The sequence below is a fragment of the Bradyrhizobium sp. URHC0002 genome (assembly GCF_054059515.1).
The window spans coordinates 4713715-4771137 of the sequence record NZ_JBSSCF010000001.1 but is presented as its reverse complement, the minus strand read 5'-3'; the positions used below and the strand labels follow the sequence as shown (position 1 = coordinate 4771137).

Here is a 57423-nt window from a genome sequence, read left to right as displayed (position 1 = left end):
AAGCATGAAGGAGAAGGCCATTATCACGGCGCCCTAATTCGTTTAGAGTCGCGGCCCCTAAGGGCCACAATAGTCACAGACGGTGTCCGCAGGAACTTCTTGCATGCGCTCTGGGCTCTTCGCATTTCTTCTAGTCATCACTTTCTCCCAGGCTGCCATTGCGCAGGAAGACAAGAAGACGGACGACGATAAGCCCGCCGATCCGGACACGGGCGAAAGCACGATCGAAGAAAAAACGCTCGGTCTGCTGCCTAATCCTTTTCAAAAATATGGAGTCAAGTTCGCGGCGACGTATATCGGCGAGACCTTAGGCAATGTTTCTGGCGGTTTAAAAAAGGGGGCGGTCTACGAAGGCCGGCTTAACCTCGCGGTCGACCTCGATCTGCAAAAGTTGATCGGTGTGGACCAGTTTAGGTTTCACGCCAACATCTTCCAGATTCACGGTGGTGGGTTATCGCGTGGCAGCCTTCAGAACCTGTTCGTCGTCAGTGGTATTGAGGCGCTACCCTCGACCCGCCTGTACGAAGCCTATTTCGAGAAGCAGTGGGGCAACAAACGGGTCTCAGTGAAAGTCGGCCAGCTTGCGGCTGACAGCGAGTTCTTCAACACAAAATACACGGATGTGCTCACAAACGCATCGATGGGATGGCCGGCCATCACCTCAACTAACCTGCCAAGCGGCGGCCCCTCCCCGCCTTTAGCGGCGATGGGAAGCCGCGTGCTGTTCAATGTGACGGAACAGTTATCCGTATTGGGAGGGGTCTTCGACGGTGATCAGGCGGGTCCCGGAGCGGATGATCCCCAGTTACGCAATCGCTACGGGCTGAACTTTCGGATCAACGATCCACCCCTGCTATTGGGTCAACTGCAGTATGCCTGGAATAACAAGAAGGGCGATCCTGACCTCACCGGGCAAATCAAAGTTGGAGGGTGGCGGCACTTCGGCGGCTTTGCGGACCAGCGATATGCCTCGAACGGAGTTTCTTTGGCCGCGCCGACCAGCAGCGGCCAACCTCTGCAGCTTTCGGGTGATATAGGGGCATGGGGAGTCTTTGAGCAGCAGATTTATCGACTGCCGAATAGCGACGACCGCGGTATCGGCCTATTTGGCAGGATTTCGGGAGCACCTGCTGACCGCAACCTGATCGATCTCTACGCTGACGCCGGCATCGAGTTTATCGGCCTGAACGAAAAACGCCCCGATGATAAATTCGGCGTCGCAGCTGGCTACGCACACATTTCGAAGAGGGCTCAACAACTCGACAGCGATTATCGAAATTTCGCAAGCCCCACTTGGCCGCTACGTTCGTTTGAAGGATTACTAACCGCCGTCTACCAGTACCAGATCCGCGAGGGTTGGACAGTGCAGCCAAACTTCCAGTACATCATCCATCCAGGCGGCGGGGCGACAAATCCGTCGGGAGCTTTTCCGGGCCGACTGCTAAAGAACGCCGCCGTGCTCGGAATTAGAACAACGTTGAAGTTCTAGCTTGACCCCTGCCGAATTTAGATTGGGGATGGAACGCGAGCTGCGCAGATCCGAGACCATCGTCACCTGGTGCGGACGTCGCTTTACCTCCGCTCGGAGGACCAGGGAAAATTGATGAAATTCAGTCGAGTATCAAAACAGATATTTCCATACATCCGAAGGTGATCGCGATGGGAGGGATTGTTGTAAACCGTCGCAGGATCGTCCAAATCCGCTTCGTAGCTCGCAATATTATCCAGCTTGAGCCTTCGGCAGAATATCCATAGCCTGCGGAATGCTCTTTCATTCTAACCAATCTGCAGCAGGCCTTGACCGCCACGGGCTCACCATCGATGCCGCCCAGAAACTGATCAGCCCGCGCTTTGCCAACTCGCGAAGAGTTGCGAGAGCCCCTATCACAACCGTATCGGCACCAAGCACGACATCGATGCTGGATCAGCAAGCAGTATCGTGCGCATCATCGCTGCCCCGCCCGCTTCGTCGACTGTAAGCGGGCGAAATATCCGCTACGATTACGACGCCCGGCATCTCTTTCAGTGAGTCGCGCATGGCTACAAATCGGGGCGCCAAGAATTGAAGGCTGTCGTGCGTGAGAAGGACCACCTTGGCCCTCCCTTTGAGCCGAGTCCGGGCGGTTGAACCGCCGGCTTGTGCTGGCGTAGCGCTTCGATCGCCGCCTCGTGCACCGGGGATTGCCGCGTCAATTTCCTCGATGGTCATTGCCGCTCCTGCGTGGCGAGGGAGAACGTATCGCGGTGACGCTGATAAGCGCTGCGTCGATACCGGCCGGACTTCACAACCCTGCCGGAGGACACCAAATGCCGAAGCGCCCGGCGCACGGAGACGACCTCAGCATCGGTCGGTGTGCGCCAGCCCGGCCTAGCCGTTGGCCGGTAGGAATAGCAGCACCCCGCCAGTTCCCACGCGTCCAGCCGGGCGCTCCGCTCAAGCATGAGGAGGATCGCCCGCCGCAATCCCTTGGGGCGATATGGGAACTTATTTCTGTGGCGCGGGCCGAACATTCAGGGACCTCGGCTTGACAAGAAAACCGCGATTTTCGAAACGCGGAATATGCAGAAATGCTGCACGCGTCGTGCGCGCAGTCCGGTTCCCTCGCGAAAGGTACCTTGGAAATTCGCGTTTGCTTGCCGATTGCCGGGGAACGGGCGGCCGCCTGTGCGTTGGCTGCGGCTGGTGGCTGTAAAGGACGGACCAGCGGCCGAGCGCGTATGGGCGGCCTTTCCACGGGGCCGGTTGCCGTGGATTACGCGGCCATTGGTGCCGATTCGGTTCAGGCACGGAGTCTGCTCCGCAGTGGTGAAGCCGAGAAGATTGCGCACTTGCACGCGCATCCCGCGACAGGGGGGAAGCGGGGGCAAGAGGGGTCATTTCTCACCAGTATTGTATAATATGTCATGCTATTCTGCAGAGTTAGGATGAAAAATGCCCCCTCATCCCCCCTTTGCCCCCTAAACCACCTGGAGCCACCACTTCGATCCGCCCTTCTCATTGGGCCGGACCTTGAAGCAATATCCGCCGAGCACTCGGTCTTGGTTTTTTCGAAACCATGGACCTAAAGCGCGGGCATCGGCCTTTTGCTTCTTGCCGGCCACCGCCTGGAGAGCTGCGAAGAGCGCCGGATGCTGGAGATCGTTCCCGATCCTGGAATCTCCGACCTTCACCGCCTCAGCCAAGGTTAGAGACTGACCGAGCCCGACAGCATCCTTCCATGCGTCCATTATGGTGCGCAGTTCGATGCGCTCAGGATCGAGTTCTGCCGCGCTCTCCATCGAAACGACCGGATCAGCCTTCCCGAGCCAGATCAGTGCGGAGCGCACGACGTCCGACCAGCCCTCGAACGATGCTAGCCTCTTGGTCCGACCCGGCCGGCCAGCGGCCAGATAGGCGCGACAGATCGTCAATGCAGCGGCGATGTAGCCGCCACGGTTCGCCATGATCTTGTCAATCGGATTGCTCTTGAACTCCCGCAATTCCGGACGCTCTACCCGCGGATCAAGCCGTGCGGTGACCACGCGCCTGCAAGTGTCGCCCACCACCACGAGATTGTTGCCGGTGGCGAAAAAGGTTGTCCCTCGGGCCTCAATGCGCGCTTGTTCGGATCGGCCCAAGATCCGCATTCGGACGCTCCCGCGCTCGATCGCAATGCACAGCGCATCTCCTCCGAGGTCATTCGTGACATTATCGATAGCGATAAGCGGCTGCCCGGCCATCAAAGCCGCACCGAGCCGCTTTTCCATCTCCTCCTCGGTCCTGCCCGCGGCCATAACCGGCATCAACTGTCCGATCGCGACGGAGGCGACGACGTCGCCGAGGTAGCTCTTTCCGCTGCCCGCCAAGACCGCGTCGAAGGCATGCATTGGCGCGACGGCGAATGCCCCTCTCACTACCGGGGTGATCATGGCCGAAAGCGCGACAGCTCGAGATACCTCATCCGCGAAGGGAAATTCCGTCAGCAGATCCTCTATTTTGGCCAGCGCCTGAAACGCACATTCTCTCGTCGGATTGTCCTGCACCGACGGTATTGAAGGCGGGTCGACCAGCAGCAACTGCGTCGCGGAATCAAAGCCTGCCTCGGTGAGAAGCGATCCATCGGGCCTCATCGTCGGCGTTGTGATGAGTCCGTCAATCGAGGGGAATTGCCACTCCCCGGCGCGCGCTAAGATCGTTTGCGCGATCTCCTTGGGTGGGTCCTTTCGAAGCCATTTCTTGTCACGCGCGCTGAAGACATGCCAGATCGCATGCCTCGCGAGGAGATCGCGAAGGTATGTGAACCGGACCGCTTCGAGACGAGCAATCTTCGTCCTGTGGCCATTGGCGGCCGTCACGGTGTCCACGATCGGGCGCACCAGCGTGCCCGCATATTGGTATATTTCGACTCCGGCTTTCAGGAGTGCATGTTCGCCCGCCGTGGCGTTGGCGGCCAGATCGCCGAGTTGAATAATCGGCAGGTCGGTCTGGGCGCTAGCATCATGCTTGAAGCCCCCATCAGCGATATCGTCCACGGTCGTCGATACAGGGCGTGCTTTATCGACCGCATGCGCCAAACTCGGTTTGATGTTCATACGCGCACCGCCGGGCTGCTCACGCGATCCGCGGCCAACCAAAGCTCCTGCGCAAGATCGTGGATGCACCGCTCGATCTCGTCGCACTCGACGCCATATGCTTCCAGTCGGTCCCACTCGATGGCGAGAGTCGCGATCATGGCATCGCGCGTCCCGTGGGTGCCCGCGCGTGAAACCTTTTGCGCTAGGCGTTGGACCAGGCCGCGGTGACGGTGCAATGGGAAGGCGTGGACTTGAGCGACCATTTGCTCAGCCCTCCCCGCACCAGAGGGCGTTTCTAGCCTTCAGAATGGTATCGAAAACGCCGACCGTCGTTCTGTCAGGCCTTACCGCCTCGAAGGCCTTCCCGCGGCGGAGCGTCCAGCCAAGATGGTGGCGGCCATCGTATACCGCCAGCGCGTCGTCGGGGACTTCTGCGATGCGGTTGGCTGTCATGATGGGACGGCCTCCGTTGCCGGCGCCTCGATCGCTGCCGTCTCGGTCCACTCCGGCAGCGAGGCCAAGATCGCGACGGCGGCCGGGTCAATGGTCCCCGAATATTCGCGCGCACAGCGGATAAGGTGTTCCTTGGTCCGGCAGTACCCGCGACCACGCCAGTCGTCTCCCCGTGGCTTTTCTGGCGATCCGCGGCGCTGAAGAATCCATTGCCCCCGGTCGCGGCATGCGACGACGCGCCAATCCGGGTTAAGCTGGGCGACAACGCCGGAGTAGCCGTCGGCGGTCTCCCGCGAGCTGCTGTTGGTCATGGCTCTAGCCCGAGCTTCCGGCGCAGCGGCGCGGTGATGATTGCAATCTTGCTCCCGATCCTAATCGCGTCGATCTCACCGCGCTTGATCGCGGCATAGGTTGCGTTTTTTCCGGTTGGGTAAATGCCGGTGTCGATGAGCTGGGCCGGTGTGATCGTCGGCCGGTTTAGCAATTCCCTGATTTCGTTCGGCGTCATCTGCAAGTCCCTTCAGGAACAGGGAGGACAAAGCGTTTCCTCGCCAGTCGTCTATAGGTGCCAACAATATTACCTTGCGCTGTTCAATGCCATGTGTTCAGATGCCATCTGGCAGAACTTTCTAAGACAAAATAAGGATGATAAATCTCGTGGCGAAGAAGCGACGACCCGGTGGCGGCCGCAAACCGACCCTCCATAAGACAGCGACGTTCTCGACGAGGATCACCCCCGAAACACGGGGTTGGCTGGAAATGGAGGCCAAGGAGGCGGGCACGTCGATTTCGCAGATGGCCGAATGGCTTCTGCAGGATCGAATGAAGGCACGACGAGCTCGAGAACTAGAGGCCCCGGTGCGAGCATTGGCGGTGCTGATCGAAAATATCGCTCAGATGAGCAAATCAAGCACAGCGGACGAGAAGGATTGTGAGTGGAACACCGACGCTTCGGTCTTTGAGGTGTTTCGACTCTCAACCGCAAAGCTACTTGAGCGTTTGAGGCCGCCAGGTCCGATCGACGAATCTGTCGAAGGCCCTTTGGTAGGGCAGTCGCCAGAATTGCGGGCTGAGGAGATTGTCCGCCAGATCTGGCGGGGCCTCCTTTCGGCGGAGCCGAGTAGCCCGTCGCAGATCAAATCTATGATCGCAGAAGCTGGCGGACGGCCACGGCCTGATCGTGTCCTTGAAGCGATGTCGTTAGGCTCCAACAGAACCGTGAACTTGCGTAAGGACTTGAACATCAAGCAAGGCAGAAAGGAGGATCAATGAAGGGCCATGTGCGAGAGCGAGGCGCCGGACACTGGTATGCCGTCATCGATACGCGCGATCCAAAAACGGGCGCACGCAAACGGAAATGGCACTCCCTGCCCGGCTGTACCGGCAAGCGCCAGGCCCAAGTCGAGTGCGCTCGGTTGGTCTCCGAGCTCAAGGGCGGGACGTACATAGATCCGTCGAAACTGACGCTCGGCCAATGGATTGATCAGTGGATTGAAGCTGGAGCACCGGGGCGCCGACAGAAGAAGCCCAGCCAACGGACGCTGGAGCGATATGGGCAACTGCTGCGCACGCATGTAAAGCCCTCGCTCGGCAATCGACCGCTGCAGAAATTGCAGGCGGCCGAAATCGACAAGCGCTACGCCGATATGGCCGAGGCCAAGACCATTGCCCCGCGTACGCAGCATCATGTTCATGTCGTCTTAGGCGCGTGCCTGGCGACCGCCCTCCGCAAAGGCCTCCTGCTCGTCAACCCTATGACGCGCGTCGAGCAAATTCCGAACCCGGAGGGGCTTGTCTACGAGACGGACGACGAGGACCTCGATTCGGTCGATATCGGCGAGGGCCTGACCGAGGCCGAACTGCGGGCCCTGGTAGCGGGCTTCGAATCGACAAGCCAATACCCGATCGTGGTGCTGGCAGCCGCTACGGGAGCCCGTAGGAACGAGCTGCTGGCCCTCCGCTGGTCGGATCTTGATGTCGAGAAAAAGACGCTGCGTATCGAGAGGGCTTTGGAGCAGACGAAAAAATTCAAGATCCGGATCAAGCCGCCAAAGACGAAACGGGGTCTGCGCACGATCGACCTGGATGACGCGACGATTGCCGTCTTGCTGAGACAGAAGGAGCGGCATCTCCGGATCGTGGCCGGCATCCCTAAGGACGCTGCGGACGTCAATTTGTCGCTGGTGCGCCTCCCCGGCTCCGCTCTGATGTTTCCGGCTCTGTTCGGGCCCGGCCGGGGGGTGTCATTCACGACGCCACGCGATCCCCGCAACTTCTCGAGGGAGTTTGCGGAGCGGGCCGGCCTGCTCGGTTTAGGGAAGACCCGTTTCCACGACCTGAGAGGCGTCCACAGCACCGCCCTGCTGGATGCCGGCATTCCCGTGCACACGGTCGCCCAGCGCATTGGCGACGACCCGGCGACCCTTCTGCGCAATTATACGAAGCGTAAGCGCTCGAAGCAGGCCGACGAGAGGCTTTCCAGCACCATCACCGGTCTGGCGGCCGGATTTCTCGGTGCTGCAACGATTGGGTAGCAAAGCGGTAGCAATAGCCGCTTTGGCTACACGCTGGAAGGCCTAAGTCATTGATTTGATGGCAGGAGTGGCAGGGCTCGAACCTGCGACCCCCGGTTTTGGAGACCGGTGCTCTACCAATTGAGCTACACTCCTGCAGGGAACCGACGCATGCGCCGGTTCGCGCCGTTTCAAGCATAGGGCATACCCCGATTGCAAGAGCGAAGCGGCTTGCGCCCTATCCAAAGCACGCCTTCTACGCCAGAGTTGGCCATCACAATCAACAAGAGCAACGGGAGATTCCATGAACGCCCAGACTGCCGCCCGGCCAACGTCCGCCCCCCAGACCCCCTCTCTCCCTGATGCCAAGCCGGAAGCGATCGGGCTCTCGAGTACACGGCTGCAGCGGATGTCGGATGCCTTCAAGCGCGAGGTCGACAAGGGCACCCTCCCCGGCGCGACCGTGATGGTGTCGCGGCGCGGTCAGATCGGCTGGTTCGATGCGATCGGCCGCCAGTGCCCGGCCACAGCCACGCCGATGGCGCACGACAGCATCTTCCGCATTTTCTCGATGACCAAGCCGATCGTCTCGGTCGGCATCATGATGCTGGTCGAGGACGGCCACTTCATCCTCAACGACCCGGTCGCAAAATTCATTCCGGAGTTTGCCGAGCAGAAGGTCGGCGTCGAGAACAACGGCAAGCTCGACCTGGTACCGGTGAAGCGGCAGATGACCGTTCAGGACCTGCTGCGGCACACCTCGGGCCTGACCTACGACCACACCGGCAACGGCCCCGTCCAGCAGTTGTACCAGCAGTCGCGGCTGCGCAGCCGCAAGATCACCAACGCCGAGCATGCGACCATGATCGCCGGCATGCCGCTGATGTGCCAGCCGGGCGCGGAATGGAATTACAGCCGCTCGACCGACGTTCTCGGCCGCATCATCGAGGTCGTCTCCGGCAAATCGCTCGGCGCGTTCCTGACCGAACGCATCCTGGCGCCGCTGCAGATGGCGGAGACCGCATTCCACACGTCGGAAGCCAATGCCGGCCGCCTCGCCGAACCATTCGCGAACGATCCGTGGAATGGCGACAAGGTGCAGCTCTTCAATATGCTTGAGAAGCCGGTAATGGAATCCGGCGGCGGAGGGCTGGTCTCGACCACGATGGATTATGCGCGGTTCTGCCAGATGCTGCTCAACGGCGGCGCGCTCGACGGCAACAGGATCATCGGCCGCAAGACGCTGGAGCTGATGGCCTCAGATCACCTCACCGCCGGCGTGAAGGTCGACTCGCCGCTGATGCCGCCCGGCCACGGTTTTGGCCTCGGCTTCGCTGTCCGCACTCACCGCGGCATCGCGCCGTTCCCGGGCTCGCTCGGCCAGTTCTTCTGGAGCGGCATGGCCGGCACGTTCTTCTTCATCGATCCCGCGGAAGAGCTGTTCACGGTGTTCATGATGCAGGGTCCCGGCCAGCGCGAATATATCCGGAATATGCTGCGGGATCTGGTCTACGCCGCGGTGGAGTGAAGTCGAGGAGTTATTCCCGGCGTAGCGGCCCAACCACAACTGTCATGCCCCGCGAAGGCGGGGCATCCAGTACGCCGTGACACTTATTGCAATCGAGACGGCTGCGTTTACTGGATCGTCCGCCCCAGTGCGCAATTGCGCACAAGGCGGACGATGACACCGGAGGTGTGAAAGGCGCGCCGGGATAACGCTAACACCTCAGCTAATCGTAGCCCCGCCGTCGATCACGATGGTCTGGCCGGTCATGAAGTCGCCGGCCTTCGAGCCCATCAGCACCGCGGCGCCCGCGATCTCGTCGGGCACGCCGATGCGCAGCAGCGGCGAACGCGCCGTGGAGGCCTTCAGCGTCTCCGGATTGTCCCACAGCGCTTTCGCAAAATCGGTCTTGATCAGGCCGGGCGCGATGCAATTCACGCGAATGTTGTGCTTGCCGTATTCGCAGGCGAGGTTGCGCGCGAGCTGCATGTCGGCGGCCTTCGAAATCGCGTAGGCGCCGAGCACGGTCGAGCCCTTGAGGCCGCCGATCGAGGACACGATCACGATCGAGCCATCCTTGCGCTCGATCATCTGCGGCACCACCATGTTGATCAGCCAGTTGTTGGCGACGATGTTGTTGTCCAGGATTTTTCGGAACTGGTCGTCGGAAATGCCGCCAAGCGGACCGTAATAGGGATTGGACGCGGCGTTGCAGACCAGCACGTCGATCTTGCCGAACGCACGGTTTGATTCGTCGACCAGGTTCTGCAAATTTTCCTTGCTGGAAATGTTGGCGGCGATCGCAACCGCCGTCCCCTTCCCGAACTTGTCATTGATTGCCTTGGTGACGGAATCGCAGACATCCTGCTTGCGCGAGGAGATCACGACCTTGGCGCCGTGTTCCGCCATGCGCTCGGCGATGGCGAGGCCGATCCCGCGCGTCGAGCCGGTGATGACGGCAACTTTCCCCGACATATCGAACAAGGTCATGTCTCTCTCCCAGATGTTGATCCAGCGCGATGCCGGTGTTGCTTTTTCAGGTTTGAACTAAGCAGCCTTTGCGGTTTTCGACAACTCAAGGCGTCAAGCGAGTTTCGTCGCCGGCGGCGCGACCTCCGGTCCCGCCGGCTGATGCATCGCGTTGTGCGAGGCGTCCGCGATCCAGGGCTGCTGGTTGACCATCGGCAGCCGCCAGCCGGTGTAATTGGCGCCTGAGAGATGGTCGAGCCGCGTCACCGAGCAATTGTCGATATCGAAGGCGAGGCCTTTCGCGGGCTGACCGCCGAGTGCAAGCCCGACAGCCGCCCTGATCGTGCCGCCATGCGCGACGACGATCACGTCCCTGCCCGCCTGCTCGGCGTTGATACGCTCAATGGCCCCGCACGTGCGATTATAAAGGTCCATGAAACTCTCGCCGCCGGGCGCGGGTTCGTCGATACCCGTAAGCCACTGCTGGCCAACCGGCAGGCTTGCGTAAAAAACCGCGCGGTTCATGCCCTGCAGTTCGCCAAGATGCTGCTCGGCGAACGCGTTTACGTGCGGCATATCTGACGGCTTGGGAAAGCCTGCCGCCCAGATCGCCTGCGCGGTCTGATGCGTGCGCTTCAGATTGCTTGCATACCAGACCGCATTGCGCGGCAGGATTTTTCCCACCGCCTCGAACACCACGCGATCGCTGGTGTCGCAGTTGAGATCCTTCTGCCCGTAGATGCAACCGTCGTCTTCGCGAACCGGCGCGTGGCGGACCCACCACCATCGGGTCGTGATCGTCCGCGGTTTGTCTGCATTGGACATCGCCAAATCCCTTCAATACTGTCCGTCGCTGTACGTCAGAGCACGCATCGCCTCAAGTGACTTTGACGTTTGAAATCTTGTTTGAATTCCGCAAGGCGGCAGACGCCTGAGCGAATAACTGTCAGGGAGAAACTCATGGGCCGCCTCGAAGGCAAATCCGTCGTCATCACAGGTGCTGGCAGCGGCATTGGGCGCGCAGCGTCGGTGCTGTTCTCCAGGGAAGGGGCCAAGCTCGTCATCGTCGACCGCGCCGAGGGTGTGAAAGAAACCGCAAAACTGGTCAGCGCTGCCGGCGGCACCGTCGAGGCTGTCATGGCGGATGCCGGTTCGGAAGCCGACGTGAAGGCCTTCATCGACAAGGCGGTCTCCAAATACGGCCGGCTCGATGCGATCTGGGCCAATGCGGGCGTCAGCGGCGGGCTGGTGCCGCTGGCCGAGCAGACCGTCGATCACTGGCAGGAAGTCTTGCGCATCAACTTGATCGGGCCGTTCCTCGCGATCAAGCATTCGATGCCGCACATGATCAAGCAGAAGTCCGGTTCGATCGTCTGCACCGCCTCCGTCGCGGGCCTCAAGGCCGGCGCCAGCGGTCACCCGTACGGCGCCAGCAAAGCCGGCGTGATCAGCCTGGTGCAGACCACCGCCTACTCGCTGTCCGGCACCGGCGTGCGCGTCAACGCGGTGTGCCCGGGGCTGATCGAAACCGGGATGACAAAGCCGATCTTCGACAATGCCAAGCAGCGCGGCACCGACGGCAAGATCGGCCAGCTCAATCCGCTGAAGCGCGCCGGCCAGCCGCACGAACTCGCGGCGATGGGATTGTTCCTCGCCAGCGACGACGCGTCTTACGTCAACGGCCAGGCGATCCCGGTCGACGGCGGCCTCACCGCGTCGATGCCGTATGCGGGCAAGCCGATATAGTTCGTCATTGCGAGCGAAGCGAAGCAATCCATCGAGCCGCACGGGAAGTATGGATAGCTTCGTCGCTTCGCTCCTCGCAATGACGGATGCCATGACCTACGACCGATCCTGAAACCAGCCGCCAAGCATCAGGGTGAGCACCGGGGCTTCACCGACCTTCACGCGCCGATAGTTCACGAAGGCCGTGCACTCGATCAGAGCCCGATACTGCTCAGGGCAACGTTGTTCGAAATCCGGCGCGTCATCGATCCGCAACGCCACCAACTCTCCCCGGGCTACGGATATGTTTGTCATGCCGCCAGACGGATCGTCGATGTCCGTCATGCAGTCGATCCAGGCATTCATGTTGCGGCCGTAGAACTCGGGAAAGCCGAGCGCCGCCTGGAAGACGGAGTGGAAGCTTTCCCAATCCTTGATCTGATCCGAAGCAATTCTGATGATGGTCGTCTGCATGATGATCACAACCCGTCGGGCGGAAAGCCGGATGATTCCGCCGCCAGCGCACGGTGGCGGATGCGTTCGCGGTAGAAGGCGTAGAGGCCGGACAGCACGATGATCGAGGCGCCCAGCACCATCATCGCGTCGGGCACGTCGCCGAACACGAGATAGCCGAGCAGCATCGCCCACAGCAGCGCGGAATAGCGGAACGGCGCCACCGCCGAGATGTCGCCCGAGCGCAGCGCCGAAATGATGCATTGATAGCCGATCAGGAGCAGCACGGCGGCCACCGCCTGCAAGCCGAGCGCACCCGTCGATGGCGGCGTCCAGCCGCCGAGTGGAACGAGGATGGCGCCGCCTGCCGTCGTCACCGTCACGGTGGTCAGCAAGGTGATGAACAGCGAGGGGATCTTTGCCGGAATGCGCCGGGTCGCGAGGTCGCGCAACGCGCAGAACGCGACCGACACCAGCGCGAACAGCGAATACTGGCTGAAGCCGGCAAGCCCCGGCCGCACGATGATGAGCACGCCGATGAAGCCGGCCACGATCGCCGACCAGCGCCGCCAGCCGACCGGCTCGCCAAATATTACGGCGGCGCCCAGCGTGATCGCCAGCGGCAGCGCCTGGAAGATCGCCGAGGTGTTGGCGAGCGGCAGATGCGCGAGCGCCGCCATGAACGAGATGGTGCCGCCGATCTCGCCGAACACCCGCAGCGCCACCGGCTTGAGCATCAGCGTGCGCAGCGGCCGCAACGCGCCCTGATGCCAGGCGAACGTTGCGACCAGCCCAATCGCGAACAGGCCGCGCACCAGCATCACCTGGCCGAAGTTCATCTCGGACGACACCACCTTGGTGATGGAGTCGTTCGTGGTGAACGCCGCCATGGACACCGCCATGAGCAGGCTGCCGCGGATATTGGGAGAGAGCGCCAACGTGATTAAATCGCGCCGGCCTTCTGCGCATATTCCCAGGAGGCCTTCGACAGCGGCACGGTGCGGGCCGCGGACTCCAGCGCCTTGGCATTGGCCGCGGTGCCGTCGCGAACGCGTCCGGCGATGCCCTGCGTGATGCCGGCCAGGCGGAACAGGTTGTAGGCAAAATACCAGTTCAGGTCCGGCACGGCGCTGCCGGTGACGTTGCAGTAGATCTGCGCGGCCTCTGCCAGGCTCGGAATGTTGAGCGCCTTGAGATCGGCATTGGCGAGACCCGGCATGGTCCACTGCATCAACAGATAGGTGAAGTCGGCCATGGGATCGCCGAGCGTCGACAGTTCCCAGTCCAGCACCGCCTGCACGCGCGGTTCCGTCGCGTGGAAAATCATGTTGTCGAGACGGTAGTCGCCGTGGACGATCGAGGCACGCGCCTGCGCCGGCACGGTCTTCGGCAGCCACTCGGCGAGCTTCTCGAATTCGGGAATGTGTTGCGTCTCGGAAGCCCGGTATTGCTTGGTCCAGCGATCGACCTGACGGGCGAAATAATTGCCCGGCTTGCCGAAATCGCCGAGCCCGATTTTTTCGGGATCGAAGACGTGGAGTTTTGCCAGCGTCTCGATCTTGCTGGTGAAGATCTTGCGCCTGTTGTCCGGCGTCTGGCTCGGCAGAGTGGGATCCCAGAACACCCGGCCCTCCTCCATCGACATGATGTAGAAAGCTGCGCCGATTACGGTGTCGTCGGTGCACAGCGCGTAGGCCTTCGCGACCGGAAAGCCCTGCTTGCCGAGCGCTGCGATGACGCGGAACTCGCGATCGACCGCATGCGCCGACGGCAACAATTTACCGAACGGCTTGCGCCGCATCACATAGGATTGTGCCGGCGTTTGGAGCTTGTAGGTCGGATTGGACTGGCCGCCCTTGAACTGCAGGACGGTCAGCGGCCCCTGGTAACCCTCGACATGCTCGCGCATCCAGCCGTCGAGGCTCGCCTCGTTGATGCGATGACGCTCCTCGACTTCCTTGGTGCCCGAGAACTCTTCGTCTTTCCTGACGCCGTCCGCCACGATGACGCTCCCTTAAATTTCTTCTTGGACATTGGGGAGCGCCATCGATGGGCTCCCGTTAGTGCGTAGCGTTTGCATACTTCCGAAGTTCAAGTCTGGCAATGGCGCGATTGTGCACCTCGTCCGGACCATCCGCGAGGCGGAGCGTACGGATATGGGCGTAATCCTTTGCCAGGCCGGCCTCGTCGGAGACACCGCCGCCGCCATAGGCCTGGATCGCATTGTCGATGATCCTCAGCGCCATGTTGGGGGCTGTGACCTTGATCATAGCGATCTCGGCCTGCGCGGTCTTGTTGCCGACCTTGTCCATCATGTCGGCGGCCTTGAGGCAGAGCAGACGATTCATCTCGATATCGGCGCGCGCTTCGCCGATGCGCTGTTCCCACACCGAGTGCTCGATGATCTTCTTGCCGAACGCAGTACGCGACGCCAGCCGCTTCACCATCTTCTCCAGCGCTTCCTCGGCCTTGCCGATGGTGCGCATGCAGTGATGGATGCGGCCCGGGCCGAGACGGCCCTGCGCGATCTCGAAGCCGCGGCCTTCGCCGAGCAGGATGTTTTCCTTCGGCACGCGAACGTTTTCCAAAAGCACCTGGGCGTGACCGTGCGGCGCATCGTCGAAGCCGAACACCGGCAGCATCTTCTCGACCTTGATGCCAGGCGTGTCGAGCGGAACCAGGATCTGCGACTGCTGCTGGTGCTTTGCCGCCTTGAAATCGGTCTTGCCCATCAGGATCGCGATCTTGCAGCGGGGATCGCCGACGCCCGACGACCACCATTTGCGGCCGTTGATGACGTAGTGGTCGCCATCCTTTTCGATGCGCGTTTCGATGTTGGTGGCGTCCGATGACGCCACGGCCGGCTCCGTCATCAGGAAGGCGGAGCGGATCTCGCCGTCCATCAGCGGCCGCAGCCACTTCCGCTTCTGCTCCTTGGTGCCGTAGCGGATGAACACTTCCATGTTGCCGGTATCGGGGGCGGAGCAGTTGAACACCTCCGAGGCCCAGGAGATGTGGCCCATTTCTTCCGACAGCAGCGCATATTCGAGGTTGGTCAATCCCGCGCCGCGGAATTCGTCGTCTTCATGCGCGTTCGGCGGCATGAACATGTTCCAGAGGCCTTCGGCCTTCGCCTTCTTCTTCAGTTCCTCGAGGATCGGGATCACCTTCCAGCGCGGGCCCTCCGCATCCTGCTTGTCGTAGATCGGAACCGCGGGGCGGACATGCGTCTTCATGAACGCCTGCACGCGGTTCAGCCAATCCTTTTGCTTTTCGGACATATCGAAGTTCATGGGACGCTCCTCGGCTGTGGGCTTTTCGAATTCGTTGGGCCGCACTGTCCGCCCGCCTCCCATTCGCCGCAAGGTATTTTGCGCTTCGCAATGAGGCGACGGATTGACATTTCCGGCTCTTCAAACGATAGTTTCATACAACTGTTTGAATTGCAACTCCGCAAACGGGGACCAGATATGTCGAGCGATCGGACCCGGTCTGCCATCCTTGCCGCCGCCGAACGGCTTTATGCCGATCGCGGCTTCGGCGACGTGACGCTGCGCGACATCGTCGCCGAAGCGAACGTCAATCTCGCCGCGGTGAATTATCATTTCGGCTCCAAGGACGAGCTGATCGCCGAACTGTTCGTCACCCGCAGCCTCGCCACCAACCGCGAGCGGCTCAACGAGTTAAAGGCTGCGGAGGAAAACGGCGGCGGCCGCGCCCCGATCGACGCCATTTTGCACGCGCTGGTGGGCCCTACCCTGCGCGGCTGCCTCGGCCCCGACCGCGAAGGCTCGACCGCTGCGCGCTTCATGATCCGCGCCTCGATCGAGTCGGTGCCGCCGATCCGCCGCATCAAGAACCGCGAAGTCGACCACTTGCGGAAATTCGTCGCCGCGATGCGCCGCGCGATGCCCGGCCGCGACGACGCCGATCTCTATTGGGGCCTGCACTTCGCGCTGGCGATGTCGCATCACACCATCCGGGAAAAAGAGCGGCTGGCGAAATTGTCGGAAGGCCAATGCGACCTCAACGACGTCCAGGGCATCATCGACCGCGTGGTTTCGGTCTCGGTGATGGCGCTCACGGGCGGCGAGACACCAGCGAAGAAGACGTCTGCACGACCCGCGGTGCCGCACGGAAGGCTGACGCGGCAGGATCTCTAGCGCTGGGTTCGAGTCCCGGAAAAGCAGCGCAAGCACCGCTGTCATCCCCGCGCAGGCGGGGATCCAGTACGCCGAGGGCCTATCGGTTCAATCATTGCCGTCTCTGGAATACTGGATCCCCCGCCTTCGCGGGGGATGACGACTGAGTGTGTTTCGCGATCTTGCAACATGCCGCGATCTACGCCACCGCCACGCAATCGATTTCGATGTCGAACGGCGCAAACCATTCCGGGACGCAAACGAAAATCCGCGCCGGGGGATCTTCCGGAAAATAGCGCGCGTAGATCGCGTTGACGGTGGCGAAGTGCGCCGCCGAGGTGCAGTAGACATTGCACTTCATCACGTTCTGCAGCGACGTGCCCGCGGTTTCCAGGCACAGCTTCAATTGCTCAAGGACGAGTTCGGTCTGACGCTCGATCGGGCCGGCGAAGAGCTCGCCGGTCGCGGGGTCGAACGGCGGCAGGCCCGAAACGAACACCATGCCCCCGCCGCGCGTCACAGGCGAGACCGGCGCGCTCCGCTTCGCAAGCCAGGAAGACATCGGCTCGACACGAATGACTTCCCGTTTCATCGTTGCACCTCTCGAACAGGATTGATCGAGGGTGCAGGCTAGCGCAATCCGGCGCCAGCATGCTTCGATTAAGACGGAAGTATCGACGTCGAGATCAGACGATCTTCTGCGCCTTCAGCGCTTCCAGCTTCGCATCGTCATAGCCGATCGTCGCCAGCACGTCCCTGGTGTCCGCGCCCAAGAGCGGCGGGGCACGATATTCCTTCACTGGCGTGCCGGAGAAGGTGATGGCATTGCGGATCAGCGACAGGTCGGGCTCGAAAGGATGCTCGACCTTGACCTGCATGCCGCGCGACTGGACGTGGGGATCGGCGAACACCTGCGCGAAATCGTTGATCGGGCCTGAAGGCACGCCGGCCTTCTCCAGCTCTTCCAGCCAGTAGGCGACGGGCTTCTTCAGGAAGAGACCTGCGAAGATCGCCATGATCTCCTTGCCGTGAACGACGCGGTCGTTGTTCTTGAGGAATTTTGGATCGGTCGCGAGTTCGGGCGCCCCAAGCACGGCGCAGGTGCGCTGGAACTGGCCGTCATTGCCGACCACCAGCATCAGCTCGCCGTCGGTGCAGCGGAACACGCCGGCCGGCATGCCGCCATTGCCCCAGGTACCGCGCCGCGGCGGGGTCTGGCCATTGACGAGAAAGATCTGCGCGTAATGCGACAGAGAGGCGATCACGGTGTCGAACAGGCAGACGTCGACATGCTGCCCCTCCCCGCCGTTGGCCTTGCGGTGATAGAGCGCGGACAGGATGCCGATCGATGAGTTCATGCCGGTCATGTAATCGACGATGGAGGGACCGACCTTCATCGGTCCGGCGCCCGGTTCGCCGTCGAGATGGCCGGTGACGCTCATCAGCCCGCCCATCGCCTGCAAAATTGCGTCATACCCGGCGCGCGGCGCGTAAGGCCCGGTCTGGCCGAAACCGGTCACCGAGCAATAGATGACGCCGGGGTTGATGGCCTTGATCGTTTCATAATCGAGCTTGTAGCGCTTGAGATCGCCGACCTTGTAGTTCTCCATCATCACGTCGCAGGTTTTGGCGAGCTCGCGGACGATGTCCTGCCCTTCCGGCGTCGCGATATTGACGGTGACCGATTTCTTGTTGCGGTTGGCGCAGAGGTAGAACGAGTTGTTGTTGTTCGCCTTGCCCTCGGGATCGATCAGGTATGGCGGGCCGAAGGCGCGCGCGTCGTCGCCGCCGCCGGGGCGTTCGATCTTGATCACTTCGGCGCCGAGATCGGCCAGCATCTGCGCCGACAAGGGACCAGCAAGCACCCGCGTCAGGTCGAGAATTTTGATGCCCGAAAGTGGCAGAGCCGACATGAACTTCCTCCGAATTTTTTGGCATGGTGGCGCGGGAACGTGGCTCGTCGCGCTGCGAAGCCAAGCCGATACACTATTTTATGCGGTCGAGCCCTGCATTAACGGCATGACGCCATCCGTTGGCCGCCCGCTCTGCACGCCAGTGGTCGGACGAAGCGACAGTTTCAGCGGTCTCGCCGGGAAGCGAATGCGGCATTCCGGGTAAAGGGAGCTGCCTGGACATTACCCCAAAAGCACGACGGCCCGCCGAAGCGGGCCGTCTGATCGTCAAACCGTGTTATCGGCCGGACCGATTACCTGTTGGGAGCGGCCTTGGCGCGACTGGCGCGCCATTCCAGGAATTCGCGATACAGGGGATCGCGCTGGTCGTGCGGAGCAAGCGCTGTAGCCGGTGCAGCAACAACCGGCGCCGGCGCTGCGCCTGATGCCGCGGCCGTGCCCGCGGGCAGCGGCATGTTGCGGTCGAGCCATTCCTGCGCGGCCTTGAAGCGGGTCCAACCGGACACCGTCGCGCGTGGCGCCATTTCCTTCCACTTCGGATGGAACAGCGGCCGCTGCAACTGCGCGACCTTGTCGAACATGGTGTCCACCAGGAGCGACAGACGGCGGTAACGGTCGCTGTTCGGCGCCCAATTATACGACGCCAGCACGGCTTCAGCGGCGACCGTCTCGACGAAGCGCCCCTCCGCCACCAGGCCCGGGTAGTCCGCCGAGCCAAGCTTGGAAGGCAGATATTCCTCCTGCAACGGCTTGGCGTATTCGACCGGCACCAGATGCAAATTGCGGTCGTTGATCTGGTTCAGCCATTGCAGCGGCTTGCCTTCGATCGCCACGATTGCGTCGACCTCGCCCCTGCGCAGCATGTCCACCGCCAGTCGCGGCTCTTGATAGATCAGGTGCGGCCTGATCCCGAGCCGGTCAAACACGTTGATCGCCGTCACGAAGGTCGAGCTGTCAGGCAAATCGACCACCACGGTCTTGCCGTCGAGATCCCTCATGCTGGCGATGGTCCGCGGCGCCAGCACGTGCATCTCTTCGTTGAACATCTTGGCGACGTAAACGAATTGGTTGCGGATGTCCTTGGCAAAGTCCTTGCGGTCGAGGTAGGCGAGCGTGTCCTTGCGCACGATGCCGGCGTCGACCCCCCGCAGCAGCAGAATATCCGCCACCGCCTGCACCGATCCACGGCCCATCACCGGCAGGATCCGCAAACTAGTGCCGTTGTCGAGCACCGAGGCAAGATCGGCGCCGACCTGGGCGTAGGTCGAGCCGAACGAGCCGGTCATCAGGCTCACGGTGTTGGCGTTGAGCTGGTTCGCCAGATCGCGCTTGGTAGCGGTGCCGTACTTGAAGATGGTCTTGAAGGACTCGCTAACGGCACCCGCATCGACGCCGCTGCGCACCGGGCCGAAATGCTGCCACTGGCCGTTGGTGAAGCGCATCATCCGCATCTGCTCGATTGGCGCATGGTCGGACGGGCTGGTGTCGATCTTGATGCCCTGCACCATCATGGGAAGCTGGATGCCTTTGAGCAGGCGGGCCTGCCTCATGATGTTTTCACGCGACAGGTCATCGCCGCAGTTCCTCAGGACCTCGACCGTCAACTTGCCGACGAGATAGCCGAGGACGGCCTGGCCGTTCGACTTGCTGACGCTCGGGAGATAGCGCTGCATGAAGGCGCTCCATTCGCGGAACACCGCCTCGCCGGCCGCCGCCGCGTCTTCGCCCTCGAGCCTGTAGGCCGCCGACAACAGGCCTTCCGCATTTTGCGGGCCCGCCGGCTGAATCACCGCCGAGTACGAATTTGAGATCGAGGCGGCGAACTGCAGCGGCCTCCAACCGAGCTCGGCGCTTCGCTTGATCGCCATGATCGCGAATTTCGGCGTGGTGAACTCGATGAGGACGTCGGCGCCAGAAGCCTTGAGCTTGGCCATCTGGGCATCGATCGTGGTGTCGTTCACCTTGTATGGCGCCTCGGCCACGATCGCCATTTTGCCACCCAGGCCGTCCTTCAGGCCCTTCAGATATTCCTTGCCCATGCCATCTTCCTGATAGAGGACGGCGATCCGGCTGCGGGGATGGTTCTCCAGCAGATACTGCGCAAAAATTTGCGCTTCGGCCGTGTAGGTCGGCAGGAAACCGATGGTCCAGGGAAACTCCTGCGGCTGATCCCAGGCCGCCGCACCCGACAAGGCAAAAAGGTGCGGGACCTTTTTTGAGTTCAAATAGGGCTGGATCGCAGCGTTTGTGTTGGTGCCGATGGTCCCCAAGGCGAGGAGAACGTTATCTTCCTCGACCAGCTTGCGGGTCATCGCCATGGTTTTGGTGGGTTCGTAGGCGTCGTCATAGGTGATCATATTGACCTTGCGGCCGTTGATCCCGCCTTCGGCGTTGGTCTTGTCCAGATACGCCGTGATGGCCTTGGCGATCACGCCATAGGCGGAGGCTGGACCGGTATAGGGCGCGGTGTTGCCAATCCGGATCTCGTTGGGGCCCGGGGCCGCTGCCATGCTCTGTCCAAAAGCCGGCCCCGCCATTGCGGCAAGGACCAGCGCCGTTGCAGCGCTGCGCCGAGGCGCTCCGAAAAGCCGCTGCCGGGCGTCACGTGCCACCAGCCTCGAAAATTGCACCACCGCCCAGCGAGTATCAGTTAAAGCCCGCATCTGCCTGCCCCCCTAGAGCAATATATCTGCGATTACCCGAGCACCGAGACAATTAGCGTCTCAGCCGTACTCGCTGAGATTGTGTCTCGATTGGATTGATTTTGTGTCAAGACCAACTGTTTAACAGCGCAGATTAGTCGATTGTATGTTTCTGCCGCGGAAATGCAGCGCATTCGATTTACCGAAGCTCGATCGCAGCTGCGAACAGCGATACGCCTCATGGTTGTATCGACAACTTGCGGTCGCATCGAAAGCCTTGATTGAATGCACAATCACTGGCGCGCATCCGCCCTATCGACCTGCTTCGTTACGAACCCGATCATTCCTGCGATTCATGGCCGCGCCCCGATTGCCGTCGGCGAGATCGACCGCCATTGAACCCCAAAAGCAAAACGGCCCGCCGAAGCGGGCCGTCTTTTATCGCTAAGCCTCAAGTATCGGCCGGCCTGATCACCTGTTGGTGCTGGCCTTGGCACGGCCGGCCCGCCATTCCAGGAATTCGCGATACAGGGGATCGCGGTCCTGTGGGGCAAGTGCGGTCGGTGCCGCAACAATCGGTGCCGGCGGTGGCGGCGCGGCAGCGCCTGAGGCTGCCGACACGGCCGAGCCCGGGGGCAACGGCATGTTGCGGTCGAGCCATTCCTGCGCCGACTTGAAGCGGGTCCAACCGGATACCGTCGCGCGCGGCGCCATTTCCTTCCACTTCGGATGGAACGGCGGACGCTGCAACTGCGCGACCTTGTCGAACATGGTGTCCACCAGAAGCGACAGACGGCGGTAACGGTCGCTGTTCGGCGCCCAGTTATACGACGCCAGCACCGCTTCGGCAGCGATCGTCTCGACGAAGCCCCCCTCCGCCACCAGCCCGGGGTAATCCGCCGAGCCAAGCTTGGAAGGCAGATATTCCTCCTGCAACGGCTTGGCGTATTCGACCGGCACCAGATGCAAATTGCGGTCCTGGATCTGGTTCAGCCACTGCAACGGCTTGCCCTCGATGGCCACGATCGCGTCGACCTCACCCTTGCGCAGCATGTCCACCGCCAGCCGCGGCTCTTGATAGATCAGATGCGGCCTGATCCCGAGCCGGTCGAACACGTTGATCGCCGTCACGAAGGTCGAGCTGTCAGGCAAATCGACCACCACGGTCTTGCCGTCGAGATCCCTCATGCTGGTGATGGTCCGCGGCGCCAGCACGTGCATTTCCTCGTTGAACATCTTGGCCACATAGACGAACTGGTTGCGGATGTCCTTGGCGAAGTCCTTGCGGTCGAGATAGGACAGCGTGTCCTTGCGGACGATGCCGGCATCGACACCCCGCAGCAACAGAATGTCCGACACCGCCTGCACCGATCCTCGGCCCATCACCGGCAGGATCCGCAAGTTGGTGCCGTTGTCGAGCACGGAGGCAAGATCGGCGCCGACCTGGGCGTAGGTCGAGCCGAACGAACCGGTCATCAAGCTCACGGTGTTGGCGTTGAGCTGGTTCGCCAGATCGCGCTTGGTGGCCGTGCCGTACTTGAAGATGGTCTTGAAGGACTCGCTGACGGCGCCCGCATCGACGCCGCTGCGCACCGGGCCGAAATGCTGCCACTGGCCGTTGGTGAAGCGCATCATCCGCATCTGCTCGATTGGCGCATGGTCGGACGGGCTGGTGTCGATCTTGATGCCCTGCACCATCATGGGAAGCTGGATACCCTTGAGCAGGCGGGCCTGCTTCATGACGTTTTCGCGCGACAGGTCGTCGCCGCAGTTCTTCAGGACCTCGACCGTCAGCTTGCCGACGAGATAGCCGAGGACGGCCTGGCCGTTGGCCTTGCTCACGCTCGGGAGATAGCGCTGCATGAAAGCGCTCCACTCTCGGAAGGGCACATCGCCGGCTGCCGCTGCATCTTCGCCCTCCAGCCTGTATGCTGCCGACAACAGGCCTTCGGCATTTTGCGGGCCCGCCGGCTGAATGACGGACGAGTACGCCGAAGCGATCGACGCGACGAAATGTAGCGGCCTCCAGCCGAGTTCGGCGCTCCGCTTGATCGCCATGATCGCGAATTTCGGCGTGGTGAACTCAATGAAGACGTCGGCGCCGGAGGCTTTGAGCTTGGCCATCTGGGCGTCGATCGTGGTGTCGTTCACCTTGTATGGCGCCTCGGCCACGATCGCCATTTTGCCACCCAGGCCGTCCTTCAGGCCCTTCAGATATTCCTTACCCATGCCATCCTCCTGATAGAGGACGGCGATCCGGCTGCGGGGATGATTCTCCAAGAGATACTGCGCAAAAATTTGCGCTTCGGCCGTGTAGGTCGGCAGGAAGCCCATGGTCCAGGGAAACTCGGCCGGCTGGTCCCAGGCCGCCGCACCTGTCAAGACAAAAAGCTGCGGGACCTTTTTTGAGTTCAAATAGGGCTGGATCGCGGCGTTCGTGTTGGTGCCGAGGATCCCCAAGGTGAGGAGAACGTTGTCTTCCTCGACCAGCTTGCGGGTCATCGCCATGGTTTTGGTGGGTTCGTAGGCGTCGTCATAGGTGACCATATTGAGCTTGCGGCCGTTGATCCCGCCTTCGGCGTTGATCTTGTCGAAATAGGCCGTGATGGTCTTGGCGACAACGCCATAGGCGGAGGCCGGACCGGTATAGGGTGCGGTGTTGCCAATCCGGATCTCGTTGGGACCCGGGGCGGCCGCCATGCTCTGTCCGAAAGCCGGCCCCGCCATCGCAGCAAGCGCCAGTGCCGTTGCAGCGCTGCGCCGAGGCGCGGTGAAAAGCCGGCGCAAAGCGTCACGGGCCCCAAACCCGGACAATTGCACCGCCCAACGAGTATCGATCAAAGCCCGCATCTGCCTGCACCCCTAGAGCAATAAACCTGCGATTTTTTCGAGCAGCGAGACGGCAACGTTTCAGCCCTACTCGCTGACATTGTGTCTCAATCGGATTGATTTTGTGTCAAAGCCAGTCGTTTCACGCAGCTCGGTTAGTCGATTGTGTGTTCTGCCGCGACAATGCTGGACATTATTGTTATTAAATCGCCGATAGATTGCATTTTCGAACTTAAATTCTTCTAATGGTTGCAAATACGAGACAAAGTTACGCCGCCCTTCATCCCAAAAGCACGGCGGCCCGCCGAAGCGGGCCGCCTTAATCGTCAAACCCGGCTGGCCTGATTACCTGTTGGTACTGGCCTTGGCGCGGCTAGCCCGCCACTCCAGAAACTCGCGGTACAGTGGATCTTGCGGGGCAAGTGCTGCGGCCGGTGCAGCAACAACCGGCGCCGGTGCAGCGCCCGAGGCCGACGACACGGCCGTGCCCGCGGGCAGCGGCATGTTGCGGTCGAGCCATTCCTGCGCGGCCTTGAAACGCGTCCAGCCCGACACCGTCGCGCGTGGCGCCATTTCCTTCCACTTCGGATGGAACGGAGGCCGCTGCAACTGGCCGACCTTGTCGAACATGGTGTCCACCAAAAGCGACAGCCGGCGGTAGCGGTCGCTGTTCGGCGCCCAGTTATACGACGCCAGCACGGCTTCGGCCGAAATCGTCTCCACCGAGCCGCCATCCGCCACCAGGTTCGGGTAATCCGCCGACGAAAGCTTGGAAGGCAGATATTCCTCCTGCAGCGGCTTGGCGTAGTCGACCGGCACCAGATGCAGGTTGCGGTCCTGGATCTGGTTCAGCCATTGCAGCGGCTTACCCTCGATCGCCACGATCGCGTCGACCTCGCCCTTGCGCAGCATGTCCACCGCCAGCCGCGGCTCTTGATAGATCAGATGCGGCCTGATCCCGAGCCGGTCGAACACGTTGATCGCCGTCACGAAGGTCGAGCTGTCGGGCAAATCGACCACCACGGTCTTGCCGTCGAGCTCCCTCATATTGGTGATCGTCTTCGGCGCCAGGACGTGCATTTCCTCGTTGAACATCTTGGCCACATAGACGAACTGGTTGCGGATGTCCTTGGCGAAGTCCTTGCGGTCGAGATAGGACAGCGTGTCCTTGCGGACGATTCCGGCGTCGACGCCCCGCAGCAACAGGATATCCGACACCGCCTGCACCGATCCTCGGCCCATCACCGGCAGGATCCGCAGCGCCGTGCCATTGTCGAGCACCGAGGCGAGATCGGCGCCGACCTGGGCGTAGGTCGAACCGAACGAGCCGGTCATCAGGCTCACAGTGTTGGCGTTGAGCTGATTCGCCAGATCGCGCTTGGTGGCGGTTCCGTACTTGAAGAGTGTCTTGAAGGAATCGCTGACGGTGCCGGGATCGATGCCGCTTCGCACCGGTCCAAAGAACTGCCAGTGGCCGTTGGTGAAGCGCATCATCCGCATCTGCTCGATCGTCGCGTGATCGGACGGGCTGGTGTTGATCTGGATACCCGGCACCATCATGGGAATCTGCAAGCCCTTGATCGAGCGGGCCTGCTTCATGATGTTTTCGCGCGAGAAGTCGTCGCCGCAGTTCTTCAACACCTCAATAATGAGCCTGGAGTTCAGATAGCCGTAGACGGCCTGGCCGTTCGACTTGCTGACGCTCGGAACATAGCGCTCCATGAAGGCGCTCCATTCGCGGAACGCCGCCGGGCCGGCGCCCTGCGCGTCCTCGCCCTCCACCCGGTACATGGCCGACATGATGCCTTCGGCGTTTTCCAAGCCCGCCGGCGCCATCACGGCCGACACCGATTCAGACACCGAGGCGAGAAAATGCACCGGTTTCCAGCCGAGTTCGGCATTTCGCTTGATCGCCATGGTGGCGAATTTCGGCGTGGTGAATTGCATGAAGATGTCGGCGCCGGAGGCCTTGAGCTTGGCCATCTGGGCGTCGATGGTGGTGTCGGTCACCTTGTAGGACGCCTCGGCCACGATCGGAATCTTGCCGCCAAGGCCGTCCCTCAGGCCTTTGACGTAGTCCTTGCCGAAACCGTCGTCCTGATAAAGCACCGCGATCTTGCCGCGCGGATGGTTCTCCAGGATGTATTGCGAATAGATGTGAGATTCGGTCTGGTAGCTGGGCAGGAAGCCCATGGTCCAGGGAAACTCACGCGGCTGGTCCCACATCGAAGCGCCCGAGGCGACGAAGAGCTGCGGGATCTTCTTCGAGTTCAAATAGGGGTGGACCGCCTGGCTCGTGTTGGTGCCGAGGCTCGCCAATATAAAGAGTACGTTGTCTTCCTCGACGAGCTTGCGGGTCGCCTCCATCGTCTTGGTCGGATTGTAGGCGTCGTCATAGGAAATGAAATTGATCTTGCGGCCCCTGATGCCGCCCTCGGCGTTGACCTTGTCGAAATAGGCCGCCATGACCTTGCCGATCACGCCATAGGCGGAAGCCGGACCGGTATAGGGCATGGTATTGCCGATGCGGATCTCGTTGGCGCCCGGGTTCGCCGCCTGGCCCTGCCCGAAAGCCGGCGCCGCCATCGCGGCCAGTATCAACGCCGTTGCCGCATTGCGCCGAGGCGCGGTGAAAAGCCGGCGCATGGCGTCTCCTGTCCGAAACCGGGACAGTTGCTCCATTCGCGGACGAGTGACGTCGATTGCAGTCATTGCAGTCCCCCCCTGTGAGCCCAGATTTTTTTTATTTATTTGAACGCGTGATGCGAACGGGCAGGGTTGCAACCCTACTCGCCTACTCGCCCGCAATGTGTCTGAATCGGATTGATTTTGTGGCGACTCCAAGCGTTCCGTAAGGCATAGTTAATAGGCGCGCATTTCGCTCTCAGAAACGCCCCGAAATTCTTTGTCAGAATGCAGATTGCTGCCCGGCGAGGTTTCGCCGGGGCGACTTCAAGTATCCGGACACAGCGATCAGCTCCGTCAAGCTTCGGGTCCATGCCGATGGCTCAGAACGACCCCACCATCGAGCCGAGCGCAATGACGGCGGCAAGCGCTATGAGAGCACCGACGATGCCGACCATGACGATGTCGCGATAGCTTTCCCCGTGCGTCGATCCGCAGACCGCGAGCAATGTGACCACCGCGCCATTGTGCGGCAGGCTGTCGAGCGTGCCTGAACCGATCACCGCGACACGATGCAGCAGCGCGGGATCGAGCCCGATCTCCGCGGCGCGCGCCATATAGGTCGCCCCGAGTGCATCGAGCGCAATGGTCAGCCCACCCGATGCCGAACCAGTGAGGGCCGCGAGCACGTTGGTGGCGACTGCCAGCGATACCAGCGGTCCGCCGCCGATGCCGAGCACGGCGTCGCGCACCACGGCGAAAGCAGGCATTGCCGCCACCACGGCGCCGAAGCCGACCAGGCTCGCGACGCTCACCGCCGGCAATACCGAGGCGTTGACGCCGGCGTCCATGGTCGCGCGCAGGGCCGGCAGTCGCCGATAGCTGACCGCGAGCACGACAAGAATCGCGCAGGCAAGCGCCGTGATCACCGCCCACACGCCGCCGACAGCGGCAAGCGACGTCCCGCCCCAGCGGGCTTCGGCAAGAAAGCGGGTGTCGAGTGCCGGCAGGATCAACAACGACATCGTGAGATTGACAATAATCACCGTGATGAGCGGCAGCGCGGCGAGCATGGCCGGAGGCGGCACGTCGGTCGTCCCGCCGTGCATGATCTCCGCCGGATCGAACTCGCGCGCGGTGGTGGCGCGTTCGCGCAACTTTTCATCGACGGCGAGACGGTCGGACGGCATCGGCGCGCCATCGCCAAAGCTTTCGCCGTTCCTCCTTGCGATCGCCTCCTGGCGATTGAGCCACCACAGGCCGAAGCCGAACATGATCAGCGACGCCAGAATGCCGAGGCCGGGTGCTGCAAACGGCGTGGTGCCGAAGAACGGCATCGGGATCGCATTCTGGATCGACGGCGTGCCGGGCAAGGCCGACATGGTGAATGTCGAAGTGCCGAGCACGATGGCCGCCGGCATCAGACGCCGCGGGATGCCGGCCGCACGAAACAGTTCCTGCGCCATCGGCGCCAGCACGAAGAAGGCGACGAACAGGCTGACGCCGCCATAGGTGACGAGCGCGCCGGCGAGCACAACCGCCAGCACCGCCCGCTGCGGGCCGAGCCGCTCGGTCATGAAGTTCGCGATCGCGGCGACCGAGCCCGAGTCCTCCATCAGCTTGCCGAACAGCGCGCCAAGCAGAAACAGCGGAAAGAACTGCGCCAGGAAGCCCGCCGCACTGACCATGAAGGTCTGGGTCCAGTGGGCAAGCAGCGGCTCGCGGGAGAACAGCGCTGCGATCAAGGCGGCGAGCGGCGCAAGCAGCAGCACGCTCCAGCCCCGGAAGGCGAACGCGATCAAAAGGCCGAGCCCGATTAGGATGCCGAGAAGCCCTGACACCGTCATGACCTCAGCATTCCTCCAGCAGCGCGTCGAGATCGGTCGTGGATTGCTTGCCGATATCCTTACTGTGGTCGTTGAGGAATTTGTCGGCGCACTTGCGGCCCTCTTCTTTCAGCAGTGAGACGAACGCCCACTCGGCGTTCATCTTCGACGACGCGCCGAAGTCCGCGAGCGTGTCGGTCATGATCCGGTGCGTGCGCATTCCGGCCCAGCGCGCGCCTTCGCCGTGTCCGGGGTCCGCCACCTGGCGCAGCAGCGCCATCATGCGCAATTCCTTCATCAGCGGCGAGTTGAAGGAAATCTCGTTGAGCCGGTTGAGGATCTCGTTTGCCGTGCGTGGCAGGTCCGGCCGTTCGCGCGGATTGATCTGCACCAGAATGGTGTCGCACGCATCGCTTTCGCGAATCAGCGGCGTCAGCGTCGGATTGCCGGCATAGCCGCCGTCCCAGTACGGTTCGCCGTCGATCTCGACTGCATGGAACATGGTCGGCAGGCAGGCCGAGGCAAGCAGGACGTCGGCGGTGATCTCCTTGTTGCGGAAGATGTGGCCGCGGCCGGTCCGCACATTGGTAGCGGTGATGAACAGCTTGATCGGTGCGCCGGCCAGTCGGTCGAAATCGATGCTCTCATCGAGGATTGAACGCAACGGGTTGAGACCGAGCGGATTGAGATCATAGGGCGAAACCATGCGGGCCATCAGGTCCATGGCGACATAGGCGGGCGACGTGTCGAGCGTCCAGCGGCCCATCATGCGGTCGAGTGGCGAACGCTGCAGCGGGCTGAACGCCGCAGCCTTCGACACCCGCCGCCAATAGCTATCGAGCGCTGCCCGCGCGCCTTCGGCGCCGCCTTGCGTCCATCCGTCCGCCACCAGGGCTGCATTCATCGCGCCCGCCGATGTGCCGGAGATCGCCTCGATCTGCAGCCACGGCTCGTCGATCAACCGATCGAGCACGCCCCAGGTAAACGCGCCGTGGGAACCGCCGCCCTGCAAGGCGAGGTCCACAAGGACCGGCTCGCGCGCTGTTTCGCTCATCGTCATCGTCCTCGGGCCGGAGATAAAACGACACCTAATTCAGAGCGAGCCCGCAACGCTTCGTCTCGACCCTTCGTAGGATCGACGCAGCAGCGCCAACAGGCTGCCGCCCGTCGCCGCGCCCAGGATGTAGGCGACGGCAACCAGCAGTGCGAGCGGGACGCGGGCATTGATGCCGAGAAAGGTCATGGTGACGATCTCGAAGTTCTGCAGCGCGAAGGCGACCGTCGCAGCGGCGAACAGAATGATGACGGCGAGGTAGATCCAGCGCATGGGTGGCCTCCTTATCGTCGATCAACAGCGTGGCGCGCGGTCCGCCACCTTGACTTCAACGACCTCGGCGCAGGCCGAAGCCTATTCCGATCCAGCCGGCGCCGGCCATGATGAGATCGATGCCGAGGAACAGGCCGAGGATATAGAGGCTCGAGACCGGCCAGCGCGCCAGGATCAGCACGCCGAGCAGCACCGTGATCACGCCTGACAGCGCCACCCAGATCCAGGGTGTTTCCCGTTTCATGCTGAAGGCCAGGATGATCCGCATGACGCCCGAGGCCACCAGCGATGCGCCGAGAATGAGGGTGAGCAGCACGGCCGCGAGCAGCGGATTCTCGAACGTGACGAAGCCCGCGACAATGTAGAGCACACCGAGCAGTACCCAGAGCAGGAATTTGCCCCAACTCTTGATCTGGAAGGCGCTGAACACCTCGGCAACACCCGCGATGATCATCATCACGCCGACGATGAGGACGCTCGCGACGGTAGCCATCATAACGCTGCCGAGCGCGATAAACCCTGCGATGAGATAGACGACCCCGAGTGCGATGATCCAGCCCGACTTGGCACGCAGTGGCGCCGTATCCGAACCGGCTTGGGGATCTGCCATTGTGCCTGAAGTATTGGTCATGACGGTCCTCCGATGTGAAAACCTATCCGACGTTCGTCTCCAAGTGATGGAACATAATAGCAGAATTGGAAGAGGTATTCAGTCTAATTACATGGATTACATCTATCGGTTGTCGGAATGAGATCGAGAATTCGAGCTAAGTGACTGAAATTGCTTGGAGCGGGTGAAGGAAATCGAACCCTCGTATCCCCCGACAGATCGGAAGCAATACCAAGAAAGCAGAGGGAAAGTGCTCTCAGCTTACTCCACCTTGGAATCTCCCTGCCCTCGCTTCACCTTCACGCTAGACGACGGCCCCGAAGCCCGCCTGGTAGCGCAGCAAGCACGACCGCGAAAACTGAATTGCGCCAAACACCGCGCGCAAAGTCTCAGCGCGCGGTTACCTGCAACCGATCACATCTCCACCAGCACGAATTTTCCGCCTTTGAAGGCTTCGCGTTGGGTTCGGAGGGCCGGAAGCGGGGGCAACTTTTCCTCCGCTTGCCTGTCCATGCCTGAATGGGCGCGGCCCAAATCGAAAATTGCATCACGGTCGCAATGGCTGCATTGCGCTCGCAGTCTTCGCCGCGCGCACCAACTGAAGGAACTCGGAGCGATAGCCGTAAGGATCGTCGCCGCGCGCTACCGAGGCGATACGCAGCACGTCGTCATAGCCGAACTGGCCGGTGTGCTTTCCGCCACGTAGAATCTCGCCGAATGCGGCAACACTGGTTGCAAAGCGGGCATCGAGTGGCGCGTCCTCGAAACGACCGTGTTCGGACCCGCGATCGACGGGTGTGCTGATCAGCACGCTTCGATCGGATCGCGGCAGCTTGTAGCGGATCTTGACGAAGGCATACTCGGCCGGCGACTGCGAGGCGCTCGCCGGGGCTCGCGCACCGTATCTGAGATCGTCGACCACGCGGGGCCCGCCGACAGGCACGATGTCGTAGAGCGCCGTCACGGTTTGCCCCGAACCGACGTCGCCGGCGTCGACCTTGTCGTTTGCGAAATCGTCGCGATTGAGAAGTCGCGTCTCGTAGCCGATGAGCCGATATTCGGCGACGGTTGCCGGATTGAACTCGATCTGGATTTTCACATCCTTGCCGATCGGAAACAGCGTCGAACTTGCCTCTTCGACAAGCACCTTGCGCGCCTCGTTGATCGTATCGATGTAGGCGGCGACGCCGTTGCCGTTCTGCGCCAGCGTCTGGGCCAGCGCGTCGTTGTAGTTGCCGACGCCAACGCCGAGCACGGACAGGAAAACGCCCTTTTCGCGCTGACGCTCGACGAAACCTTTCAATTCATTTGTGTTCGTGATCCCGACATTGAAGTCGCCGTCGGTGGCGAGAATGACGCGGTTGACGCCGTTGGCGTCAAAGTTCTGCTCCGCAAGCGAATAGGCTTGCCTGATGCCTTCGGCACCCGCCGTGCTGCCGCCCGCCTCGAGCCGATCAATCGTCGCGAGGATTTTCGCTTTCTCGGCCACAGCCGTGGGTTCAAGAGCTGTGCCGGCATTCCCCGCATAGGTTACGATCGCGATGCGGTCCTCGGGTTGCAACTGGGTAAGGAGCATGGCGAGCGACTGCTTCACGAGCGGCAACCGGTTCGACGGCGCCATCGAGCCCGATGTATCGATCAGGAAAACGAGATTGGCGCGCGGTCGGCTTGCCTGTTGCAACGCATAGCCTTTCACACCGATGCGAACGAGCTTGCGGCCTTCCGCCCAGGGGTTCGGAAACACGGAAACGTTGGCCCGGAACGGTTCGTTCGCCGATGCGGGCGCTTCATAGGCATAGGGAAAGTAATTGATCAACTCCTCGGTCCGAACGGACGCGGCCGGCGGCAGGATGTTGCGGTTGAGCTGTGCGCGGACGAATGCGTAAGACGCCGTATCGACGTCGATGGAGAATGTCGAGACGGGCGCATCGCGCGCAACCTTGAAGGCGTTTTCCGGCGCATTCGCAAACTTGTCACGGCCGACAGGCTCGGAAGCATCAGGAGCACGCTCGCGCTGGTGGGCGCTCCGCGGGACTTCAGCCTGCGCTATCTGCCGCGCAGGTCCTAACGGCGGCACGCGCGCGGAACTGTGATCAGTCCTGTCCGCATACCGACTACGAACGTCAGCAGACGGCAATGCCCCCGGAATCATACCCTGCACCCGGCCGGGCGCCGTTGTGGAAGATGCTTGCGGCGCGGACCGCGCCGCAACTCGATCTTCCGTTCGAGGCTTGGCGGGAGGCGGCGGCGCCGCAACCGGAGGCGCGGCGGCTTCCTGGTCGGGCTTTCCGGCAGGAGTGGCGGTTTGGATTTGCGTTTGCGGCTGGGCCTGGCTTTCACTTTCCTTCTTTGCTTGCACTGGTGAAGGAGCTTGAACGACCTCGTTGCTCGCCACCTTCTGTTCGACGGGCGCAGCGGTGTCCTGCGGCTGCGGCAACCGCATGAGATGGAGGTAGGCGCCGGATCCGGCAACAACACAGGCCAGGCTGGCAGCCAGGAGATATCGCGTACGCTTCATGACAGACCTCTCACGTGACGGCCGCAACGGCGCGGCAGTTCGCTCAATGAGACGGATGTCGGTCGGCATTCCTTGGCTGCCCTCGGCACTTTTTTGATCGAAGCGCAGCAGCGCCTGTTGCACGGCCGCGGCACGCGCGTCCGGCGCGGGCGGCGGAGGGTCGGGCAAACGCGTGATGTCGTGATCAGTACTCATCGCCAATGTCCTTCGCGAGACCCGCCTGTCGTCTCACCTCGTGCATGCGGCCGGAGATGGTCGACTCGGAGACACCAAGGGCTGCGGCCGCCTCCGCGTGCGTCATGCCTTCGCCGACCACAAGCACGACCGTCTCCCGCAACAGCGGCGAAAGCCGCGCCAGTTCGCTCGCCAGCCAGCTGCGACGAAAGAGATCCCGGCCATCCGGCAGCGCCGCCATTCCGGCAAGAACGGCGAGATGGCCTTTCAGGCGCGTCAACGTCGAATGGCGCCGATGGTGGTCATGGCAGGCGTTGCGCACGATCCCGACCAGCCAGGTTGTGAACTTCGCCTCCCCCCTGAAAGAAGCGATCCGTTCCACCAGCGCGCAGCAGACATCCTGACAAATGTCCTGCGCGTCAGTCTGCGAGCCGGTCATGCGCCACGCCACGCGGTGCATGAGGTCGTAGTGACGCCGCAACAAGGCTTCGAATGCGGCACGGTCGCCCTGCGTGGCCAGACTGACGAGGTCGTCATCCGTGACGCCGCCATCCGGCGGCTCGGTCACCTCTGTGGTCACAAGCTGAATGGCGCCCCCCATGCCCTTTCCTCAAGGCCGACAGGATTGAGCGAAACAATTGGGAGCGTTACCCGGTCCCTCGGCCAGTCCCGTCCGGGACCGCGATCGCATGCGCATTATCACTACCATAGTAGTTCTACCCATAAGCCGTTGTGCCAGGAGATTTCTGGGCATTCACAAGGTGAGACGAACCAGGCGCTGTAATCCTTGGCTCGGTTAGAAAAAAAATTCGCGGGTAGATCGACAAATCTCTGCCGGGGACGGTTGTGTCGAAATAGTGGTAGCCGGGTGGCAGGTTGCAATGGCGGGCCTTATCCCGGTTACTTGCCCGGCGTCGTGCAAGGCGCGGCCGGCATGCCGCCCAGATACTGTTCGGCCTCGGTGGGAGTCAGCATGCCTCCGGCGCTCGCGCAGGCCACCTGGATCAGGTCATCCAAGATCGCTCCGATCCATTGGATCTATTGGACGATCAGAAGATCAAGGAAGGCCTGAGCCGCACCGTTCAGCGGGGCATCGCCCTCGCTCCGCAAATGGGCCACAAGCAATTCCCAGCAGATGGCGGGCTCGGCCAGTTCACAGACCGCAATCTTGGGGCTCCGCAGTTCGGCGATCGTTTCCGGCAAGAGCGCTATTCCAAGACCCTGGCCAACGAGGTCAACGATGGTCTCGAGATCGGTGACGTCGAAATCGGTTTGGCGCTGCAGATCCGCCTGCGCGAAGGCACGATCGATCAGCGGCCGCGTGCCCCAACCGATCTCGAAATCGACGAACGAATAAGAGACGAGTTCGCGCAATTCCACGCCGCGGCGCCCTGCCAGCGGGTGGTTTGGCGGCGTGGCAGCGACGAGGTCCTCGCAGGCGATGATCCCGGTGGCGATGTCGTCCGGCGGCTCCAGAAGCGGCAGGAAAGCAAGATCGAGCCGTCCGCTCCGAAGCCGCTCCATCAACCCGGCCGCATCTCCTTGTCGCAGCCGCACCTCAATTCCGGGCGCGATCGCGTGATAGCGCGAGATCAGGGAGGGGAGATCGAGAAACGCCGGCAGACTGTGAACCGTCCCGATCGAAAGGCAGCCGCGCCGGAGCCCTGCGATATCGGCCACCGTCTCGCGGCCGACCTCGATGACCCTCAGGGCTTCGCGGGCCTTTTCCAGAAAGGCGCGGCCGGCCGGAGTAAGCCGCACCTGTCTTGTGCTGCGCACAAAAAGGCGTGCCCGCAGTTCGTCCTCAAGCCCGCGGATCGAGCTGGAAAGCGCTGATTGGACGATGTGAACGCGATCTGCGGCGCGGGTAAAGTTCAGTTCTTCGGCGACGGCGATGAAATGCTGGAGCTGGCGCAGTTCCATTGCTCGAACCGAACACTTTCATCGACCGGATAGATTGACGCAATCTCTACTAACTGTTGGACGGATGAGCAACTGTTTCCCATTGTTCTAAAACTTGGCAATCGCCCGTTGGCCCACCTCTCCAGCGGGCGATTTGCAAGCGGCAGGGCGCATCAACAAGGGACCTAAGTCCAGGCGCCTCGAGCTGGGCTGGAGTGGAGGAAACACGGGTGCATTGCGCGCCGGTTCAAGGGAGCGAGAACTGACATGAAGTACGCGAGTGTGATCGCCGCCGTCGGCCTGATGCTGACCGGCGCGGCTGAGGCTGCGGACAAAAAAGTCATCGTTTGGGTGCCAAACGGGGCATCGGATTTCTGGAAGCTCGCCGAAGCCGGCATGCAAAAAGCGCAAAAGGAGCTGCCGAATTTCGATCTTCAGTGGAAGTATCCGGAGCGCGCTGACGCTGCCATCCAGCAGCGCCTGATGGAAGATCTGGTTGCAGCGGGCGCCGCTGCGGTCGCGGTATCCCCCCTCAACCCGAAAACGCAGGTCGAAGCGTTCAACAAGATCGGCTCGCAAGTGCCGCTGTTCACGTTCGACAGCGACGCGGCCGATGCCAAGCGCGTCTTCTACATCGGCTCCTCAAACACCGACCTTGGCAAAAATGCAGGCGAGGTCGCCGTCAAAGCCCTGCCGAACGGCGCCAAGTGCATGGGCTTCGTCGGCAATACCGGGGCCGATAACGCCCGTGAACGCATCGAGGGCTTCAAGGCCGTCGCCGGTGCGAAGAACATCCAACTGGTCGACGTCCGGACTGACGACCACGACCAGACCCGCGCCCGCGCCAACGTGGACGACACGCTGGTCGCGCACCCGGAAATCAACTGCATGGTGGGCTTCTACTCGTACAACCCGCCGAAGATCTACGAGTCGCTGCGCGACAACCGCAAGCTTGGCAAGATTACGGTGATTGCGTTCGACGAAGATCCGATTACGCTCGGCGCCGTCAAGGATGGCTCCTTCGCCGCCACGGTCGTGCAACAGCCGTTCGAATGGGCATACCAGGGCAGCAAGATGTTTGCCGCCTATCTGAATGGCGACAAGTCAGTTGTTCCGGCTAACGGCATTGCCATCGTTCCCGGCAAAATCATCAGCAAGGACAATGTCGACGCGTTCAAAGCCGATCTCCAGGCCAAGTTGAGCAACTGAGGTTGATCCCGCAGCCGGTCGCCGGTACCATTCCCGCTGGTTCCGGCTCGTTTCCGGCTGCCGGACGTCCTCACAAGCCCAACATGTCCGCTGTTGATGTTTCGTCCGAGCCTTCACGACCGAAGGAGCCGTTCCTTAGACTGACCGGGATTACGAAATCCTACCCCGGCGTCGTGGCGCTCTCTGATTTTGCCGCCGATGTGCATCGCGGCGAGGTGATCGGCCTCGTCGGTGAGAATGGCGCTGGCAAATCCACCCTGATGAAAATATTGGGCGGCGTCACGCCCCCCGATCGGGGCACGGTCGAGATCGACGGCGTTGCGCATGAGGGCCTCACCGTCTCCCACTCGATGAGCGCCGGCATCGCCTTCGTCCATCAGGAGCTCAATTTATTCGATAACCTCGACGTCGCTGCCAACGTGTTCATCGGACGAGAGCCGCGAAAGTTCGGTCTGCTCAACATCGTTGACGGCAAAAAACTGCACGCGATGGTGCAGCCCTATCTCGACCAGCTCGGGGCGAATTTCTTATCGTCGACCGCAGTGTCTCAGCTTTCGCTCGCGCAGCGGCAGATTGTCGAGATCGCCAAGGCGCTCAGCCTGAACGCGAGGCTCGTGATCCTCGACGAGCCGACATCGAGCCTGCCGATCGCGGAAACCGAGAAATTGCTCAAGGTGATCGCCGCGCTCAAGGCAAACGGCATCGCGGTGATGTTCGTCTCTCATCGGCTGAACGAGGTGGTGGAGGCATGCGATCGCGTGATCGTCCTGCGGGATGGCCGCATCGTGGGCCATCTCGAAGGCGACGCCGTGACCCATGATGCGATGGTCAAGCTGATGGTCGGACGCGACCTCAAGGTAGCCTATGCGGCACCGGCAAGCGAACGGGGCGACGTCGTCCTGTCCGTGCAGAAGCTGCGAACCACGACCTTCCCTTTCGCTGAAGTCAGCATCGACTTCCACAGCGGCGAGATTTTGGGTCTTGCCGGCCTTGTTGGCGCGGGGCGAACCGAACTCGCCCACGCCCTGTTCGGCATCGACGCGACCGAGGGCGGCACGGTGCTGCTGGATGGCGCGCCCGTGCGGTTCGCGAGCTCCACCGATGCCGTGAGAGCCGGCGTCTTCCTGGTGCCCGAAGACCGCAAGAGAATGGGCCTTTTGGTCGACTTCGCAATCACCGCAAACATCACGCTTCCCAACCTCAGCGCCTATGTGCGCCACCTGACGATCTCGCGCGAGGCCGAGCGCGCGCGGGCCAACAAGAGCCGCGGTGAACTCGATATTCGCGCGCCGGATCTGGCCGCGCGCGCCGGCTCCCTCTCTGGAGGTAACCAGCAGAAGATTGTACTCGCCAAGTGGCTGGCGATGAACCCACGCGTGATCATTTTTGACGAGCCGACGCGCGGGATCGACGTCGGCGCCAAGTCAGAGATCTACCGGCTGATGCGTACGCTCGCCGATGCGGGCGTTGCGGTGCTGATGATCTCGTCGGACATGGAGGAGGTGATCGGTGTTTCCGACCGCGTCGCCGTGATGCACCAGGGACGTATTTCCGGAATTCTCGCTCGCGCGCAATGCCGCGAAGAGAATATCCTGCAGCTTGCGGTTGGAAAAGGCGTGGCGGAGCCGGCGAACTGGGCGGGGAAAACTCAATGCTGAATCTCAAGAAGGACCTCGGGCTCTTCGTCCTCATCCTCGTGGTTGGCACGGTGGTCGCGCTGATCAACCCGCGTTTCCTGTCGGCCATAAACATCTCGAATACGGCCAACCTGGTCGGCTTGTTCGGCCTGTTCGCCATCGGGGAAGCCTTCGTCATCATCACCGGCGGCATCGAGCTGTCGGTCGGCTCCATGATCGCACTTCTGGGCGTGATCTTCGTTGACCTGATCGCCAGTCGCGGCGTTCCGTGGCCGGTTGCTTCGCTTATCATCCTGTTGTTGGGCATACTGATGGGCCTGGCCCATGGACTGCTGATCACCAAGAAACGGATGCAGCCGTTCGTCGTGACGCTCTGCGGTTTGCTGATCTACCGCGGCGTCGCGCGCTTCTATACCGCCGACGCCACCGCCGGCTTCCCTTTCGGCGTACGCTTTGAAGATCTGGAGTATCTCACCACCGGCCGCACCGATATCGTGGCTGTGCTCACCGGCGACACCTACACGTCTATCCCGATTCCGCACTCATTCATCTTCATGCTGATCGTTGCGGCGGTGATGTGGGTTGTCTTCCATCACACCGTCTTCGGCCGCCACCTTTATGCGGTCGGCAAGAACGAGGAAGCCGCGCGGTTCTCGGGCATCCGCACCGACCGCGTCATCATCGCGGCCTACGCGATCTGCGGGGTACTGACGGCGGTATCCTCGATCTTTCTTGCCATGTACACGCGCTCGATCCTGCCGAGCTCGCATGGCAATTTCTACGAACTGTACGCCATTGCGGCGGCGGTTCTCGGCGGCTTTTCGCTGCGGGGCGGCGAAGGCTCGATCATCGGTGTCGTCCTTGGGGTAATTCTGCTGCAGGTGCTTCAGAATCTCGTCAATCTGCTGGGCATCCCGTCCTCCCTCAACTTTGCGGTAAGCGGATCTGTCATCCTGATTGGCGTCCTCGCCGACCAGGAGTACGCCGACTTCCGCGAGCGCCGGGAAAGGCTGCGCAGGCTCGCCGCCGGCGCGACCAGCACCAGACGCACCGATGAGGCGTAGACGGGGAACGGTCGCAGATGGCGCGTGGCTTGTTGGAAGTCGCGCTTTTGACTTCAACTGCGATGCCGTGATCATCCAAATTTAAACGGCCCCAACCCGGGGGCCGCCAACCCGAGCGATACGGGTTTTCTTCCAGCAGTTGGGGGGCGCCTTTCGGCCGGAAGCACCGAACGAAACACTCCGGTAATCCGATTGTTCCCCTCGCCAAGCAGTTCTGACGTGGAAATTAAGGATTAGCGGTGTCTTGTTTTCTTTAACTGCCACTTTCTCCCGCTAAGATTGATTGCACTTCGACGGAAGCAGTCAATGGAATACTCTGATGCGCCATGGGGCAGTGGCTGAAGCCGATTTAACGCTGGGCCAAGTCATCGGTCGGACTGCCAGCAGGTTCCCGCACCAGCCTGCGATCGTCTCCGCCGCGTTTGCGCCTCTGACATACCACGATCTTCAGCGCCAGTTGGACGGCATCCGCCGGCAGCTGCGTTTGGCTGGGTTCGATTGCAATGCCCGGATCGGGGTGCTTATGCCGAACGGCCCCGAGGCGATTCTCACCATCGTGGCAGTTGCCTGCTGCAGCATCGCGGTACCTTTTGATCCACGACTGTCTCAGACGGAGATCGATCAGCGTCTCGACATGCTGCGCCTGAACGCTCTTCTCGTGCCGCAAGGCAACGCCTCTGAAGCTCGCCAGACCGCTGAGCGGAGAAGGCTCGCCATCATAGAAATCGCTCCGGCCGGCCACGGTCGGCTTGAACTCAATATCGCCGTGCAGGTCTCCAACTCCCCTGCGGTCGACGCTGAGCCTGACCCACGCTCGCCCGCCTTCATCCTGCAGACGTCGGGCACGACCGCGCAGCCAAAACTCATTCCATTCAGTCATAGCAATATGCTGGCCGCGGCCGCGCGGCTTCAGGCCTGGTTCGGTCTCACACACCGGGACCGTTGCCTGAGCGTTTCGTCCCCGTACTATTCCCATGGGCTCAAAGTGACGGTCTTCACGCCGCTGCTGACGGGCGGCAGCATTGCCGTCCCGGCGAACAGTACCGTCGTGGCGCTGGATGAGTGGCTCGATGTCCTGCGGCCGACTTGGTACTCGGCAGGTCCTACGCTTCACACTGCCGTGCTGGACAAGGCAGAAAACCTTGAGGATGCGCCGGCGGCGCACACTCTGCGGTTCGTCGTATCGGGTGGCGCGCCGCTGCTGAAAGAGGTGCAGGACGACCTGCAGCGCATTTTGGACGTGCCGGTGCTGGAGCATTACGGCTCCAGTGAAGCCGCGCAGATCGCCGCCAACCTGCCGCCGCCCGCGCCGAACAGGCCAGGGACTTGCGGACAACCGTGGCCTGATACCGTGGCCATTGTTGGTGAGGATGGACATCCCTTGCCCGCCGGCGAGCGGGGTGAGATCTGGGTTCGTGGTCCCACCGTGACATCTGGCTATCTCGATGCGCCGGAACTCAATCAAGCTGCCTTCAGAGAGGGCTGGTTTCACACGGGCGATATCGGCAGCCTCGACGGAGATGGCTTCCTGTCCCTGCACGGCCGCCTGAGTGAAATAATCAACCGCGGCGGTGAGAAGATCGCCCCTGCTGAGATCGAATCCGCGCTGCTCCGCCATCCAGCCATAGCCGAGGCCGCTGCTTTCGCAATCGCCCATCCACGACTTGGCGATGACGTCGCAGCCGCCGTCATTCCACATCCTGGCGGGCAGACGACGGCTGCGGAGCTACGACAGTTCCTGCAACGCGAGTTGGCCTCGTTCAAGATTCCGCGGCACATTCTGTTCCTCGACCAACTGCCAAAGGGGGCGACGGGAAAGGTCCAGCGGCGACGGCTGCGCGAGCAGCTCGACGAGCTGTTGGGTCAGCAGCGGGCGATGCCGCTGCCTGCTGTGGACAAAGGGCCATTGGATCTGGAGGCTGAATTACTGATCCTGTGGCGCAGGCTGCTCAAGTCCGAGACTGTGACGGTCGGCGATGATTTCTTTGCCAGCGGTGGCGACTCCCTTCTGGCGATGGAAATGCTCATCGAGGTCGAGCGGCTCGTCGGCCACCCCGTACCGGAAACGATTCTGTTCGGGGCAGAAACAATCCGGCAACTTGCGCCAAAAATCGCCATGCAGACGGGCACGCCGGCGACTCCGTTCTTCCAGTTCAATGCTTGTGACGATCGGCCTCCCCTGTTCTTCTTCAATGGAGACCTCGTCAGCGGCCACGCGAGTGTGCGGCGGATGGTGCAACTTTTCGGGCCCGATTACCCGATCATCTCCATCGATCCCCATGGTCTTCGTGGGGAGCCGATTCCGCCGTCGATCGAGGAGATGGCCGCCGACCGCTTACCGATTATTCTGGAGAGGCAGGCGAGCGGCCCTTTCCGCCTGGGCGGCAAATGCAACGGCGCCATGGTGGCGTTCGAAACAGCCCGCCTGCTGATGGCAGCCGGCCACAAGGTTGATATGATTGCGATGGTCGACCCGCCGACCGTCACTGCCCGTCCGGTGCCGCGGGCGATCATTGGGCTGATGAAGCCCATAGTTTCGCCTTACCTGCTGCGCTGGACGTATGAACAAATGGCGAAGCTGGAGCGATACTCCAAGAGGCCGAGGAGCGCGCCGGTTACGATTGCCACACTCGAGATTCCGCCGGCGTTGTGGACCGCCTATTCGATCACAATGGCGCAATATCTTCCGGCACCGCTCGAGGTTCCTGTAGCGTTTTACGCGGCCGATCATGACGGCCTGGGGTGGCGCGATCTCAGTTCTCAACTCGAAGTAATCCAGGTGCCTGGGGGACATCCCGGCTGCCTGACGATCGGCGCTGAACTGCTGGTTGATCATCTGCGGCAAAGATTTGAAGTTCTCGCTGACGTCGCCTCTGCCATCGAACCGCACACATCTCTGCTGCCTGGAATTGGCTTGTGACGATAATGGCGGTTGGGGCGGCACGCACACACAAAACAAGCCGCCCTGGGCGATCACCGGACGGCCCATCCGCGGCTTCTGGCACGAGCCAGTGCCATCGCACTCTCATGGGCGGGGCCGTCGTTCGCTGGGAGCGGAGCAACGGCCCCTTATCGCGCGATATGCATGGTCGAATTTAATGCGCGCCGGCCAAAACCGCACGACCATCGAAATGCTAGAACTAAAAATGGCCGTGGCAATTGCAATTTCGAACTAACCCCTCGTGGCGCAATCCTGTCCCGCGGTAGTGATGGGTGATCGCCTGACATGGTAGAACGGTGAGGCGTCTGACAATTCGCCGTGGCTTAAGGCGCTCGCCGAACTCCGGCCACGCGCGAGGTGATTCGCGCCGCCGAGTTGCGTGATGAGTTATCGTTTACGTCATTCCGTCATGGCGGTTTCACTGAAGGCGGCGACGCCGAGCTGAGCGATCGCGAGATCCTTGCGCAAGGGCGGCACACCACCGTGAAAGTGTTGCCGAAGTACGTGCGGAAAACTACGAATCAGATTGTCAGCGGCACCAACAAGCGGCGCGCGATGCCAACGAAAAACAAACAATTGTCCGAATGAGCGGCAGCCGTCTTGTCCGGACGGAGCGGTGATCATGCCACAAGTGCTTGATTTTATTGGAGCGGGTGAAGGGAATCGAACCCTCGTATTCAGCTTGGAAGGCTGCTGCTCTACCATTGAGCTACACCCGCGCTGGCGCTGACCTAACACGCCATGCAGGCGGCCTCAACCCGCCCCGTGCGGCCCCTACTCTCCCTTCAAAACGGCCCTGTTCCCCCGGCGCCCATCCGGTCCGGGCCCTTAACAGGGGCCGATTCGCCGCCTATATTGATGTTTCCATCAACCCAACGAAAGGAGGTGATCCAGTGTCTTTTACGAAGCGCTGTCACCTCGCTGGGATCGCCCGCTAGGCCTTTAAGTTTACGGCCTGGCATCGGGGCGCTCTCAGCCCTGGACCAGCGAGCACAAGAGTTGGAGCGCGGCGGGAGCCATCCCGCCGCGCTTTCTTGTTGGGGCTACAAGCTGCCGAACGCCTCGCGGATCTTCTGCGCCAGATCTGCCTTCCGGTATGGCTTTTTGAGCAGGGCCACGCCGGGATCGAGATGGCCTTCGTGCACGATCGCATCGTCGGAGTAGCCGGACGTGTAGAGCACCTTCATTCCCGGACGGCGTGCAACCACAGCGTCCACCAATTGGCGGCCGTTCATTCCGCCGGGCATGACCACGTCGGTGAACAAGAGATCGAATTCGGCGCCTTGGTCGACCAGCGCCAGCGCCGCCGCACCGTCGCTGGCGACCAGTGTGCGATAGCCGAGGCCGCCGAGTTGAGCGATCACGTAGCCCCGCACCAATGCGTCGTCCTCCACCACCAGGATGGTCTCGTGCCGCCCGAACGGCGTGGCCGTGATCGATGACGGCTCGGCGGCGCGCGCCACCACGCCTTCCGCGCGCGGCAAATAGAGCTTGACCGAGGTGCCGCGTCCCTCCTCGCTGTCGATCCTGACGTTGCCGCCGGTCTGCTTGGCGAAGCCATAGACCATGCTGAGGCCGAGCCCGGTGCCGCGGCCTACCCCCTTGGTGGTGAAGAACGGCTCAAACACGCGATCGCGGATGTCGAGCGGAATGCCGTGACCGGTATCGCCGACGGCGATCATCACGAACTGCCCGGGCTTCATCTCGCTGTCGACGGAAACCGAGGCCTCGTCGAACGTCACGTTGGCGGTCTCAATCGTGAGCTTGCCGCCGCCCCGCATGGCATCGCGCGCATTGACCGCGAGATTGACGATGGCCGCCGAAAGCTGCGAGGGATCCGCCAGCACGCCCCAGGCCTCGGGTGCGAGCACCGTCTCGATCTCGACATGCTCGCCGAGCATCGGCGTGAGCAGCTTGGCGGTCTCCATCACCAGGTCGTTGATCTCGATCTCGCGCGGCTCCAGTGGCTGGCGGCGCGCGAATGTCAGGAGCTGCGAGGTGATCGAGGCGCCGCGCGTCGCCGCGTCGTCGATCAATTGCGCGATCGCGGCGAGTTGCGGCTTGTCCGCCAGGCCGTCCTGCAGGATCTCGATCGTGCCGGTGATGACGGTCAGCACGTTGTTGAAGTCGTGGGCAACGCCGCCGGTGAGCTGGCCGATCGCATCCATCTTCTGGGATTGACGCAGCCGCTCCTCGGCCTCGTGCTGCTTGGTCAGGTCGGTTGCCGTGCCGCGATAACCCAGGAAACGACCGTCGGCGGCGAATACCGGCCGGCCGTTGACGCTGACACGATGCACCCGCCCGGAGACGTCGCGATGGCCGTATTCGAAATTGCGGAACGGTTCGTGCCGCTCCAATAGCGCCATGTGCGCACGCCATTTTTGCAGATCGGCCGCCGGATCGGAGGCGGCGTCGATGCGGCGTCGCTTGCCGATCAGCGAGGCGCGGTCCATGCCGAACACGTCCAGCCGCTCCGAGATGTAGGTGAACACGTGATCCGGCCCGGTCTCCCAGAACCAGTCGGAGGCGGTCTCGGCGTAATCGCGAAACCGCTGCTCGCTCTGCCGCACATCCTCGTCCGCCTGGCGGCGGTTGGAAATATCCCGCTCCAGCCTTGCATTGGCCTGACGCAGGTCGCCATAGGCATGCTGCAGGCTGGTGCATAGGCCGTTGAACGCCTCGATCACCTTGTCGAGTTCATCGGCTTCACGCGGCGGCCGGCGATCCAGCCGCAGCGGCGGCGGCGGCCGCGCCAGATTGTAGCCGCTGACGAATTCGGCGACGGCGACCAGGTGCCGGGTCACCAGCAGGTGGAACAGATAGAGGATGAAGAAGGAGACCAGGAACGTCTTGGTCGCCTGGCTCGCCAGGATGACCAGGGCCTTGTTCAGCAACTGACGATAGACTTCGGTCAGCGTCGCCTCGACGCGGAGAACGCCGATCTGGCGGCGACCTCCCTGCATGACGTAGTCGAGCGGATATTCCCGCGCGATCACCGACCGGGTGGCGTGCTGGCCAACTGCCAGCCGCACCGGATTCGCCCGGCTGGCGATCTCGCGGATCTCGGCGAACTGGACATCCGGCAGGCTGAGGATGCCCTTGAGCTGGAGCTCGAACTGGTTCTGATCCAGATTCCACAGGCTTTCGCCGAGGCTGTCGGGATAGCTGCGGCCGATCTCATCGAGCCGCGACTCGATCACGCCGACCTCGCGTTCGTATTCGAGATAGAGCTGCAGCGCCGTGAGCGCCAGCGTCACGGCCGAGCTGAACAGCAGCACGCCTGCCAGGAGCCGCAGGCCGATGCCGCTTCGGGACCTGCCGAAGATCCGCGACAGGCCGGAGCCGAAAATCGGCGGCCGTATCGGGTTCAGTTCGTTCTTCGCGGCGGCAGGCGGCATCGCGCGATCGCGGCGAAAATCACTCTCACCGTTGCCCATGCAGCCCTTCCGCCGGATCGCGGCACAATTTGCTCCGGCCCGTTTTGGAGCCACAGCCGTCTAACCGTTCGGCCTTTTGTTCGACCTGATCGACCCTGTCGCGCAAGTCGGCCTGCGCAGCTCCTTCGGGCGGCGCGGGCCAGATACGCGCACCTGCAACGGGAATCCGCGGCAGACTAGCACGCCCTGTGCTAAAATGACACCGGTCGAACCGGCCGTGCACGGGGCCGGCAGGTTGTGGTTGTGTCTCACGCACGGCGGCAAGGCGACGGCCTCGGGAGACGTGGCTCATGCGGCGGATACTCTTCATCTGCATTTTGATGCTTGTGACCAGCATCCCGTGCCACGCGCAATCGGTCATCAAGCTCGCGAGAATAGCTGACATCCCCGACCAGTTCGTCGGCGGCGAAATATTGCGGGCGGTCTACGCGCGGCTGAATATTTCGATCGAGTTCGCCGACGTCCCCGGCAAGCGGGCGCTGGCGCTCTCGAGCGCCGGCGAACTCGACGGCGAGGTGCACCGGATCGCCAACCTTGCGCAGACCTATCCCACGCTGGTGCAGATCTCGCCGCCGATCAATTACATCGAGCCGTCCGTATTCACGACAACGCTTCGATTTGACGTCAAGGGTTGGGATTCGATCAGGGATTACAGTGTCGGCATCGTGCGCGGCGTCGGCTCATCCGAAGCCGGCACGCACGGCATGAGCCGTGTCACCGCCGCAACCAGCCTCGAGAACATGATCCAGATGCTCGATGCCGGCCGCTTCGATCTGATGGTCACGGATCTGTTCAGCGGACGCGCCGCGTTGAGGAAATTGAAGCTGCAATCGCACATCACGGCGCTGTCGCCGCCGCTGCAACGGATCTACATTTATCATTACCTGCACCAGCGGCATCGCGATCTCGCCAGAAGGGTGGAAGCCGTCGTCCAAGAAATGGACGCAAGCGGCGAACTGGTCCGGTTGCGCGAGGCGCTCGTCAAGCAGGTGCTGAACGAGCCGTGATGGAATTTGCGCGGGCTGGGCGCAATCGCGCGCCGGCAGGCTCGGTGCCGCGTTGGCTCGCGCTCTGCTCATCAGTCGAGAGCCTGCCACCCCACGTTCAAGGGCAATCCGATATATCGTGTTTCCGGAATGTTTCGTAAGCCACTGGAATGTCGGGACTGGCCGCGGCAAAACGTCCTCGGAAGGCGGCCAATCCGGCCTGCCTGGACTTCGGTTCTGATTGAATCAGAACCGAAGCTCTAGATTCTTGTTTTGACGCGTTTTCTTCACGCGAACCGGTATTCACTTCGCTCGAAAACGCTACATGAAGGAGAAAGCGATGCTCTACGCCATGCTGGCCTATCACGTCGAAGCCGAGGTCGCGTCCTGGACCGCGGAGGAGGACGCGGCCCTGATGACCGAACTGCTGGCCGTGCATGACCGATTGAACATAAGGAAGCTGCTCGGGCCGGCGGCACGGCTGGGCGCCACGGCGGACGCCCGCACTTTGCGCGGACCTGGCGCGGGAACGGTCATCGACGGGCCGTTTGCCGAGACCAAGGAGCAGTTGCTGGGTCTTTATGTGTTGAATTGCGCCGACGAGGAGGAAGCGCTCGGGATTGCCCGCGACCTGCGCCGCGCTAATCCGACAGCGGTCTACGAGATACGTCCGATCAGGCTTTATCTACCCGGCGAGGCTTTGCCGAAAACGGCGAGCGAGGGTCAGGGCTGAGGTTTCCCGTCCGCAACAAGCTTGCGGATCAGGAAGTCGGTCAGCTTCACCGCGCCACTCGAACATGATGTGCTCTCCTCGCCGCCTGGTCGCGGCGGGGCGCGGGAGAGTTCTTGGGGTGGCTTGCTCCAAGGGGAACAAACGCGAATTCGTTGACACAATCGGTCGAGAGCGTAGGCTTGTTGCATCGCGTTTTGCGGGAACCTGCTCCAGCCTGCCGCGAGCTATCGCCCCTGTTTTCGGTATGAGCCGGTCGGGACAAAGGCTCATCCAGTCTCGTCAAAGCAAATGACGATCGCGCTGCCGTCAATCCACCGTCGATCTCCTGGCGTTTGATCTAAATCAAGCTGAGCGCGTCCCATAGGTCTCGAAATCTGGCTGCACTCTTTTTGTAATGAGTTCATCCGATGCAAACTTGGGCCCGAACGCTGATTGCTGTTGTCCTGGCGCTTACGTCATTGAGCGCGATCACCGAGCGAGTGCGCGAACCAGGCGTCACCGATACTGAAATTCGCATCGGGAACGTTATGCCCTACAGCGGGAGTCTGGAGGCCTTCGGAGCGATTGGAAAAGCCGAAGCGGCGTATTTTGAGATGATCAACGAGCGCGGCGGGATCAACGGCCGCAAGGTGCGCTTCATCTCATATGACGACAAATCCGATCCGTCGACCGCGCTGGACCTTACGCGCGGTCTTATCGAGAAAGACGACGCGCTGTTGATGTTCGGTTCGTTCGGAACTCCGGGAAACTTTGCCGTTCGCGCATACTTGAATGAAAGGCAAATCCCTCAACTCTTTGTCGCCTCCGGAGACGATCATCTGAGCGATCCGTCGATGTTCCCGTGGACAATGGGCTGGCAGCCCTCCATTCGGGAAGAGGGGCGCATCTACGCCAACTACATACAGGCGTTCTACCCCGGAAAGAGGATCGTGGCTCTTTGGCAGAACGATCATTTCGGTCGAGAACTGTTCAAGGGATTGGAAGACGGGCTCGGTGACATCGCCCGGATGATCAGGGTCGACGTCGCCTACGATGCCGCAGATGAGCATCTGGACACGCACGTATCGATCTTGAAGCGATCAGGAGCCGAAATTTTTGTATTCGCAGGGATGCCCGCAAACGCAGCGAAAGTCGTCCGGGCGGCGGCAGAGCTCAATTGGCATCCGGTGTTCATCCTGAACCATATGGCTTCATCGATTGCGACGGCGCCAAAGCCGGCTGGTGCGGACAACGGCTCTGAAAAGGCCTTGGGCGCAATTACAGCCGCCTTCCTGAAGGATCCAAATGATCCGGCCTGGAAGGACGAACAGGCCACCAGGGACTGGCAGGCCTTCATTGAGAAATATAATCGGGCCGGAGGCAAAGACGACAATGCCGCCGTCTTCGGCTACGCCGCCGCCGAGACATTGGCCCAGGTGCTCAAGCAATGCGGCAATGACCTGTCTCGCGAGAACGTCATGAAGCAGGCGGCGGCCCTCGAAAACTACCAGGGCTCCATGCTGCTACCTGGGATCAAAATCAGCACTGGTCCCTGGAACTTCCGGCCGATCAAACACCTGCGGCTGATTCAATTCGATGGCCGCACATGGCAGCCGATCGGCGAAGTGCTCGAAACAGCGTTCTCTAATACGCAGAAGTAGGTGGCACGTTTGGACGGACGGGCGGTGGGAGAGAGTTCAAGGGGATGGCTTGCCGAGCCGTAGCTCGCGGCGACGCCTGCCGGCGCGGTTTACCAGAGCCGTTTTCTGGCAAAGGCGTGCCCAGAGCCGGATTTCAGATAGCGCTCGAATGTGCGAGCCTTTTGTTCGTCGGAAAACGCGACGTATGTAACTAGCTTCCACGGGAGAAACTTGGACGTATGGGGAGACTTGCCGGCATTATGGTCCGATAGTCGCCTCTGAACGTCAGATGCCATTCCGACGTAACGCTGGTCGGAAAAACTTTCGCTTTGTAACAAGTAAACGTAATGCATCCGGAGCGGCCCTCCTTCGCCAAGGCTTCGGAGGGCATCCTGCTTCGCGGTCAGGCAGGCTGCAATCCTGCGAAGCGCCTTGGCGCGAAGCAGGATGGTGGGGGAAGAAGGACTCGAACCTTCGAAGTCATAAGACGGCTGATTTACAGTCAGCTCCCTTTGCCACTCGGGACACTCCCCCGTCCAACAGCATCGCAAGCCCAACCGCTTGGAGGCGGCGGATCAGGCCATGGATGACGTTAATACCGTGAGCCGATGGCGGGCTCCCGGTCGGCGCGTTTATGGGCGAAGGGGGGTGGCAAAGTCAACCAAGGCAAGCCGCTAAAAACGGCCCTTGAGCCACCCAAATTGCCATAATCAGGGACCCGTGACACAAGCGTTCCATGAGCGATCGCGACCGAAAAGCGCCATTCCGCCGTGGCGGCGGTAAACCCTTCGAAAAAGGGCGGAAATTCGCGCGTCCGCCCGGCCGCCGCGACCGGGAAACGAGCCCGGACGGGCCAGTGATTCTCTATGGCTGGCACACGGTTGTGGCGGCCCTGGCCAACCCCGAGCGCCAGATCCGCAAACTGTTCCTGACCGAAAATGCCGCCCGGCGCCTCGCAGACGAAAATATCGACACCCGCGTGCCCCCGGAAATCGTCCGGCCGAACCTGATCGACCAGCGGCTCGGCCCCGACGCCGTGCACCAGGGGCTTTTGGCGGAGGCCGATCCCCTGCCCTCGCCCGATATCGATACGCTGGCGCAGGAAGGCATCGTGCTGGTGCTCGACCAGATCACCGATCCGCACAATGTCGGCGCGATCATGCGCTCGGCGGCGGCATTTGCGGTGAAAGCGATCGTCACCACAGCCCGGCACAGCCCGGAGGCCACCGGCGTGCTGGCGAAATCCGCCTCCGGCGCGCTGGAACTGGTGCCGCTGGTGACCGTGCAAAATCTCGCCCGTGCGCTCAACGAGTTGAACGACCTCGGCTTCATGACGGTCGGGCTGGACAGCGAGGGCAGCGCGGACCTCGGCGCGGTGCCGCTGCAGCAGCCGCTCGCGCTGGTGCTAGGTGCCGAGGGCAAGGGCCTGCGGCAACTGACCCGCGAAACCTGCAGCGTGGTGGCGCGGCTCGACATGCCCGGCGAGATCAAGAGCCTGAACGTCTCCAACGCCGCGGTGCTGGCGCTCTATATCGGCGCCAGCCGATTGGGCCTGATGAAATGAAGACGCCCGCTCGCGGAAGCGAACGGGCGGCCAAACTTTCAGGATTCTACCGGATCAGTAGTAGCGGCGCAGCACGCGCTGGCCGTAGTAGCGCCCGGAGTGGCCATAGCGATGCGCGCGATAACCGTAGTGCGGCCGGTTGTAGCCATAGCCGTAGCCGGAGATCGAGCCTTCGCGATAGACCCGACGCGGCGCCCAGTTGCCGGGACCGGTATAGGTCGGGCCCTGGTTGACGTAATAGTACTGCTGCTCCGGATCGGGCAGTCGTTCACGGACCCAGCCGCCGCAGGGATTGCAGCCCGAATAGGCCGCGACCGGCGCGACATAGACTGGCTGTCCGCAAGGGGTGTAACCGCAGGCCATCGCGGGCGCTGCGGCGAAGACGGCAACTGCTGCAATCAATCCTTTAAGTATCTGACGCATTACTCTCTCCTGTCGATATTTCGTTGGTCTTGCAGTTTCTTTGTTTGAGCATGATCTTTCGGAAAACCGGTGCCCACTTTTCCGGATCATGCTCTAGCGTGGAAGGTGGCCTGGCCTGCGCCGGTCATAGTCCGGCGCGTAGATGATCTCGGGCGGATTGACGGGTACGTTCGATTGCGCCGGCAGCGGCGCCGACTGCGCCGACCAGGATTGATGATAGCTCTCGGCCGGCTGCGGCAATCTGCGGTTCGCCGGTGGTTCGATTTCCAGCCGCCCGTAACCGGGCATGCGGCCGGCGCTCGGATAATAATGGCCGACGTTCGGCATCGGATCGACATAGCGGCCACCGTAGACGGTCGGTTGAACATGGATGCGCTTGGCCAGCCCCCAATCGCCCTCGACCACCGCATAGGAGGCGTCGACGCCGTTAATGATGATGGGTACGCCGGGACGGCCCGGAATCACGATGTCGAAGCCTCCGCCGGCAAAGGCCGCCGAATTCGTCGCGATAAAAAGTGCCAATGTGACGCCGATGCGCATCGCTTGGGATCCCGGTTTCCTCACGTCCCAATTTAATCCAACGCGCCATCGCAGGGGTTAAGGCGGCCGGCCAAACTGCCAATAAGGCTAACGCGCAGGCATGGATCGCCACTCAATTGCGAGAAAAGGCGCTATCGAAACGTTAACGCCCCCGCTTCCCGGCTGCCCGCCCAATTGTCATTTACTCGGCGATATCGCACCATCCCCCTCTCCCGCTTCCTCCGGACTCCAGCCGAAATGCCTGAAATGACGACCAAAACGCCTGCGAAGAACGTGCTCTGGATCATGTGCGACCAGCTTCGCTACGACTATCTCGGCTGTACCGGACACCCGATCCTGAAGACGCCGAACATCGACGCGATGGCCAGGCGCGGCGTGCTGTTCTCGAACGCCTATGTGCAGTCGCCGATCTGCGGTCCGTCGCGGATGTCGTTCTATACCGGCCGCTACATGCGCTCGCACGGTTCGCACTGGAACGGTTGGCCGCTGCGGGTCGGGGAACCCACGCTCGGCGATCACTTGAAGAAGATCGGCGTCCGCAACGGGCTGGTCGGCAAGACGCATATGGCGCCGGACCTGGAGGGACTGAAGAATCTCGGCATCCCGCAGGATTCGATCATCGGCGTGCATGTGTCGGAATGCGGGTTCGAGCCTTACGAGCGCGACGATGGGCTGCATCCTACCGGGCGGCCGCGGCCGGCCTACGACAATTATCTGCGCGAGCACGGCTACGACGCGCCCAATCCGTGGGAGCACTGGGCCAATTCCGGCGCGGCCGAGGACGGGAGCCTGCAGAACGGCTGGCTGCTGGTGCATGCCGACAAGGCCGCGCGCGTGCCGGACGAACATTCCGAAACGCCCTACATGACGCGGCGCGCGATGGAGTTCATTGCGGAAGCCGAGGACGACGGGCGGCCGTGGTGCCTGCATCTGTCCTACATCAAGCCGCACTGGCCTTATATCGCGCCGGAGCCCTACGCCAGCATGTACGGTCCGCAGGACGTGCAGCCGGTGATCCGCTCGCAGGAGGAACGCGCCAACGCGCATCCGGTGTTCGCCGCCTATATGGAGATGCGCTACTCCCGCAACATGTCGCGCAACGAGGCGCGCGAAAAAGTCATTCCGACCTATATGGGCCTGATCAAGCAGATCGACGACCAGATGGGCGTCCTGATGCAATTCCTCGAAGCGCGCGGCCTGCTCGACACCACCATGATCGTGTTCACGTCGGATCATGGCGACTATCTCGGCGATCACTGGATGGGCGAGAAGGATCTGTTCCACGAACAATCAGCCAAGATCCCGCTGATCGTGATCGATCCGTCGGCGTCCGCCGACAGCACGCGCGGCACCGTGAGCGATGCGCTGGTCGAGGCGATCGATCTGGCGCCGACCTTTATCGATTATTTCGGCAGCAATCCGCCGGACCACATTCTGGAAGGACGTTCGCTGCTGCCGCTCCTGCATGGCGACAAGCCTGCCGACTGGCGCAAGGTGGTGTTCTCTGAATACGACTACGCCATGCAGGACGTCCGCGTGATGCTGAACCAGCCGATCGAGCGCTGCCGGCTGTTCATGGTGTTCGACGGCCGCTGGAAATTCATCCACGCCTCCGGCTTTCGGCCGATGCTCTACGACCTCGAAACCGACCCGCAGGAATTTGTCGACCGCGGCGCCGACCCTTCATGTGCCGATATCGTGGCGCGGCTGCAATCGGAGCTCGTCGACTGGGCGCTGCATCCGAGGATGCACATCACCACCCCGAACGCGAAGATCGCGTCGTATGCGGCCCAGCAATTGCAGGTGAAGAACGGCGTGCTGATCGGCATCTGGGACGAGGCCGAACTTGGGGCGATCAGGGAGAGGATCGGGATGAAGCCTTAGGCGCCGGCCCCACACGCGCCAACCCTGTTCTGCCCTGGCATTCGGCGAAAACCATCGAAGAGTTCCGGTGTTGCGGCGGAGACACGTCGTGCTGGTAAATTGCGACCGCTCACGCCACGTTTATTGCAGTTCCGAGCGCGCGGACGCTACGGTCGCCCGGCGAAACACCTTCGCAGCCCTTCGAGGAGCGCAATGAAGCCATATCGCGCCGATATCGGATCTGCCGGCTGGTTATCCTTTCTCGGCCGGGCGTCATTGCCTCGACTGTATGCGATAGCGATGGCGGCGTTGTTTCTGCTGCCGGTCGGCGCAAGTTCGGCGCTGGCAGCGCCGAATTCCGCGTCGGTGGCTTCCACCGCTCATGTCTACCTGCTCCGTGGCGTGCTCAATATCTTTTCTCTGGGACTCGATGACATAGCGGCACAGCTGCGGGCGCAGGGCATCCCGGTTACGGTTGCAAACTTCGCCTCATGGTCGTCGCTCGCCGACGAAGCCGCCGTGGGCTACAGGAGCGGCAGGATCAAGACGATCATTCTGGTCGGGCATTCCTCTGGAGCGACCGCCCTGCCCGACATGGTCGCCAAGCTGGATCAGCTTGGCGCTCCCGTGAAGCTGGCAATCGGCCTGGATTCGGTGTTTCGCACCAAGCTCTCGGGGCGCGTGGGACGCTACGTAAACTTCTACATCGCCAACGGCAACGGCGAGCCGGTCGCGAAGACCGCGCAATTCCAGGGCAAGCTCGAGAATATCAATGTGCAGAACGTGCCTGGCGTCGGGCACATGTCAATCGAAAAGAACCAGATCATGCAGCGCAAGGTGATCAGCGAGATCGACGCCGTCGTATTTGGCCGATCTGCACCATCTTCGGGGGCGCAGAGGCCACGACAGCCCGGAGCGGCGGACGCGGTGAGATCAGGCCCGGCGAGGGCCGCGGCGGTACGCGAGTAGTCCGAACGCCGTCGCAGAAGCGACGAATGCCGCAAATTCTGCCGATTCTTCGACGATAGATCACCCGCAGAGCGGCGGATGTGGCGTACCTTTGCGCCTAAATCGCGAAGCGGAATGTACATGAGACGTCCGACGCAGGTTGCGGCCGTGGTGATCCGTGCAGCCCTTTCCGTCTGCATCTTGTCGGCCGTTTGCAATCTGGCGATCGCCGGCCCGGTCGCACGCACGACCAACGCTGTCGCGACGGCCGCCCCCGACACGCCGCCAGCCGCGACCCAGCCGCAGGCGCGCGTCTACCTGTTCCGTGGCGCGCTCGGTCCGATCTTTTCGCGCGGGATGGACCACCTGACCAAGCGCCTCGAAGAAGCCGGCATCCGGGCGGACGTCTACGAATTCACCATTTGCCGGCTGATCGCGGATCAGGCTATCCGCGATTTCCGTGACAATCCCGCTCCGATCGTCCTGATCGGGCATTCGATGGGTGGGCTCTGTGCCCTGACGTTCGCCGGGATACTGAAGTCCGAAAACATCCCGGCAAGCCTGGTGGTCACCATCGATCCGGCTCACGCAAGCCCGAAGGTGCCGCTGAACGTCGAGCGTTACATCAACATTTTCCTGTCCGACAGCGTATTGGGTGGCGGCGATGTGATGGCAGAGCCGGGTTACCAGGGTCACTACGCGAGCTTCGATTTGAAGCAGCACGAGGAAGTCAGCCACATCAACATCGACAAGATGGATTCCATCCACGAGCAATTGGTGACGGCAATTGCGCAACTTGCGACGACGCCTTTGCCGGCCAAGGGCGAGGCGCTGCCGTTGCGCTATGTCGTTCCTTCCGATGCTCCGCTTGAGCTATGGGACAGCGGCACGCCGCAATTCGCCCGTTCGGGCGATACCTTGCAGCGGCTTGCGGCACTCAACCATGTACCGCTGTGGTCACTTACCCAAGTCAATCAGTATTCAGAGAGTGCACCGCTGTCACAAGGTCAGCGCGTTTTGGTTCCGCGCCGTCTTACGCCACCTGTTGCAACATCTGTGGCGTCGCGCCCGAAACCTTAGCTTGCAGCGGCGTCAGGTCGGCGGCAGGAACGGAATCAGCATCGGAACCCGACGGCAATACGATCCATAGGCATCCGCACCGAGTTCAGTCGTGAGGAAGCCTTCCTCCATGCGGGCCTTCAACCCCATCCCGAGCGAGATCAGCACCGCGCCCAGCATCGCGGTCACGGTTCCGACCGCGATACCCGTCACCAACATCCCCGCGATAAGCCCCGTGTAGATCGGGTGGCGCACCATCCCGTAGGGGCCGGTGTCAATGACCTGATGGCCTTCCTTGTGTGTGATCGCGTTCGACCAGAAACGTCCGAGATGAATTCTCCCCCACCATGTGAACGAGATTCCCGCAAGGACAAGGCACGCCAGCACGTAGATGCCAGCGCTACCAAACTGCCAGAGCGGCTTTTCCCCCAGGAGCTTTCCAGTCAATGGCAAGAAGAGAATGGCCCCTAAAAGAATGGGGATGCGGTACTTGAGCGAGTCCCAGGTCATCACGTGCTTCTTGGTTTGGCCGGACCAGAACGATGCGACGACCCAACTGATGACCCACGAAATCCAGATGATGGCGAGCAACTGTGTGGGCCAGGTCGTGGTCCAGCCACTCAAGGCGAAAGCCAACCATTGACTGGGATCATTCAGCATGTCGTGGACCGTATTAATTGATTGGATCAGCCGCCAAACCGGCGCTCGACGTGAAACGGTCGAGGGCGCGTATTCGGCGTTGAGCCCCATTCAGGTTGATTGTTGCCGGCATCGAGCAGATGCGCAATGGTTTCACGCAACACGGGTTCGACGGGCCCTGGCGCATAGCCCAGCTCGCGTTGCGCTTTTTCGATCGACAAGGCGCCCGCCCGCAACGCGATACGGACGCCTTCGGCCGTACCGGACGGGGGCCGGCGCGTCACGTGATCGGCGATGAACTCCAGCGTTGCAGTGACCATTTCGGCGACCTTGGCGTTCACTTGAATGCGCCGGACGCGACGGCCGCTGATGTCACCCATGAGTTCGAGAACCTGACTTAGGGGCATGCTTTCGCCGCCGAGAACGTAGCGATGTCCGGCCTGTCCGCGCTCCATGGCAAGGATGAGCCCTTCGGCGGCGTCGCGCACATCGACGAGGTTCACGACAAAATCAAGATGCAAGTGAAGGCGTCGGCCGAGAAAATACCGGAGCATCACCGTCGGCGGGGTCAGGTTGTGGTCATAAGGCCCGACGGGCATGGTGGGACAGCCGATAATCACCGGATATCCCGATGCGGCTGCCTGCATGGCGAACCGGTCGGCAAGCATTTTCGAGCGCGTATATGGGCCCGGCATGTCGTCCGGCAGCAACGCATCGTCAGCGACGGGAACCATCGATGGTGAGGCACGGAACAGAATGGATTCCGTCGAGCAGTGCAGGAAGCGCTTTATGCCGCGCTTGCGCGCCGTCTCAATGACGATCTCGGTGCCACCGAAATTTACGGCGTGAAAATCAGCTTTCCGCGGCAGCCACATCCCCGGCAGGCCGGCCAGGTGATAGACCTCGTCGACCCCGTCCATTGCTCGGTCCACCAGGTCGCGATCAAGTACCGATCCACTGACATGCTGAACCCGCGGCAAGGCGCGGGGTGGTGGCTGAAGATCGAGAACCCTCACCTGCCCACCTCGCGCGATCAGCGCCGCAACGAGGTGCTTTCCGATGAATCCACTGCCGCCTGTGACCAGTATGCGCATCATGCTGCGGGTGCACTCAAGCTGAACTATTTGAGATCACGATGTAGCACCTTGCGGATCCCCGTGGATGATGATGGCGAGATCGCGCCGAAAGCCCAGCGCGATAAACAGCTTCGCCATCACAAACATTGGTCCGAGTAAAAGATGGGTCGGATTGTCGACAAGTGCCGGCTGCCGTCGCTCAAACACGCGGTGCCCAATTATCTGCGATGCGACGCCAACGACAATCAGGATGGCCGTAAGTGACCACATGCCCGCAGTCGTCGCATGACTAACGATCACGGCGGCGGCTGAGAGCAACACGACCGCAGTGCCAAGGATCGCGGCTCCGAGCGCGAAGTCGAGCAGGAACCAGTAGATGAGCACTGGTACGACAGCGATAGTTGCCGCGCTGGCTTGGATTCCGAATACGGTGATGGACCACAGGCTGAGCGGGAGAACGGCGGCCAGGAACAAGAACACGATGCCGAAGACATGCATCGCGCAATTCCAGGGATCACGATGATATTCAACGTAATCCGCAAGTTGCCGCCGAAAATATGAACTCATGCGGTGCTCATCCCTATTCTGTCGGCAGCTGAGGCCAAGTTGCGTCAAAAACCCGACGCCCCTGCTTCAATAGCTAGAGTTAAACTTGGGAAGCATGGTCAAGTCAAAGCGCGGCCGCCGTGGTATTCGCGGTTCCTTGAACGCAGAAGAAGCTGCCATGAAGACAAATCACGCAGTAATTCAGGCAACTAGCATGATATGGGTTCCCTGGAACCCGACACACCTTGCGAAAATTTTTCCGGCAAGAATGGCCGTTCAGCCAAGCGGACATGGCTTTCAGCCAGGTCACGAATCACTTGAAGTCCTTGACCTCGGCCGGGGCGGCCATGCCGACGACACGCGCGAGCTGGCTGACCGGAACGAAATCCTTGGCCGCTGCAAGTCAAAAGGCTGCGTGCTGATCGGCATCTGGGATGAGCAGGAACTCGATGCGATCCGC

General features: G+C 61.8%; 49 protein-coding genes and 3 tRNA genes (1 of these 52 only partly in view). 19 read left to right on the top strand and 33 right to left on the bottom strand.

The window, feature by feature from the left end; translation table 11 throughout:
• Positions 1-103 precede the first annotated feature (103 nt).
• Entirely contained in the window at positions 104-1489 is a 1386-nt protein-coding gene (locus tag ACVWVY_RS23085) for a carbohydrate porin (RefSeq protein ID WP_456628541.1), read from the top strand.
• 1469 nt (positions 1490-2958) lie between these two features.
• Here ACVWVY_RS23085 and ACVWVY_RS23080 read toward each other — a convergent pair.
• Genes ACVWVY_RS23080 through ACVWVY_RS23060 form a run of 5 tightly spaced genes read right to left on the bottom strand, consistent with a single transcriptional unit; the run spans position 2959 to position 5515 of the window.
• On the bottom strand, positions 2959-4572 hold the full coding sequence (locus ACVWVY_RS23080) for a hypothetical protein (protein ID WP_456628540.1): 1614 nt from the start codon (positions 4570-4572) through the stop codon (positions 2959-2961).
• A complete protein-coding gene (locus ACVWVY_RS23075) occupies positions 4569-4817 on the bottom strand; it encodes a DUF6074 family protein (RefSeq protein WP_456628539.1) in 249 nt (82 codons plus the stop codon). The genes ACVWVY_RS23080 and ACVWVY_RS23075 overlap by 4 nt, the downstream gene beginning before the upstream one ends.
• 4 nt (positions 4818-4821) lie before the next feature.
• Positions 4822-5007 carry a hypothetical protein gene (locus ACVWVY_RS23070; RefSeq protein WP_456628538.1) on the bottom strand — a complete coding sequence of 62 codons (186 nt, stop codon included), beginning with the start codon at positions 5005-5007 and terminating at the stop codon, positions 4822-4824.
• Positions 5004-5318, bottom strand: coding sequence for a hypothetical protein (locus ACVWVY_RS23065; RefSeq protein ID WP_456628537.1), 315 nt, complete (start codon positions 5316-5318; stop codon positions 5004-5006). The genes ACVWVY_RS23070 and ACVWVY_RS23065 overlap by 4 nt, the downstream gene beginning before the upstream one ends.
• Positions 5315-5515, bottom strand: a complete 201-nt coding sequence (locus ACVWVY_RS23060; RefSeq protein WP_456628536.1) for a DNA-binding protein — start codon at positions 5513-5515, stop codon at positions 5315-5317. The genes ACVWVY_RS23065 and ACVWVY_RS23060 overlap by 4 nt, the downstream gene beginning before the upstream one ends.
• Positions 5516-5664: 149 nt before the next feature.
• On the opposite strand from ACVWVY_RS23060, the gene ACVWVY_RS23055 reads away from it, so the two are divergent.
• Positions 5665-6279: a hypothetical protein gene (locus ACVWVY_RS23055; protein WP_456628535.1), complete on the top strand. Its 615-nt coding sequence runs from the start codon at positions 5665-5667 to the stop codon at positions 6277-6279.
• Positions 6276-7541, top strand: coding sequence for a tyrosine-type recombinase/integrase (locus ACVWVY_RS23050; protein ID WP_456628534.1), 1266 nt, complete (start codon positions 6276-6278; stop codon positions 7539-7541). Before ACVWVY_RS23055 ends, ACVWVY_RS23050 begins: the two co-directional genes overlap by 4 nt.
• A gap of 59 nt (positions 7542-7600) precedes the next feature.
• Here ACVWVY_RS23050 and ACVWVY_RS23045 read toward each other — a convergent pair.
• A tRNA-Trp gene (locus ACVWVY_RS23045) sits at positions 7601-7676 on the bottom strand.
• A 148-nt stretch (positions 7677-7824) separates the two neighbouring features.
• Here ACVWVY_RS23045 and ACVWVY_RS23040 point away from each other — a divergent pair.
• Entirely contained in the window at positions 7825-9048 is a 1224-nt protein-coding gene (locus tag ACVWVY_RS23040) for a serine hydrolase domain-containing protein (protein WP_456628533.1), read from the top strand.
• A gap of 198 nt (positions 9049-9246) precedes the next feature.
• Here the strand turns inward: ACVWVY_RS23040 and ACVWVY_RS23035 are convergent, their stop codons facing one another.
• Both ACVWVY_RS23035 and ACVWVY_RS23030 read right to left on the bottom strand, forming a co-directional pair.
• Entirely contained in the window at positions 9247-10014 is a 768-nt protein-coding gene (locus ACVWVY_RS23035) for an SDR family NAD(P)-dependent oxidoreductase (protein WP_456628532.1), read from the bottom strand.
• Positions 10015-10107: 93 nt separating this feature from the next.
• Positions 10108-10818, bottom strand: coding sequence for a histidine phosphatase family protein (locus tag ACVWVY_RS23030; RefSeq protein WP_456628531.1), 711 nt, complete (start codon positions 10816-10818; stop codon positions 10108-10110).
• 135 nt (positions 10819-10953) lie between these two features.
• Here ACVWVY_RS23030 and ACVWVY_RS23025 point away from each other — a divergent pair, with 135 nt between their 5' ends.
• Positions 10954-11739 carry an SDR family NAD(P)-dependent oxidoreductase gene (locus ACVWVY_RS23025; protein ID WP_456628530.1) on the top strand — a complete coding sequence of 262 codons (786 nt, stop codon included), beginning with the start codon at positions 10954-10956 and terminating at the stop codon, positions 11737-11739.
• Positions 11740-11835: 96 nt separating this feature from the next.
• Here the strand turns inward: ACVWVY_RS23025 and ACVWVY_RS23020 are convergent, their stop codons facing one another.
• The 4 genes from ACVWVY_RS23020 to ACVWVY_RS23005 are packed head-to-tail and all read right to left on the bottom strand — an operon-like array spanning position 11836 to position 15464.
• Positions 11836-12192 carry a barstar family protein gene (locus ACVWVY_RS23020; RefSeq protein ID WP_456632290.1) on the bottom strand — a complete coding sequence of 119 codons (357 nt, stop codon included), beginning with the start codon at positions 12190-12192 and terminating at the stop codon, positions 11836-11838.
• 5 nt (positions 12193-12197) lie between these two features.
• Positions 12198-13109: a DMT family transporter gene (locus ACVWVY_RS23015; protein WP_456628529.1), complete on the bottom strand. Its 912-nt coding sequence runs from the start codon at positions 13107-13109 to the stop codon at positions 12198-12200.
• Between the two features lie 5 nt (positions 13110-13114).
• Positions 13115-14173, bottom strand: coding sequence for a phosphotransferase family protein (locus ACVWVY_RS23010; RefSeq protein ID WP_456628528.1), 1059 nt, complete (start codon positions 14171-14173; stop codon positions 13115-13117).
• A 58-nt stretch (positions 14174-14231) separates the two neighbouring features.
• Positions 14232-15464 (bottom strand): acyl-CoA dehydrogenase family protein, encoded by a 1233-nt coding sequence (locus tag ACVWVY_RS23005; RefSeq protein ID WP_456628527.1) that lies wholly within the window; start codon positions 15462-15464, stop codon positions 14232-14234.
• Positions 15465-15641: 177 nt separating this feature from the next.
• Here ACVWVY_RS23005 and ACVWVY_RS23000 point away from each other — a divergent pair, with 177 nt between their 5' ends.
• Complete coding sequence (locus tag ACVWVY_RS23000) at positions 15642-16334, top strand: TetR/AcrR family transcriptional regulator (protein WP_456628526.1); 693 nt, start codon at positions 15642-15644, stop codon at positions 16332-16334.
• Positions 16335-16512: 178 nt separating this feature from the next.
• On the opposite strand, the gene ACVWVY_RS22995 is transcribed toward ACVWVY_RS23000, so the two are convergent.
• The 12 genes from ACVWVY_RS22995 to ACVWVY_RS22940 all read right to left on the bottom strand — a co-directional run bounded on the left by ACVWVY_RS22995 (position 16513) and on the right by ACVWVY_RS22940 (position 34700).
• Complete coding sequence (locus tag ACVWVY_RS22995; protein ID WP_456628525.1) at positions 16513-16905, bottom strand: RidA family protein; 393 nt, start codon at positions 16903-16905, stop codon at positions 16513-16515.
• Positions 16906-16999: 94 nt separating this feature from the next.
• Positions 17000-18226, bottom strand: coding sequence for a CaiB/BaiF CoA transferase family protein (locus tag ACVWVY_RS22990; RefSeq protein ID WP_456628524.1), 1227 nt, complete (start codon positions 18224-18226; stop codon positions 17000-17002).
• A gap of 293 nt (positions 18227-18519) precedes the next feature.
• Positions 18520-20736 carry an ABC transporter substrate-binding protein gene (locus ACVWVY_RS22985; RefSeq protein WP_456628523.1) on the bottom strand — a complete coding sequence of 739 codons (2217 nt, stop codon included), beginning with the start codon at positions 20734-20736 and terminating at the stop codon, positions 18520-18522.
• 603 nt (positions 20737-21339) lie between these two features.
• Positions 21340-23568: an ABC transporter substrate-binding protein gene (locus ACVWVY_RS22980; RefSeq protein ID WP_456628522.1), complete on the bottom strand. Its 2229-nt coding sequence runs from the start codon at positions 23566-23568 to the stop codon at positions 21340-21342.
• A 474-nt stretch (positions 23569-24042) separates the two neighbouring features.
• On the bottom strand, positions 24043-26343 hold the full coding sequence (locus ACVWVY_RS22975) for an ABC transporter substrate-binding protein (protein ID WP_456628521.1): 2301 nt from the start codon (positions 26341-26343) through the stop codon (positions 24043-24045).
• Between the two features lie 362 nt (positions 26344-26705).
• Positions 26706-28169 carry a GntP family permease gene (locus ACVWVY_RS22970; RefSeq protein ID WP_456628520.1) on the bottom strand — a complete coding sequence of 488 codons (1464 nt, stop codon included), beginning with the start codon at positions 28167-28169 and terminating at the stop codon, positions 26706-26708.
• Between the two features lie 4 nt (positions 28170-28173).
• A complete protein-coding gene (locus ACVWVY_RS22965) occupies positions 28174-29202 on the bottom strand; it encodes a patatin-like phospholipase family protein (protein ID WP_456628519.1) in 1029 nt (342 codons plus the stop codon).
• 39 nt (positions 29203-29241) lie between these two features.
• Positions 29242-29475 (bottom strand): hypothetical protein, encoded by a 234-nt coding sequence (locus tag ACVWVY_RS22960; protein ID WP_456628518.1) that lies wholly within the window; start codon positions 29473-29475, stop codon positions 29242-29244.
• A 55-nt stretch (positions 29476-29530) separates the two neighbouring features.
• Positions 29531-30106 carry an HdeD family acid-resistance protein gene (locus ACVWVY_RS22955; RefSeq protein WP_456628517.1) on the bottom strand — a complete coding sequence of 192 codons (576 nt, stop codon included), beginning with the start codon at positions 30104-30106 and terminating at the stop codon, positions 29531-29533.
• 526 nt (positions 30107-30632) lie between these two features.
• Positions 30633-32603 (bottom strand): vWA domain-containing protein, encoded by a 1971-nt coding sequence (locus ACVWVY_RS22950; protein ID WP_456632289.1) that lies wholly within the window; start codon positions 32601-32603, stop codon positions 30633-30635.
• 184 nt (positions 32604-32787) lie between these two features.
• On the bottom strand, positions 32788-33378 hold the full coding sequence (locus ACVWVY_RS22945) for an RNA polymerase sigma factor (RefSeq protein ID WP_456628516.1): 591 nt from the start codon (positions 33376-33378) through the stop codon (positions 32788-32790).
• A gap of 437 nt (positions 33379-33815) precedes the next feature.
• Positions 33816-34700, bottom strand: a complete 885-nt coding sequence (locus ACVWVY_RS22940) for a LysR family transcriptional regulator (protein ID WP_456628515.1) — start codon at positions 34698-34700, stop codon at positions 33816-33818.
• A gap of 246 nt (positions 34701-34946) precedes the next feature.
• Between ACVWVY_RS22940 and ACVWVY_RS22935 the strand changes: the two genes are divergently transcribed.
• The 5 genes from ACVWVY_RS22935 (at position 34947) to ACVWVY_RS22915 (ending at position 42118) form a co-directional block, all read left to right on the top strand.
• The gene (locus ACVWVY_RS22935) at positions 34947-35888 is read left to right on the top strand and encodes a sugar-binding protein (RefSeq protein WP_456628514.1); all 942 of its coding nucleotides are present in this window, start codon (positions 34947-34949) and stop codon (positions 35886-35888) included.
• A gap of 83 nt (positions 35889-35971) precedes the next feature.
• The gene (locus ACVWVY_RS22930; protein WP_456628513.1) at positions 35972-37546 is read left to right on the top strand and encodes a sugar ABC transporter ATP-binding protein; all 1575 of its coding nucleotides are present in this window, start codon (positions 35972-35974) and stop codon (positions 37544-37546) included.
• Entirely contained in the window at positions 37540-38589 is a 1050-nt protein-coding gene (locus ACVWVY_RS22925) for an ABC transporter permease (RefSeq protein ID WP_456628512.1), read from the top strand. Before ACVWVY_RS22930 ends, ACVWVY_RS22925 begins: the two co-directional genes overlap by 7 nt.
• A gap of 319 nt (positions 38590-38908) precedes the next feature.
• The gene (locus ACVWVY_RS22920) at positions 38909-41509 is read left to right on the top strand and encodes an AMP-binding protein (protein WP_456628511.1); all 2601 of its coding nucleotides are present in this window, start codon (positions 38909-38911) and stop codon (positions 41507-41509) included.
• Between the two features lie 378 nt (positions 41510-41887).
• Positions 41888-42118: a hypothetical protein gene (locus ACVWVY_RS22915; RefSeq protein ID WP_456628510.1), complete on the top strand. Its 231-nt coding sequence runs from the start codon at positions 41888-41890 to the stop codon at positions 42116-42118.
• Positions 42119-42175: 57 nt separating this feature from the next.
• Here ACVWVY_RS22915 and ACVWVY_RS22910 read toward each other — a convergent pair.
• Positions 42176-42249, bottom strand: a tRNA-Gly gene (locus ACVWVY_RS22910).
• Between the two features lie 324 nt (positions 42250-42573).
• Positions 42574-44967, bottom strand: a complete 2394-nt coding sequence (locus ACVWVY_RS22905) for an ATP-binding protein (protein WP_456628509.1) — start codon at positions 44965-44967, stop codon at positions 42574-42576.
• Between the two features lie 290 nt (positions 44968-45257).
• Between ACVWVY_RS22905 and ACVWVY_RS22900 the strand changes: the two genes are divergently transcribed.
• From ACVWVY_RS22900 to ACVWVY_RS22890, 3 genes are all read left to right on the top strand, one after another.
• A complete protein-coding gene (locus ACVWVY_RS22900; RefSeq protein ID WP_456628508.1) occupies positions 45258-45974 on the top strand; it encodes a substrate-binding periplasmic protein in 717 nt (238 codons plus the stop codon).
• Positions 45975-46293: 319 nt separating this feature from the next.
• Entirely contained in the window at positions 46294-46686 is a 393-nt protein-coding gene (locus tag ACVWVY_RS22895; protein ID WP_456632288.1) for a YciI family protein, read from the top strand.
• A gap of 407 nt (positions 46687-47093) precedes the next feature.
• Positions 47094-48326: an ABC transporter substrate-binding protein gene (locus ACVWVY_RS22890; RefSeq protein ID WP_456628507.1), complete on the top strand. Its 1233-nt coding sequence runs from the start codon at positions 47094-47096 to the stop codon at positions 48324-48326.
• An 89-nt stretch (positions 48327-48415) separates the two neighbouring features.
• On the opposite strand, the gene ACVWVY_RS22885 is transcribed toward ACVWVY_RS22890, so the two are convergent.
• Complete coding sequence (locus tag ACVWVY_RS22885; RefSeq protein ID WP_456628506.1) at positions 48416-48658, bottom strand: GIY-YIG nuclease family protein; 243 nt, start codon at positions 48656-48658, stop codon at positions 48416-48418.
• Positions 48659-48753: 95 nt separating this feature from the next.
• Positions 48754-48839, bottom strand: a tRNA-Tyr gene (locus ACVWVY_RS22880).
• A gap of 202 nt (positions 48840-49041) precedes the next feature.
• Between ACVWVY_RS22880 and rlmB the strand changes: the two genes are divergently transcribed.
• Entirely contained in the window at positions 49042-49869 is an 828-nt protein-coding gene (rlmB, locus tag ACVWVY_RS22875) for a 23S rRNA (guanosine(2251)-2'-O)-methyltransferase RlmB (protein ID WP_456628505.1), read from the top strand.
• A 54-nt stretch (positions 49870-49923) separates the two neighbouring features.
• Here rlmB and ACVWVY_RS22870 read toward each other — a convergent pair whose 3' ends face one another.
• Both ACVWVY_RS22870 and ACVWVY_RS22865 read right to left on the bottom strand, forming a co-directional pair.
• Positions 49924-50292, bottom strand: coding sequence for a hypothetical protein (locus ACVWVY_RS22870; RefSeq protein ID WP_456628504.1), 369 nt, complete (start codon positions 50290-50292; stop codon positions 49924-49926).
• 93 nt (positions 50293-50385) lie between these two features.
• Complete coding sequence (locus tag ACVWVY_RS22865) at positions 50386-50832, bottom strand: hypothetical protein (RefSeq protein ID WP_456628503.1); 447 nt, start codon at positions 50830-50832, stop codon at positions 50386-50388.
• Between the two features lie 246 nt (positions 50833-51078).
• Between ACVWVY_RS22865 and ACVWVY_RS22860 the strand changes: the two genes are divergently transcribed.
• The 3 genes from ACVWVY_RS22860 to ACVWVY_RS22850 all read left to right on the top strand — a co-directional run bounded on the left by ACVWVY_RS22860 (position 51079) and on the right by ACVWVY_RS22850 (position 54723).
• Positions 51079-52716, top strand: a complete 1638-nt coding sequence (locus ACVWVY_RS22860) for an alkaline phosphatase family protein (RefSeq protein WP_456628502.1) — start codon at positions 51079-51081, stop codon at positions 52714-52716.
• Between the two features lie 192 nt (positions 52717-52908).
• Positions 52909-53664 (top strand): hypothetical protein, encoded by a 756-nt coding sequence (locus tag ACVWVY_RS22855; RefSeq protein WP_456628501.1) that lies wholly within the window; start codon positions 52909-52911, stop codon positions 53662-53664.
• Between the two features lie 120 nt (positions 53665-53784).
• A complete protein-coding gene (locus ACVWVY_RS22850; RefSeq protein WP_456628500.1) occupies positions 53785-54723 on the top strand; it encodes an alpha/beta fold hydrolase in 939 nt (312 codons plus the stop codon).
• A gap of 12 nt (positions 54724-54735) precedes the next feature.
• Here the strand turns inward: ACVWVY_RS22850 and ACVWVY_RS22845 are convergent, their stop codons facing one another.
• Genes ACVWVY_RS22845 through ACVWVY_RS22835 form a run of 3 tightly spaced genes read right to left on the bottom strand, consistent with a single transcriptional unit; the run spans position 54736 to position 56984 of the window.
• A complete protein-coding gene (locus tag ACVWVY_RS22845) occupies positions 54736-55362 on the bottom strand; it encodes a methyltransferase family protein (RefSeq protein WP_456628499.1) in 627 nt (208 codons plus the stop codon).
• A 26-nt stretch (positions 55363-55388) separates the two neighbouring features.
• Positions 55389-56438 (bottom strand): NAD-dependent epimerase/dehydratase family protein, encoded by a 1050-nt coding sequence (locus ACVWVY_RS22840; protein WP_456628498.1) that lies wholly within the window; start codon positions 56436-56438, stop codon positions 55389-55391.
• A gap of 33 nt (positions 56439-56471) precedes the next feature.
• Positions 56472-56984 carry an Mpo1 family 2-hydroxy fatty acid dioxygenase gene (locus ACVWVY_RS22835; protein WP_456628497.1) on the bottom strand — a complete coding sequence of 171 codons (513 nt, stop codon included), beginning with the start codon at positions 56982-56984 and terminating at the stop codon, positions 56472-56474.
• 85 nt (positions 56985-57069) lie between these two features.
• Between ACVWVY_RS22835 and ACVWVY_RS22830 the strand changes: the two genes are divergently transcribed.
• On the top strand, positions 57070-57423 hold the 5' portion of the coding sequence (locus ACVWVY_RS22830; RefSeq protein ID WP_456628496.1) for a hypothetical protein. The gene runs 30 nt beyond the window's last position; 354 of the gene's 384 nt are visible here — the first part of the coding sequence; its start codon is at positions 57070-57072; its stop codon lies beyond the right edge, outside the window.

Excerpts from the sequence above, each read along its gene's own strand:
- ACVWVY_RS23085 (WP_456628541.1), top strand. The coding sequence starts at position 104 with ATGCGCTCTGGGCTCTTCGCATTTCTTCTAGTCATCACTTTCTCCCAG.
- ACVWVY_RS23080 (WP_456628540.1), bottom strand. The coding sequence starts at position 4,572 with ATGAACATCAAACCGAGTTTGGCGCATGCGGTCGATAAAGCACGCCCT.
- ACVWVY_RS23075 (WP_456628539.1), bottom strand. The coding sequence starts at position 4,817 with ATGGTCGCTCAAGTCCACGCCTTCCCATTGCACCGTCACCGCGGCCTG.
- ACVWVY_RS23070 (WP_456628538.1), bottom strand. The coding sequence starts at position 5,007 with ATGACAGCCAACCGCATCGCAGAAGTCCCCGACGACGCGCTGGCGGTA.
- ACVWVY_RS23065 (WP_456628537.1), bottom strand. The coding sequence starts at position 5,318 with ATGACCAACAGCAGCTCGCGGGAGACCGCCGACGGCTACTCCGGCGTT.
- ACVWVY_RS23060 (WP_456628536.1), bottom strand. The coding sequence starts at position 5,515 with ATGACGCCGAACGAAATCAGGGAATTGCTAAACCGGCCGACGATCACA.
- ACVWVY_RS23050 (WP_456628534.1), top strand. The coding sequence starts at position 6,276 with ATGAAGGGCCATGTGCGAGAGCGAGGCGCCGGACACTGGTATGCCGTC.
- ACVWVY_RS23040 (WP_456628533.1), top strand. The coding sequence starts at position 7,825 with ATGAACGCCCAGACTGCCGCCCGGCCAACGTCCGCCCCCCAGACCCCC.
- ACVWVY_RS23035 (WP_456628532.1), bottom strand. The coding sequence starts at position 10,014 with ATGACCTTGTTCGATATGTCGGGGAAAGTTGCCGTCATCACCGGCTCG.
- ACVWVY_RS23030 (WP_456628531.1), bottom strand. The coding sequence starts at position 10,818 with ATGTCCAATGCAGACAAACCGCGGACGATCACGACCCGATGGTGGTGG.
- ACVWVY_RS23025 (WP_456628530.1), top strand. The coding sequence starts at position 10,954 with ATGGGCCGCCTCGAAGGCAAATCCGTCGTCATCACAGGTGCTGGCAGC.
- ACVWVY_RS23020 (WP_456632290.1), bottom strand. The coding sequence starts at position 12,192 with ATGCAGACGACCATCATCAGAATTGCTTCGGATCAGATCAAGGATTGG.
- ACVWVY_RS23005 (WP_456628527.1), bottom strand. The coding sequence starts at position 15,464 with ATGAACTTCGATATGTCCGAAAAGCAAAAGGATTGGCTGAACCGCGTG.
- ACVWVY_RS23000 (WP_456628526.1), top strand. The coding sequence starts at position 15,642 with ATGTCGAGCGATCGGACCCGGTCTGCCATCCTTGCCGCCGCCGAACGG.
- ACVWVY_RS22995 (WP_456628525.1), bottom strand. The coding sequence starts at position 16,905 with ATGAAACGGGAAGTCATTCGTGTCGAGCCGATGTCTTCCTGGCTTGCG.
- ACVWVY_RS22990 (WP_456628524.1), bottom strand. The coding sequence starts at position 18,226 with ATGTCGGCTCTGCCACTTTCGGGCATCAAAATTCTCGACCTGACGCGG.
- ACVWVY_RS22985 (WP_456628523.1), bottom strand. The coding sequence starts at position 20,736 with ATGGCAGCGGCCCCGGGCCCCAACGAGATCCGGATTGGCAACACCGCG.
- ACVWVY_RS22980 (WP_456628522.1), bottom strand. The coding sequence starts at position 23,568 with ATGGCGGCCGCCCCGGGTCCCAACGAGATCCGGATTGGCAACACCGCA.
- ACVWVY_RS22975 (WP_456628521.1), bottom strand. The coding sequence starts at position 26,343 with ATGCGCCGGCTTTTCACCGCGCCTCGGCGCAATGCGGCAACGGCGTTG.
- ACVWVY_RS22970 (WP_456628520.1), bottom strand. The coding sequence starts at position 28,169 with ATGACGGTGTCAGGGCTTCTCGGCATCCTAATCGGGCTCGGCCTTTTG.
- ACVWVY_RS22965 (WP_456628519.1), bottom strand. The coding sequence starts at position 29,202 with ATGAGCGAAACAGCGCGCGAGCCGGTCCTTGTGGACCTCGCCTTGCAG.
- ACVWVY_RS22960 (WP_456628518.1), bottom strand. The coding sequence starts at position 29,475 with ATGCGCTGGATCTACCTCGCCGTCATCATTCTGTTCGCCGCTGCGACG.
- ACVWVY_RS22955 (WP_456628517.1), bottom strand. The coding sequence starts at position 30,106 with ATGACCAATACTTCAGGCACAATGGCAGATCCCCAAGCCGGTTCGGAT.
- ACVWVY_RS22950 (WP_456632289.1), bottom strand. The coding sequence starts at position 32,603 with ATGAAGCGTACGCGATATCTCCTGGCTGCCAGCCTGGCCTGTGTTGTT.
- ACVWVY_RS22945 (WP_456628516.1), bottom strand. The coding sequence starts at position 33,378 with ATGGGGGGCGCCATTCAGCTTGTGACCACAGAGGTGACCGAGCCGCCG.
- ACVWVY_RS22940 (WP_456628515.1), bottom strand. The coding sequence starts at position 34,700 with ATGGAACTGCGCCAGCTCCAGCATTTCATCGCCGTCGCCGAAGAACTG.
- ACVWVY_RS22935 (WP_456628514.1), top strand. The coding sequence starts at position 34,947 with ATGAAGTACGCGAGTGTGATCGCCGCCGTCGGCCTGATGCTGACCGGC.
- ACVWVY_RS22930 (WP_456628513.1), top strand. The coding sequence starts at position 35,972 with ATGTCCGCTGTTGATGTTTCGTCCGAGCCTTCACGACCGAAGGAGCCG.
- ACVWVY_RS22925 (WP_456628512.1), top strand. The coding sequence starts at position 37,540 with ATGCTGAATCTCAAGAAGGACCTCGGGCTCTTCGTCCTCATCCTCGTG.
- ACVWVY_RS22920 (WP_456628511.1), top strand. The coding sequence starts at position 38,909 with ATGCGCCATGGGGCAGTGGCTGAAGCCGATTTAACGCTGGGCCAAGTC.
- ACVWVY_RS22905 (WP_456628509.1), bottom strand. The coding sequence starts at position 44,967 with ATGGGCAACGGTGAGAGTGATTTTCGCCGCGATCGCGCGATGCCGCCT.
- ACVWVY_RS22900 (WP_456628508.1), top strand. The coding sequence starts at position 45,258 with ATGCGGCGGATACTCTTCATCTGCATTTTGATGCTTGTGACCAGCATC.
- ACVWVY_RS22895 (WP_456632288.1), top strand. The coding sequence starts at position 46,294 with ATGCTCTACGCCATGCTGGCCTATCACGTCGAAGCCGAGGTCGCGTCC.
- ACVWVY_RS22890 (WP_456628507.1), top strand. The coding sequence starts at position 47,094 with ATGCAAACTTGGGCCCGAACGCTGATTGCTGTTGTCCTGGCGCTTACG.
- ACVWVY_RS22885 (WP_456628506.1), bottom strand. The coding sequence starts at position 48,658 with ATGCATTACGTTTACTTGTTACAAAGCGAAAGTTTTTCCGACCAGCGT.
- rlmB (WP_456628505.1), top strand. The coding sequence starts at position 49,042 with ATGAGCGATCGCGACCGAAAAGCGCCATTCCGCCGTGGCGGCGGTAAA.
- ACVWVY_RS22870 (WP_456628504.1), bottom strand. The coding sequence starts at position 50,292 with ATGCGTCAGATACTTAAAGGATTGATTGCAGCAGTTGCCGTCTTCGCC.
- ACVWVY_RS22865 (WP_456628503.1), bottom strand. The coding sequence starts at position 50,832 with ATGCGCATCGGCGTCACATTGGCACTTTTTATCGCGACGAATTCGGCG.
- ACVWVY_RS22860 (WP_456628502.1), top strand. The coding sequence starts at position 51,079 with ATGACGACCAAAACGCCTGCGAAGAACGTGCTCTGGATCATGTGCGAC.
- ACVWVY_RS22855 (WP_456628501.1), top strand. The coding sequence starts at position 52,909 with ATGAAGCCATATCGCGCCGATATCGGATCTGCCGGCTGGTTATCCTTT.
- ACVWVY_RS22850 (WP_456628500.1), top strand. The coding sequence starts at position 53,785 with ATGAGACGTCCGACGCAGGTTGCGGCCGTGGTGATCCGTGCAGCCCTT.
- ACVWVY_RS22845 (WP_456628499.1), bottom strand. The coding sequence starts at position 55,362 with ATGCTGAATGATCCCAGTCAATGGTTGGCTTTCGCCTTGAGTGGCTGG.
- ACVWVY_RS22840 (WP_456628498.1), bottom strand. The coding sequence starts at position 56,438 with ATGATGCGCATACTGGTCACAGGCGGCAGTGGATTCATCGGAAAGCAC.
- ACVWVY_RS22835 (WP_456628497.1), bottom strand. The coding sequence starts at position 56,984 with ATGAGTTCATATTTTCGGCGGCAACTTGCGGATTACGTTGAATATCAT.